The organism is Streptomyces sp. NPDC101151 (assembly GCF_044768335.1).
Classification (GTDB): domain Bacteria; phylum Actinomycetota; class Actinomycetes; order Streptomycetales; family Streptomycetaceae; genus Streptomyces.
Genome location: NZ_JBIWPP010000009.1, coordinates 98,132 through 153,466, shown reverse-complemented (window position 1 = coordinate 153,466; position 55,335 = coordinate 98,132). Strand labels below are relative to the sequence as shown.

Genomic DNA, 55,335 nt, shown 5'->3' with positions numbered 1-55,335 from the left:
CTCCGGGCGCGCGGAAGGCGACCGAGCGGCACAGGCCCGAGAGGTCCTCCAGCAGGTCGCGGACCGTCTCCTCGCGGCCGGGCGCGATCGTGACCACGAGGAATACCGCGGTTCTGGCTGGTTCGACGACCACGGCCTGCGACTCGAGCACGACCCGGCCTCCTCAGGAGATGCGGCTGAATCCGCGGGTGTACGGGACGGTCCGTCCCGCTGCTTCCCATCCTGCTGTCTCCGGAGCCGATCCGCGCGAGGACGTCAGCCCGTGACGAGTCCCGCGACGAGGTTGATGGCGGTGGCCAGGATGCTCGTGCCGAAGACGTACGACAGGAGCGTGTGCCTCAGCACGATCGCGCGGATGGTCGAACTCGACACGGAGGTGTCGGACACCTGGTACGTCATGCCGAGGTTGTAGCTGAAGTAGAAGAAGTCGCGGTACGCCGGCGGCTGGCCTGAGTTGAAGTCGATCCCGCCCGCTGCCGCGTAGTAGAGGTACGCGTAGCGGGTGGCGTACATCAGGTGCAGGGCCGCCCAGGCCGTGAACACCCCGAACAGTGCCGTCGCGGCACCGGCGTGGCCGGTGTCGGACTTGCCCAGCAGTAGCAGCAGCACGATGGCGAGCAGTCCGCACGAGGCGACCGCCACGACCACGAGTTCCTCGGTGACGGGCCGGAAGTCCTCGCGCCGGGCGTTGCGGTGGGTGGCCGGGGCGTCCATGGGCCACAGCACCACCCAGCCTGCCAGCACGAAGGCCAGTTGCGTCACGGCGATCCCGGCCAGCGCACCCAGCGGCGCCCGGGTCGGCACTCCGACGGCCACGCCGACCACGGCTCCGAGGGCCACCGCACCGGCGAGGCGGGGTAGGGCGTCCAGCGGCAACGAGGTACTCATGCGCCACCAGAGTAGTTCCGTCGCGGCCGGGCGGCCCGCCGGCGCGCATCGCCCCGGACGGTCACGGGCGGCCCGGCGACGCACTGGACGCACGCCCGGCGGGAGCACGGGGTATACACCAGGCATACCGCATTTGCACCGATTCACCCCTCCTGTGCCCCGGCGCGGTTGACGGAGTTCGGTGGCAGGCGCGACGGCGCTGCAGCTGCGCAGGCAGGCTTCCCTCCTCTTCGACAGACGCCGCCGGACGCCCGCCGTACTGCGTGAGCTGCCGTTCGCGCCCGCGGCGTCACGGTGCGAAAGACCCGGGACGACCGGGCGGATTCGAGACGGACACGGCCGAGGCGAGTCGCGACGCAGCTGCGCTGCGTGCCACGGAGCTGCTGATCGGGCGCCCGGGCGGCCCCCACCACCTCGCCGTCCTGGCCGTGCCCGTACTGCGGATGGCGCTCGGCACCGGCGCGGCGGGCGAGCTGGCCGTTCTGCTGCACCTGGAGCACGGCTACTGGGCGGCGGTCTCGGCCGCCGCCGTGCTGCGTTCGGTCAACCTGCGCACGACCTGCCAGCGTGTCGTGCAGCGCAGCCTCGGCACGGTCGTCGGACTGCTGATCGCGCTCGGCGTGCTGGCCGCGCACCCGGAGCCCATGGCACTCGCGCTGGTGGTCGTGGCCCTGGAGTTCCTGCTGGAGTACGTGGTGGCCCGCAACTACGGCCTGGGCGTCGTCTTCCTGACGCCGATGGCGCTGTTGCTTAGTTAGCGAGCTGGCGGCGCCCGCACCGGCCGGTGAGCTGGTCGTCGACCGGTTGGTGGGCAGCGTCGTGGGGATCGCCACGGGGCTGCTCGGTGCCCTGCTGGTGGTCCACGACCGGGCAGCGGTACGGGTGGAGCGCGCCCTGGCCGCATGTCTGTCGGCCGCCGACCGGGCCGAGCGGTCCCTGGAACACCTCACCGGGCCCCCGCCCTCGCTGGTCCAGGTGCGTCTGGCGGTGGCGGTCGTGGAACTGCGCGACGCCGACGACGCCGCGGCCGGTGAACTGTGGCCGGCGGAGATCGACCCCGCGGAACTCGCCGCCGCCGAACGGCGGGCCTACGCTCTGCTCGCCCGGCTGCATCACCACCGACAGATCACCACGGGACGACCTCCTGGTCGCACCGGTCGGACTGGTCGCACGCGTCGTACCGGTCGAACGGGGCGCCCACCACGCCGGGCCCGGTCAAGCCGATCACCGTTCAACCGACGACAAATGCCGGGCAAGATGGGGTTTTCCTCCACTGTCCCGAGGCATCAGGCACACTCAGACTTCCTCTCATGACGAATGAAGCGCGGGGGCTCCTGTCCCTCCCCCGCCGGGTCGCCGCCGAGGCCGTCGGGACCGGGCTGCTCGTGGCCGTGGCCGTCGGCTCCGGGATCCAGGCCGACCGGCTGTCGCACGACGCCGGTGTGCAGCTGCTGGCCTGCTCGCTCGCCGCCGTCTTCGGTCTGGGCGTACTGATCACGCTGCTCGGGCCGGTGTCGGGTGGGCATCTCAACCCCGCCGTCACCCTGTCCAGTTGGTACGACGGCCGCGGTCGGGGCACGGGACCGGGTGTGCGGGAGGTCGCCGCGTATCTGGCGGCACAGGTGGCCGGGGCGATCGGCGGTGCCGTCCTGGCCGACGCCATGTTCGCCGAGCCGCTGGTGCGGCTCTCCACGCACGAGCGGTCTTCCGGGCATCTGTGGCTGGGCGAGGTCGTGGCCACGGCCGGGCTGATCCTGCTCGTCCTCGGTCTGGAGCGCACCGGCCGTGCCCGGCTGACCCCCGTCGCCGTGGCCGCCTACATCGGTTCGGCCTACTGGTTCACCTCCTCCACCTCCTTCGCCAACCCGGCGATGACCATCGGCCGCGCCTTCACCGGCACTGCCGCCGGCATCGCCCCCGCCTCCCTGGTCCCGTTCATCGCGGCCCAACTGTTCGGGGCCGGACTCGGGCTGGGCGCCGCGGCGGTGCTCTTCGGCCGGCCCGCTCGCCCCGGAGACGACGTCGTCGTCCCGCCCGGCCGACCGGAACTCGCGTCTTCCTGACACCCGGCCTGCCTTGCCGATGCCACTGAGGGCGTGCGAGACCGTCGTCCGCGAGACCCCCGCCGCCTGGGCCACATCGGCGATCGTGGGCCGGCGGGCGCCGTGGGACGTGGTCATGCGCACGTCTTCGCAACCGGCGCGGCCGGGAACCACCCCCACCCGTCACGGGAGCGGCACGGCCGGTGGCCCCGGCGGACGGTCAGTGGACGGGTGCCGAGATCTCCCGCTTCAGGATCTTCCCGCTCGGGCCCATGGGCAGGGCGTCCAGCAGCCACACCTGGCGGGGATACTTGTAGGCCGCCACCCGCTCGCGCACGTACTCCTGCAGTTCCCCGGAGCTCGCCTCGGCTCCCGGGCGCAGGACGACCGCCGCCGCCACCTCCTCGCCGAGCCGTTCGTCGGGTACGCCGATGACCGCCGCGAGGGCGACGGCGGGGTGCTCGTGCAGGACCTCCTCGATCTCACGCGGGTAGACGTTGTAGCCGCCGCGGATGATGAGGTCCTTCTTGCGGTCGACGATGTACAGGTAGCCGTCCTCGTCCTGCCGGGCCAGGTCGCCGGTGCGCAGCCAGCCGTCGGGAATGACGGCGGCGGTCTCCTCGGGGCGGTTCCAGTAACCCTTCATCACATTGGGTCCGCGCACCGCGAGTTCGCCGACCTCTCCCGGGGCCACGTCCAGGCCGGTGTCGTCGATCAGCCGGACCTCGACGTCCTGGATGGGCGTCCCGATGGACCCGGCCTTGCGAGGACGGTCGGGGTGGTTGAAGGAGACGACCGGGCTGGTCTCGGACATGCCGAAGCCTTCCAGCACCATGCAGCCGAAACGGCGCTCGAAGCCGTGCAGGACCTCCACCGGCAGCGACGCGCCGCCCGAGACGCACATGCGCAGGGTGGACACGTCGGCCTCGGTGGCACCCGGGTGCTGGAGCAGCGCCGCGTACATGGTGGGCACGCCCTCGAAGACGGTCGCGCCGTCACGGGCGATGGCGTCGAGCACCGTCTGCGGGTCGAACCGGGGAACGAGGGTGAGCGCGGCGCCGCTGTGCACGGCGACGTTCATCGTGCAGGTCTGCCCGAAGATGTGGAACAGCGGCAGGCAGCCCACGATGACGTCCTCGGGTGTCAGCCGCTGCACATGGACGACGTTGACCTCGGTGTTGTGGCGGAGCCCCGCGTGGGTGAGCGCGGCGCCCTTGGGACGACCGGTGGTGCCGGAGGTGTAGAGCAGCACGGCGACGTCGTCACCCGAGACGGGGGCGATCTCGTCGTGCGGCTCCAGCCTGGCCAGCTCGGCGGTGAAGGCGGTGGGTTCGACCGCGATGTGCCGCACGTCGGCCGCGGCCGCACCCTGGGCGCCCTCCCCGGGAGCCTGGTGCCACTCGAAGAGCAGCACGGCCCCGGAGTCACGCAGGTGATACTCGGTCTCGCGGGCCTTGAGCAGCGGGTTCATCGGCACCACGATCCCGCCGGCGCGCAGGATGCCGTAGTACAGGACGACGAACTCGGGCACGTTCGGCAGCATCAGCGCGACCCGGTCGCCGGTACGCAGTCCCTCGGTGCGCAGCAGAGCGGCGGCCCGGGCGCTCAGCCGGTCCAGCTCGGCGTAGGTGGTGATCGCCGTGCCCAGCCGCAACGCGGCGCTCTCGGGCTGTCGGCCTGCCGTCCCCGCCAGGAACTCCGCCAGATTGGCCATGGTGCCTCCTCGCATGCATGCTCGCCGGGCTCCCCCGCCGACGCTCACGGCATCGTGGCGTCCGTGCCGGGGGGCGTCCATGGCCGGGCGGACAGCTCACGGGTCCGTGGATTGTTCCTGGAGACAAAGAGGCCGCCGTACGCTGCAGAGATGAGTCTCTCGGATGTGAGCGCGGCCTTGCGGGAACGCCTGCCGGAACTGGGTGAGCGGATGGCGCAGCGCATCTGTGCGGAGGTCGAGTCCTACGCCGACGAGTCGCTGATCCCCTTCGCGTCGCTGCGAACGTCCTGCACGGCCAACGCCGACCAGCTGCTGGGGCGTTTCGCGATCGATGCGGAGCCCGATGTGCGGCCCGCCGAGGAGACCGGTCGCCTCCGGGCGGAGCAGGGAGTGCCCCTCGCGGACACGCTGCACGCCTACCGGATCGGCTTCGGGTACCTGTGGGCGCAGATGGTCGAAGAGGCCCAGCGGCATCCGGAGGTCACGGATGCCCACCTGGTGGCGGGGTCGTCGGAGATCTGGGCGCAGTTCGGCTGCTACGCGGAGGCCGTCGCTGCGGCCTACCGCGAGGCCAGCGCCGAGCTGGCCCTCCAACGCGAGGCGCGCCGCTCGGCGCTGGCCGAGGCCCTGTTCACGGGCGCCCTCGCGGACCGGACGACACTGTGGGAGACGGCACGGCAACTCGGCCTTCCGGAGCGGGGACCCTACTCGGTCGTGGCCGCCTCCGTGCCGGATCCGGGCACGGAGCCGTTGCCCGGCATCGAGGCTGCCCTGCGCCAGACCGGTGTGCCGTCGGCCTGGCGACTGCTGCCCGGCGAGCAGATCGGGCTGCTCTCGCTGGCCCATCCCGACGCCGAGAGGGTGAGCGGTCGGGCGCTGGGGGACCGTCAGGCACGGGTCGGGGTCAGTCCGCGGTTCGACTCGCTGCGCGATACGCCGGAGGCGCTGCGCTTCGCCCGGCTGGCGCTGGCCGGGCTGCCGGGCGACGGGCCGGGCGTGGCCCGCTTCGACGACAGTCCCCTCGCCATGCTGGTCGCCGCCGCCCCTGCCGAGGCCACGCGCTTGGTCGAGGTGGTCCTGGGACCGGTCCTGGAACTGCCGGCGCCCGAGCGGGCCCGGCTGCTGCAGACGCTCGGGCACTGGTTCACGGCCGGTGGCGTCGCCGCCGAGACGGCGGACCGGCTCTTCATCCACCCGAACACCGTGCGCTACCGGCTGCGGCGGATCGAGAAGCTGACGGGGCGTTCGCTCTCCGACCCGGCCGCCCTCGCGGACCTCGGTACCGCCCTGCACGCGCTGCGGCTCGTGCCGCGGCCGGACAGCCCTGGCCGCTGATCGCGGGACACGGCTGGAGTGCCCTCGAACGTTTTGGAGCCGCTGATGGGATAACTGGCCGATTCGGGGCACTCGAACAGCAGAAATGCTCCTACGACAGGAGGCACACCATGCTTGCTCTCGGCATCATCCTGCTCATCGTCGGCTTCCTCACCGGCATTTCGATCCTGTGGACCCTCGGCATCATCCTCGTGGTGGTCGGCGCGGTCCTGTGGATCATGGGCTCCATGGGGCACGCGGTCGCCGGCCGACGCAACTATTGGTGACCGTCGAAAAGGCCGGATGATCGGACGTGGGGGTCACGCCTTGGTTTCCAGGATCGTCCTGAGGGTGGACAGCTCGGTGTCGACCAGGGCGATCTGCTCGTCGAAGAACTGGTCGCCGAAGGTCGGCGGCTGATAGAAGGTGATCATGAACTCGGTGCCGTCACCGTTGGGCACGACGCGGGCGGGGACGCTCCAGGACGCGGTGTCGTCCCGAAAGTCGTGGTCAAGGATGCCGAAAGCGGCGTCGGCGCGAAGCCGGAGTTTCGCGGGGCCCACCGGGGTCGACATGGCCCACCAGTCGGGGTCGCCGGTGGGCTCGATGGACTTGACGTTGACCACGGCCCACTTCGGCCAGTTGGCGGGGTCGGCCAGGAAGGCGAAGACCTCGTCGACGGGGCAGTCGATGGTCACGGTCTTGGTGACGGAACGGGCGGTCATGATCGCTCCTCAGGGAGTCCGGTCGGGTGGTGCGGGGTGGGGTTCGCCGACAAGGTCCCGGATCCACATCTCCAGCTGGCTTCGCTGTGTGGTCTCCAGCGAGCCGAAGAAGTGGGCGTCGTTCCGGTCGGCCAGGTCGGCGAGGACGGGGACCAGGGTGCGGCCCTCGTCCGTGAGAACGAGTAGCACGGTGCGGCGGGAGGCCGGATCGGGCTCGCGGCGGACGAGGCCCTTGGCGGCCAGGCGGTCCACGAGCCGGGAGACGGCTCCGGGGTCGATGGCCATGTGCTGGGCCACCGCCTTGGTGGTGGTGTGACCATGGAACACGCTCGCCATCACCCCCCACTGGGAGGCGGTGACGCCGTGCCGGCCGATCTCGGCTTCGAAGCGGGCGTGGACCTCGTCGGAGAGCCGTCGCAGCCAGTAGCCGAGGTGGTCGTGCAGTCCGTGTGTCGTAGTCACATCTCCATGATGATTGCCCCGGCAATCATTGTCAAGGCAATCGTGAACGCGTGAAAAAGAGCAGCCGCCGGCACCCGATATATCAGGCGGGTCCTACAGCCGCACGGTGATCTCCACACCCACGTCGTCGCCCTCCGCGAGGCCCTCCGGCTTGCGCACGGCGTTCTTCAGCGGCAGCAGATAGGACCCGGCCTTCGGGAAGAGCGACGTCGTGAAGACGGTCGCACCGATCCTGGCCTCGACCGGAATCACGCCCCAGCCGTACGTGGCCATCGCCGCCACCTCGCGGATGTCGGCGGTCTCCTCGTCCGGCACGGCGACGAAGTAGTAGGGAGACGGCCCTCGCCATTCGATCACACGGCCGGTGAAGGAGAGTTCCATGCGGTCGGTCCCGTTCCTCGAGGAGCGCAGGTCGGCCCAGCGTACAGGCGACGTCCTCGACCTCAACGTGCCCTGGCCGTGTATCAGTTGGCCGGCTCCAGGCAGCTGCGCCAGGTCAGCCGGGACGCGGCTCGGTCTCGGTGTGCACTGCTCGGCCCGTCGAGGTGGGGCGGTGCCGTCGTCCCCGGTTGCGGCGACGGCGCGTACGCAGCCGACTGGACCTCAGCCGCGGGACGCGCTCTGCGGGGACTTCGCCTCCAGTCGCGCCAGAGCCGGGTGCAGACCGGTGGGGACGACGCCGCAGGCGAGCACGACGGGGTCCATGCGCCGAGCGTAGGGCGCGGCGCGGTGCGGCTACAACCGTTATGGGCGAGGGGAAGGGCGCGGGTCAGTGCGGCAGTCGGCGACTTGAGCCGGCCGGTCCCAGGCCCGCCCCGTTCGAGCGCCGCCCCTCGTAGGGTTCGGGTCAGAGCTTGGCGCCGAAGTCCTGTGTCCACCACGGGCCGCCCGACCCTCGGTGGACGCCCACGCCGATCTCCTTGAACGAGCAGTTGAGGATGTTGGCGCGGTGGCCGGGGCTGTTCATCCAGGAGTCCATCACGGCCTGAGGCGTCTGCTGGCCCTTGGCGATGTTCTCGCCGTACGTGGACCAGCGGTATCCGGCGGCGGTGATGCGCTGCCCGGGGTCTGCACCGTCCGGGTTGGTGTGCTCGAAGAAGTTCCGGGCGGCCATGTCGTCGGAGTGGTCCTGTGCGGCCTTCTCCAGCTGCGCGTTCTCCGAGAGCGGCCCGCATCCCGCGGCCGCCCGCTCCTTGTTCACCAGGGCGACCACCTGCGTCACCGTGTCCGAGGGACTCGACTGCGCCTGTGTACTGGGCGCGGTCAGCGGGGGGCGTACCGACCGGCTGGGAGCCGGTGTGCTCTTCTTCGCGGGTTTGGAGGTCTCCTTCGCTGGGCTCGCCTTCTTGGAAGGCGACGCGGACGGTGTCGCGGTGGCCGACGCCGACGGCGAGGTCTCGACGGCACGGGGTGCGGAGAGGTCGACGACGGGATCGCCGGCGGGCCGCGCCGCGGTCGCCCCTTCGTTCCCCGTGCCGGGGTCCGCACCGAAGTACCAGATGCCGCCGCCCGCGACGCAGGCCGCGACGACGGCGCCACCGACGGCCCGGCGTCGGATCCGCCGACGCCTGCGGGCCTCGCCCCGGGAGGGCGTGCGGCCGCGCGACGCGCGGTGCCCGGCCGCCGGGCCCGCTTCGGCACGGTCGTCGGATGCGTCGAGCCGGGACGCCGAACCGGCCATGGCCATCCCGCCCGGGCCGTTCCCCAGCGTCGCCAGCAGCCCGGTCGACACCGCGACCAGCGCCAGGCCGGCCAGCAGTCCCTCCGCCGGCATGAGTCCGCTCCACAGGCCGGAGCAACGCACGCAGCCGCGGGCGTGCCGGGCTATTCGCTTGCGCCACAGCGTTGAGGGCCGACCGTCCCAGGCGGCCAGTACGCCCCGCAGTTCCTCGCACAGCGGTCGCGAGTCGAGCGCCCGCACCACCACACGGGCAGCCTCCAGCTGCGCCTTCATCCGCTGCACCCGTACCGCCGTGTGCTGTGGCGACATCTCCAGGGCCGCCGCGACCTCGGCGCGGGTCAGCTCGCCGGCGCACTCCAGCCACCACAGCGACAGCAGTCCTCGATCGTCCGGCTCCAGCCAGCGGGTTGCCCGGGCGGTCTCCTGGCGCTGGCCGGACAGTTGGAGCTGCACCATGGTCAGGTCCACGAAGTCCGCTCCCGGATCCGCGAGGTCCTCGGCCTCCTCGACACCGCCGGGCGCGACCTGCCGGTCCTGCCAGTGGGTCCGGACCTGGTTCATCGCGATCGCCACGAGCCAGGAGCGGAAGCTCTCGGGGGTACGCAGACCTCCCAGCGCGTCCAGGGCACGGAGCATGGTCTCCTGCACCACGTCGTCGACATCGACCGAGCCGTTCAAAGCACGCCCCACGATGTTGTAGACCAGCGGGAGATACGCGCTGACCAGGGCGTCCTGGGCCTGCGGATCACCCGCGCGGGCGGCGGTCACCAACGCCGCCGCCTCCACCGTGTGCTGTGTACTCATCAATCGCTTCCCTGTCCTCGATGCCGAACGGTGCTGTCCGATATCTGGGGGACCGCTCGGCAAGCCCCCGATAACAGTTCTTCGGAGATTCGTTCGACGAGAGACTGGCCGCACCGGCCCCGCCCTCGCAATGGGACACGTCACAGGTGGCGCACAACGGGGCGTACGCCCGGGAGTTCGGTTACCTGGCGTACAGGTCCTAACGGCACAGTTCGTCCCCCAGAGCCGTGCGCACGTACCAGACGGTGCGACCGCTGCGGGTGCGGCTGAGCAGGCCCGCGTCGTAGAGGATCGCCAGGTGCTGGCTGACCGCGCCGGGGGTGACGTCCAGACGGTGGGCGAGTTCGGTGGTGGAGGCGGGTTCGGCGAGGAGGCCGAGCAGGCGGGCGCGGGGGCGGCCGAGAAGTCGCACCAGGGCACGGTCGGTCACCGGCGGCGGTGCCTCGGACAGGGTGGCGCGGCCACGGGCCGGATAGATGAGCACCGGTGGGCGCGACGGGTCGATCACCGTCTGGGCGCCGCGGGCGAAGAGCGTCGGCATCAGCACCAGGCCGCGCCCGGCGATGCGGATGTCGGCCGGTGGCCAGGGAGCCGTGTCGCCGGTGCGGGTCAGCCGCAGTTGCTCACCGGTCCACACGAGTCGGGTGTCGAGCCCGACGAAGAGCGCCGCCGCCCCTTGCTCCGCCAGCACCCGTGCCTGATGGGCGAGATCGGCCTCCAGGATGCTCTGCACGCGCGGCCACCAGCTGTCGCTGAGGCAGGTGCGCCAGTAGGCGTCCACGGCGTCCGTGAGTCGGGTGAGGAGGACTTCGGGCTCGGCCAGGCCTCGCCTGAGGACCGGCGGAAGGGCCTCCTTCGTGCGGTAGGTGGCGTGGAAGTCGGCGACGACGACGTCCGGCGGGGTGCGGCGGACCTCGTCGAGTTCCTCGGCGAAGACGGGGCGGGCGCGGGCCGGACGCGGAGTGAGGAAGTCGGGCACCCACAGCCAGGGGGCGATCAGGGCGCTGAGCAGGTCGCGGTCGAGCGTCTCCAGGTGCGGGCGGATGCGGCGCAGCCACGGCCGGTGGTGCGGGTACCGGGCCGGGTCGTGCAGGCAGCGCAGTGAGAACACCGCCTCCTGCAGCGGGGAGTAGGCGAAGGAGGTGGTGGCGAGGTCGCCGACGGCGAAGCGGAACTCGATCATTGAGTGGAACGCTAAATGATTGTCGGACAGCGGTGGATACCGGGTTGGCTGTCGGTCATGACCACGACACCCACTTCATCCGCCCCCGACCAGCACCGCAGTCCCGGGGCCGGCCGCGCCACCCGTGCGGGCGGGCTGCTGCCGGCCGACCCCGTACTGCGCCTCGCCACCCTCCTGACCGCCGTCAACTCCCTGGGCAACGGGCTGTACTTCCCGCTCGGCGTCCTGTATTTCACGCGCATCGTCGGCCTGGACGCGACCGCGGTCGGAGTGGGGCTGACGGTCGCGGGCCTGGTGGGTGTCGTCGCCGGAGTACCCGCCGGGCGGGCCGCGGACCGGTGGGGCGCGCGGCGGGTCGCGGCTCTGCTGTGGGGCGGCACGGGAATTGCCACGGCCGCGTACACCCTGGTCCACTCCTACGCCGGATTCCTCGTCGCGGTGATCTGCGCGACGACGTTGCAGACGTCGAGCCGTGGTGTGCAGGGCGCGCTGTACGCCGACGTGCTGCCGGCGGCGACGCGGGTGGAGGCGCGGGCGTATCTGCGGATGGTGACGAACGTCGCGATGGGCTTCGGAGGCGCGCTGGGCGCGGTCGCCCTGCAACTCGACACGCGGGGCGCGTACATGACGGTGATCGCCCTGAACGCGCTGTCCTTCGCGGGTCCCGCGCTGCTGGTGCCGCGGTTGCCGCTGGCGCCGCATGTGCGTGAGCGCGTGGTCCTGGACGCAGGCGCCCCGGCCGCCGACCGCTGGCGGGCGGTGCGCGACCTGCCCTTCCTGACGGTGACCGTGCTCAACGCCGTGCTGGTCGTGCAGTACACGCTGGCCGAGGTCGGGATGCCCCTGTGGATCGTCGAGCGGACCGAGGCACCGCGCTGGACGGCTGCCCTGCTGATGATCCTCAACTGCGCGCTGGTGGCGCTCCTTCAGGTGCGGGTCGCCCGCCGCGCCTCCCAAGTGCCCAGCGCGGTACGGGCGCTGGGCTGGGCGGGGCTGTTGCTGGCGGCTGCCTGCGCCACCTACGCCCTGTCAGCGGGCCTCTCCCCCGTGTGGGCGGTGGTGCTGCTGAGCGTCGGGGCGGTGGTGCAGGTCTTCGCGGAGGTGCTCTCGGCGGCCGGCGGCTGGACCCTCGGCTACGAACTCGCCGACGCCCGCGCACACGGCGTCTACCAGGGAGTGTTCGGCGCCGGCATGTCGGCGGGGATGATGGCGGGACCAGCGCTGGTCACGGTCACCGCGATCGCCCACGGCACGCTCGGCTGGGCGGTGCTCGGCGTGGTGTTCGCCGTGGCCGGGCTCGCCGTTGCCCCGGCCGTGCGCTGGGCCCAGCGCGACGGAGCCTGGCGGGGCGAAACGGCCTGACGCCACCCCTCGCCGTCGTTCGAACGGTCCGGCCGCGCGCTGCGACCGGCTCACCCTGCAGATACCTGCCGAGGGGAAACGGTCTGATGCGACCTCTCGCCGTCGTTCAAGCCGCTCCAGCCCCGCACTGCGACCGGCCAACCCCACAGACACCTGGCGCGGCGAAACGACCTGACGCAGCTGATCGAAGCGTCAGGGGACCGAACCGGGCGGGCCGGGCCCCGCCCTCACGGGGGCGGCTGGGTCCGGTCCGGGGTGTCGATGTCAAGGGCAGCGGTGCGCAGGGCTGTTGCCACGCGGGCTTCCGCTTCGGCCGGCGGATGCGGCAGGCGGGCCGGCAGCACGCGGCGCTGTTCCTGGGGGCCGCCGCGGACCGGCAGGATGCGGACACCGGGGGGGTGCGGCAGAGGCGAGGGAGGCGGGCGCGGTGGTCAGTCCGCACCCGGCGGCGACGAGGTGGAGCTTGGCCAGCCAGTCACGGGCCGTGTGCGTGATCTCTGGCCGCTCGTCGAGGCCGGGCCAGACCCCCATCAGCCGGTCCTCTCCCGAGGAGGAGCCCCCGCTCCAGCGCTGCCCGCGCAGATCTGCCACGTCGACGAAGTCGCCGCGGGCGAGCGGGTGCGAAGCGGGCACCGCGAGACACAGCGCGCGTTCGGTGAGCGTCCCCACCACCAGCGGGGGCGACTCGAGGTCCGGCGGACGGAAGGGTGGCGCGGACGCCAGCAGGGCGAGGTCCAGGCTGCCGGCGCGCAGAGCGCGTACCAGGGCGGGGGTGCCGCCCTCCCGGCCGATGACGTGCAGACCGGGATCGGTGGCGCGCAGGGCGGTCAGGGCCCTGGGCACCAGAGTCGCACCGGCGGTCGGGAACCGGCCGAGCCGGACCGTCCCGCCCTGCCCCGGAAGGCCGGACAGTTCATCACCACCCCGTTCGGTTTTTCGGCACAGCCGCGGAGGTCGCCGAGGGAGTCGATCTGACCGGCCGCCGTGCGGTGGTCACTGGCGGCTCCTCCCCCTCCTCGACGGCATCGGCGGCCGCTTCTTCGTCGACTGCAACGAGACCGTGGTCGTCGACCGCCGCTCCGGCACGCTCGACGGCGTGGCCCGCTACACCGTCGACCCGGACAACGCCCGGCGTCTGTGGGAACTGCCGCAGGAGCTGCTCACCGCCGCCTGAGGAGCCCGGTCGTTCCCCTTGTCGCGCAGGGCACGCTCCCTGGCCGCCTCAGGGCTCGCGGTGCTCGTGTGCCGCCTTCTCCAGCGCCTCCGCCTCCGCCTCCGCCACGCGCGTCTCGGCCTCCACGTCGATCGTGCGTGTCAGCCACCAGTACAGCAACGCGGAGACCGGCAGACCGACGAACAGAGCGATGTCGGCTCCGCCGAGCGCCTCGGCGGCGGGGCCGACGTACAGGGTGCCGACGGAGAAGAACGGGATCATGACGGCGAAGCCGACCACGTACGCGATGATGCCGTGCCAGCCCCAGCGACCGTAGATGCCGTTCGGGTTGAAGATCTCGGCGATGGCGTAGTGCCCGCGGCGTACGACGTAGTAGTCCATGAGGTTCACGGAGGTCCACGGGATGAACAGGTAGAGCACCAGCAGCAGGAAGTTATTGAAGTTCTCAAGGAAGTTGGAGGTCGCGGCCAGGGCTCCGACCAGGGAGAGCGCCGCGGTCAGCCCGATGGTCAGCAGCCGTACGCCGAGCGTCGGGTGCACCCGCTTGAACGAGTCGATGGCGCTGATGAGGGTCAGTGAACCGCCGTACATGTTCAGCGCGGTGACGGAGATCAGGCCCAGGGCGGCGAAGAGCAGCACGATCACGCCGAATCCGTCGAACACCTTGTCGCCGGCGGCGTTGATCGACGCGATCGTCTCGAAGTCCTTGCCGGCCCAGGCGGCCAGCAGTGTGCCGAGCACCATCAGCCAGATACCGCCGAGCGCGGACCCGAAGTACGTCCAGTAGAAGGTCTTGCGGACCGTCACGCCGGGCGGCAGGTAGCGCGAGTAGTCCGAGACGTAGATGGCCCAGCTGATCTGGTAGCCGGCGACCACGCCGAACTGGGCCAGGAACGGGGTCCACTTGAAGGCGCCGAGGTCGAAGGAGCCCGCCGGGTAGTGCAGGGTGACCAGGATCCCGACGGTGAAGATCCCGAAGATGACGAGGAAGGCGTATGTCAGGACCCGCTCGGCCTTGTGGATGATGTCGTAGCCCACCAGCGCGATGACGAGCGCGACCGCGGTGACCACGACCACCCACAGCTTGATGCTGCCGTGCAGGGTGGTGTGGAGGGCGTCGGCGGCGAGGACGCTGTTGAAGACGTTGAATCCCGCGTACTGCACATAGGCGAACAGCCACACCAGGAGGGCGCCGACATAGCCGAACTGGGGGCGCGACTGGATCATCTGCGGCAGGCCCAGCTGGGGCCCCTGGGCCGAGTGGAAGGCCATGAAGAAGGTGCCGATCAGAGTGCCGGCGACGATGGCCAGCAGCGACCAGATGAGGTTGCCGCCCTCGGTGATGCTGATCAGCCCCACCGCCAGGGTGGCGATCTGGGCGTTGGACATGAACCACAGCGGACCCAGATGCCAGAGCTTGCCGTGCCGCTCGTCCAGGGGGACGTAGTCGATGGACCGGACCTCCAGGCCCGACACCCTCGGCTCCGCTGATGTGCTCATGACGCCTCCCGAGCCCGGTCCGCCTCTCTGGTCACTCCCTTCCCTGCACATCACGCGAGCAAGCCGATCCGTCGATCACACCATGTGATGACCGGTCACGTTCGGTTCCCTGCCCCTGCTGTTGTTCTGCTCACAATTCATGCCGAAAAGGGCCCAGCCGTGGCAGCGGTCACTTCGCGGATCGGGTGTTTTGTTTACGTTCGCAGTCCTGTGTCCCTGCCCCCGAACTGCCGAGGCCTCACCATGGCGCACCGAATCCGCTCCTTGTCGCACCCCCGAGGCACACGTGCGGCCGCCGGTGGCGTGCTCGCGGCCACGGTGGCTGCGCTGCTCGCGGGCGGTGCGACCGGCCCGGTCACGGCCGCCGCGGCCACCACGTCGACGCGGTCCGGCTCCACCCCGGCCGATTTCCCCGCGTCGGTGCAGGCGCGGGGCAAGGCCCGCGTGACGGCCGCGGTGCTCGATCTGGACGGCACGGGCCGGAAGCCCGCCGTGTACGGCGCCGACGCCCCGTACGACACGGCGAGCATCATCAAGGTCGACATCCTCGCCGCGATGCTGCTGCGGGCGCAGGACTCCGGGCACGCCCTGACCGCCGGCGAGCGCGCCCAGGCGAAGGCGATGATCGAGCGCAGCGACAACAAGGCGGCCAACGCCCTCTGGCGGCGCATCGGCCTGGCCTCGGGTCTGCAGGCGGCGAACAAGCGGCTGGGGCTGACCTCCACCAAGGGTGGCCCCGGCGCCAAGTGGGGGCTTACCCGGACCACGGCCAGCGACCAGATACGGCTGCTGCGCACGGTGTTCGACACCGTGCCGAACCAGAAGGCGGGCTCCGCGTCGGCGCTCAACGACACGTCCCGCACCTGTCTCCGCACGCTGATGAGCCACATCGCAGCGGACCAGTCCTGGGGCGTCTCGGCCGCCGCCGACTCCGGATGGGCGCTGAAGAACGGCTGGCTGCAGCGCAACACGACCGGCCTGTGGGACGTCAACAGCGTCGGCCGGATCACAGCCGGCGGACATCACTACCTCGTCGCGGTCCTCTCGGACGGCAGCACCTCGATGAAGGACGGCGTCGCACTGGTGGAACGGGCGGCCCGGGCCGCCGTCTCCTCGGCGACGGCCCACTGACGGGTCCGCGTCAGGGGCGCCGCCCCCGGCTCGCGCCGAGGGCTGTCCCCGCACGCAGCAGGAGTCAGGAAGGCTTCGCCGCCGTGACCGCGGTCACGGTGACCTTGTTGTCGCACTCGGCGAACTCCCCGTCGGAGAGGGCGACCTGGTGGGCCCCCGCCCCGGGCAGGCCGACGACGAGCGTCGGGTACACAGCGGGCTTCGCACCGGACTCGCAGTAGCCGTCGCCCTCGCCCTGCACCTGGACGAAGGTCAGCTTGACCCACGCCTTGCCGCCCGGCGCGACCGTCACGCTCGACGCGGAGCCGCTGGGGGTCACCGACAGCGGGCTGTTGTGCTCGGGGGAGCCGTTGCCCGCACCCGCCACCGACGGGTGGCCGCGCAGAGCGCACGCCTTGCCGGAGACGTTGCTGAACTCGACGATCGCCGCTCCCGTGCCGGTGCCGACCGGACGGTCGGCAGCCTGGTACGCCGTCGCCTTCACGGCCGTGGCCGCACAGGCCGGCACCGTGCCTGCCGACGCGTGGGAAGCCGGTGAGGAGGCGGCACCCGAAGGGGTCGCGGTGGCGGCGCCGGAGGGCCGCGAGGTCCCGGTGGCAGGGCTCGTGGGCGAGGAGGCCGTGGGAGAAGCCGGCGCCGTGGCCGGGGTCCGGGACGGCGACTCGGCCGCGGGATCGCCGCCACTCGACTGGCACGCCGACAGCGACAGGGCTGCCGCGATCGCGGCCGTCGCCGACGCGGTGACGCGGATGGTGTTGCGGTGCTGCATGGGGTCCCCCGATTTCCGAAGTGCTCAGACGGACCGGCTCCGAGCCGGTGCTCACGGACACAGACAGGACCATCTGACCAGGGGTTCCGCCATGGATCACCTGTGACATGCCAGTGACAGGAACCGGGCCGGATCGGCACGGAAGCCCAGGGGGCGGGGGCCGGGCGGGGGACCTCCGGCGGCGTGGCGTGTGAGGTGGGGGCCGGGTCGCTGGTGAGGATGGCTCTCTGTGCGAGCCGGTTGGAGGCGGGTATGACGGTGAACCGGATCGGCCTGGTCGTTCACGGCGGACGGGCGGAGGCCGTGGCGGCCGCGAGCGACGTGCGCGAGTGGTGTGCCGAGCATGCCGTGGGATGCGCGGACATCGATGTGTGGCAGGAGGGCGAGCGGCACAGCGCCCGGGAGGAGATCGACTCCGCGCACGATCCGGATGTCATCGTCACCCTGGGCGGCGACGGGACCTTCCTGCGCGGCGCCCGGCTGGCGGCCGAGAACGACGCCCTGGTCCTCGGCGTCGACCTCGGACGGGTGGGCTTCCTGACGGAGGTCCCCGCCGCCGCGGTGCGCACGGCGCTGGACGCCGTGCGCGAGGAGCGGATCACCGTCGAGAGCCGGATGCTGCTCACCCTGCGGTCGTCGTGCCGGCTGGAGGTGCCGGAGCACATGGAGGCGCTGGTGCGGTACGGCCGTGGACCGCTCCTGCCGCCGCCCCGCGTACGCAGGGAGTGCGAGGCCGGTGACGACTGGGGCATCGCCCTGAACGTCACCGCGCTGAACGACGTCGTCCTGGAGAAGCTGGCCAGGGACCGGCAGGTGTCGGTCGGCGTCTATCTGGCAGGCCGGCTCCTCGCGTCGTACTCCGCCGACGCGCTGCTGGTGGCCACGCCCACGGGTTCGACCGCGTACAGCTTCGCCGCCGGTGGTCCGGTCGTCTCACCCCGTGCCGAAGGCCTCATCTTCACGCCGGTCGCCCCGCACATGACGTTCAACCGCTCGGTGGTGGCCGCCCCCGACGAGCCCATCGCCCTGCGGGTCCTGGAACGTTCCGGCCAGGCCGCCGTCAGCATCGACGGCCAGGTTCGCGGTGTACTCAACCCGGGGGACTGGATCGGCGTGTACGCCGCTCCCCGCCGGCTCAAGGCGGTGCGGCTGGGCCCCATGGACTTCTACGGCCGCCTGCGCGAGCGCATGAACCTCACCGACGCGCCGGCCGCGCTCGCCGACGGGGTCGCCGCTCCGCTGTGGCCGGTGACCACACCCCCGCCGGGCGACCTCGCGCACCTCGCGCTTCCCACCGCTCCCGACGCGCCACGACTTGCCTGAGGTCCGCCGGATGAGCGTCCGGGGTTTCGTAACGCGCCCGATGTCATCGGTCGTCCGTGCGATCCCACGGGCCTGCGCACGCGCCATCGTCGCAGCATGACCGACACCCCCCACCACAACGCCGCGGAGTCGCGGCGCACCCCCGAGCCTGCCGACGGTCCGCCCGGTACCACCCGCAGATCCGTCATAGCCACCCTGGGCGGCGCCACCCTCGGCGTGGCCGCACTGGGTATCGCCGCCACACAGGCGGCGGCCGCCGCAGCCCCCCACAGCGCGGACCGGTCCGCGCCGCGGCTCGCCGCCGCCTGCGTTCTCACGCCCGAGCAGACCGAGGGGCCCTACTACCTGGACCTGGAGACGGTCCGCAAGAACATCACCGAGGGCAGGGCCGGCGTTCCGCTCACCCTCCGTGTCACGGTGACGAACAGCACCACCTGCGCCCCGCTGCCCAACACGGCGGTCGACATCTGGCAGTGCGACGCGCTCGGGGTCTACTCCGGGTACGTCGCCGGCGGTTCCACCCCTGACACGACCTTTCTGCGCGGTGTGCAGCTGACCGACTCCACCGGCGTCGCGGAGTTCACCACCATCTACCCCGGCTGGTACGTCGGCCGGGCACTTCACATCCACGTCAAGACGCACGCGGGCGGAACCGTGTCCAACGGGACGTACCACGGAGGCCATGTGTCCCACACGGGCCAGCTCTACTTCCCCGAGACGTACAACACCAGGGTCGCCGCCCTCTCCCCCTACCGGAACAACACGGCCACCCGCACGCTCAACGCGAGGGACGGCATCTACCGCAACGGCGGGTCCTCGACGCTGCTGACCCTCACCCAGGCGGGCAGCGATCTGGGAAAGGGGGTGACCGGGACCGTCGTACTCGGGATCGACCCCGCAGCCACACCCTGACCCCCGTCCGGGAACGGCAGCCGGTCCCCCGCAGGGCTTCCGGCTGCCGCTCCCGGCAACGAGCGCACCTGGTTGAAGGCGATGGTTTCGTCCTGGGGACGGGCGGCCAGAAAACGGGGATGAGCCGGAGTCGAACGTGTGAGGTATGCGGTGCTGCGCTGATCACGAGACCGCACGGCGGTCGGCCGGCTCGGTACTGTTCCAACGCTTGCAGGCAACGGGCGCTCAGGCAGCGGCTGGCGGCACGAAAGGCCCGCCCGGCGCAGGGGGCCGCGTCCGCCGCGCCACCGGCCGCGTCCGCCCATGGCCTCCTGCTGCCGTCGGCGCTCGACTCCTTCGTCGGCCGGCAGCAGGAGCTGTCGCGTCTGCGCGCCCTGCTGAGGGGTACGCGCCTGCTCACGCTGACCGGCGCAGGCGGTGTGGGCAAGACACGGCTGGCGCTGGAGTTCGCCAGGCGATTACCGCCCCGCCATCGCCGAGTCGATCTCGTGGAACTCGACTCGCTGCGGGACGGCACCCGGCTGGCCCAGTCCGTGGCCGCCTCGCTGGGTGTGGGCGAACGAGCGGGACGGACCGGGGTCGACGCTCTGGTCCGTGCGATCGGTGACGCCTCTCGGCTGCTGATTCTGGACAACTGTGAGCATCTGGCCGAGCCGTGCGCCCTGCTGGTCGCGACCCTGCTGAGCCACTGCCCTCGGCTGCGGATCCTGGCCACCGGTCGGGAGGCTCTGCGGGTACCCGGAGAGACCGTGTTCCGGGTCGGCGAGCTGTCCCTGCCGCCGGCCGATGCCGGAGACGACGTCGCGGCCCTGCTGCGGGCGGATGCCGTGCGGCTGTTCGTCGCACGCGCCTCGGCCTGCTCGCCCGGGTTCTCGCTCCACCGCGGCAACGGCCCTGTGGTCGCCGAGATCTGCCGCCGGCTGGACGGCCTGACCCTCGCCGTCGAACTAGCCGCTCGCCACGCCGGCACCCTGGCGCCGGGTGACATCCTGGCAGGCCTGGACGACCAGCTGTCCCAGCTGGACCTCCTGACCGGTGGAAGCAGAACGGGCCCCCGGCGCCACACCGGGCTGGCCGCCGCCGTCGACTGGAGCCATCGGCTGCTGGATCCGGCGGAGCAGGCGGTGTTCCGGCGTCTTGCGGTCCTCGTCGGCGGCTTCGACGTGGCCGCGGCGCGCGCGGTGTGCGTCGGCGGCGGCATCGGGCCGGGGCGGGTCTTCCGCGTTCTGTGCGCCCTGGAGGCCAAGTCGCTGATCGTGCGGCTGCCGGGAGACACGGCGCCGACCCGTTTCCGGCAGTTGAGCGCCATCCGCGTCTACGCCATGGAACGCCTGCGCGCATCGGGCGAACTGCACGACACCCTGCGACGCGCCCTGGCCTGGCTGACCGAGGGGGCCGACCGGGGCCGCGGGGAGGTGTTCGCCGACCAGGCGAGCAGCCCGCTGGCGCCGGAACGGGACAATCTCGCCTCGGTGCTGGCCTGCGCCTTGGGCCACGACGCGGACACCCGGGCGCGGCTGACCCTGGAGCTGGCGCGTGTGCACTACCAGCAGGAGCAGCCGTCGGCCGCCCGCGCGCTGCTGACCGGGCTGCTGGACGGACCCGAGGGGCCGCCACCGGGCGGAGAGGCACCCGCGCTGGCCGCCAGGGTGGCCTGCCAGCAGGCCGAGCTGTACGAGGCACTGCGCCTGGGCGAGCAGGCTGTGGGAAGGGAGCGGCTGCGGCGCGAGCCGGCCGGGCTTGCCAACGCCCTGGATGCCCGGGCGGCGGCGCGGTTGTGCCGTGGTGAGTTCACCGAGGCCGTCGCGGATCTGCGCGAGTGCCTGGTCGTCCTCGCCTCGCTCGGCACGCCGCAGGACACCGCGTGGTGCACCCACCACCTGGCCTGGGCACTGCTCCAGGCGGGCGGGGCGCCGGAGGCCGACGCGCTCATGTCCCGGTGCCTGCCGGTGCTCAGGGAACGGGCGCCCTGGCCTCGAACCGCGGCCGCGCTGCACACCGCGGGGGCCGTACGGCTGGCCCTGGGGCGGCTGGACAGCGCGGAGGCGCTGTTCGCCGAAGTCCTGCGGATCACCCCCGGGGCGAGTTTCCACTCGCTGTATCCCGTCGAGGGCCTGGCCCTCGTGGCCGCCGAGAGCGGTGATCCGCAGCGGGCCCTGCGGCTGTACGAGGCCAGCGTGCGGGAGCGGCGCCGACTGGACACCGAGCCCGAGGCTCCCTGGCGACGCACGCTGGAGCAGGCCGCGGACCGGGCCAGGGCCCGGCTCTCGGCAGCCGCGCGGGACGCCGCCGTCGCCGGCGCACGTGCGCTGCGCGGGGACCGGCTCGTGGCGTACGCGCTGCGGACGAGGCACGGCGATCACACCCCGGGCACGGCAGATCCCCTCCAGAGCGGCGACGACGAGCGGTCCCGGCTGACCGCGCGGGAGTTCATGGTCGTCGAACTCGTCACAAAAGGGCTGACCAACCGACAGATAGCCGAACAACTCGGGCTTTCGGTACATACGGTCGCCACCCATCTGGACAAGGTCCGCGACAAGCTGGGCCTTCGCTCACGCACCCAGATCGCCCTGTGGGCGGCCGACGGGAAACGGAATCTTCGGTTCCGTGACATCCCTCACGCCACTTCGGAGATCTAGTCATGCCGATTAGTAGACACCGCTCTCTCGACATATGGGATTTGTCCGGCTTGCCGCAGACATCTGCCGCCTCAGGCGTGACGGCATTCCACCTGCTCGGCATTTTCGACCGTTCTCGTGAACTCACGGGGTTTCTGACGGGGCGACAGCAGTCGGCGCAAGTCCCTCATACCGGACCAGCACGCTCCCCCGTCCTTGGCAAGGGCCGTCCAGAACTACGAAGCAAGGTAGTACGAAGACACTTTGCACTCGCTATCAAGCCCTTCTAACAATGACGACCCACAGGAAGTCTCCGCAGTCCAGGAGCGGAGTCCCGCAGAGCCGGCCGCACACAGACGGCGCTCGGCGACTACCGGTGAGGTCACGCATGGCGAAGCATCGCAAGAAGCAGCATTACCGGCGGACGGTCATTGCCGCCGTCGTCTTGAGTGCCGTGGGCGTGCCTTCAGTCGCCATGGCCTGCGCCGACTGGCCGGACAACGGAGAGAACCAGGCCGCCGGCGGACGGACTCCTGCGGCCACGGGCCGGCAGCACCACGCCCATCACGGTCATCACTGGAAGAACCACCAAAAGCACCAGTGGAGGGGCGCCGCGAGCGGCAAGACCACTCCGGCGCCGGTGAAGACTCCGACCGCCGCACCGAGCGCGCCGAGCGCTCCGAAGACCACCGAACCGAAGCCCCAGCCGAAGCCGACCGCGACGCACGCCGCTCCCAGGGCAACCGCCTCCGCCTCCCCGACTCCGGCAGCGCCGAGCACCCCGAAGCCCGCCGCGACGCCGCCCGGGGTCGCCGCTCAGATCGTGGCGCTCGTCAACGCCGAGCGCAGCAAGGTCGGTTGCTCGGCCGTGACCCTGGATGCCACCCTGACGAAGGCGGCCCAGGCCCACAGCAAGGACATGGCAGCCCACCAGAACATGTCGCACACCGGGTCCGACGGATCCTCCCCCGGAGACCGCATCACGAGCGCGGGCTACCGCTGGAGCAGCTACGGCGAGAACGTCGCCTACGGCTACTCCACGGCCGAGAAGGTCATGGCGGGCTGGATGTCAAGCCCCGGCCACCGGGCGAACATCCTCAACTGCGGGTTCAAGGAGATAGGCGTCGGGCTCGCACAGCCGAACAGCTACTGGACCCAGGACTTCGGAACCGCCCGCTAGCCGGCGGCGGCGAGAGAACCTCCGGCCGGGGAGTCTCCGGCCGCCTCCTCACGCACCGCTCGGTCCGGTGCGGTGGTGGAGGCGGCCGGAGAACCTGCCATACGCGGCGCCCAGCACCGCGGCCTGGAACACGGCATCGACGAGGACTCCGACCCACAGGAGCGGCCCAGGCAGCGCCTGAAACGGCCAGGAGGCGGGCGCCGTGACCGCGAACGCCCACGCACGGGCGAGGCCGGCGTCCTGCCGCTCGACGAACAGCCCGTCGACCGCGACCCGAGCCAGAACGCCGGACACCACCGCCGGACACCTCGGCGCCGCCGGAGCGAGCAGGTGGCGGCGCACCGTCGCGGTGAAGGAACGCTGCGCGCGTTCAGGTCGAACCTGTTGAGACCGTCTCCGGGTTCCGGGGATTCCGCGGATCGGCTGCCCCGGCCTGAGCAGTCGTCCTCGCATTCGCGCGCGCAACTGCCCCAGTAGTTCAGCGGGCGGCGGTGTCCTCGGAGGGCGTACGGGCCTCGGCCGCGTCACCCTGCGTGGACCGGATGACCTTCGGGGCCGGCTGCTCGGGCGCACCGTCGGCGGGGGCGGCTGCCTGTGGGGCGCCGTCCTCCTTCATGGCCTTGGCCTCGCTCTTGAGTATGCGCATCGACTTGCCGAGCGCGCGAGCGGCGTCGGGCAGCTTCTTCGAGCCGAACAGCACGATGACGACGATCGCCACGACCAGCAGATGCCAGGGCTCCAGCCCGTTGCGAAGCATCCCGCCCACCCCTTCTCGACGCCGGACAGCGGTGCCCGCCGGGCGGGTCGCACCTGCCGACATGATTGCTACGTTGCGCAACTGTACAACGATCGTTACCGCACCGGGCCCCCGGCTCAGTCGTCGGAGTCGGGCCTGTTCCGCGCCGCCGCGTACGCCTGGGCCGGTGTCATGGGGACACCGTTCAGGGTGACTGTCTTGTAGGGGCTGACCTTGGCGCAGGTCTTGGCCTGGTCGGCGGTGGAGGCGTGGGCATTGGCAACCGCGGCCTTCCTGTCGGCGGGCGACGACGTACCGCCGGGGTAGGTGGTACCGCTCGGCCAGTCACTGCCGACCACCAGGGTCAGGCCCGTGCCGGTGCCCTGCTTCAGCCGCGAGGCGGACAGGCCCAGCGCCCTGGCGGCCGTCCGGGCCTCGGCCTTCCGGCCGGTGCCGTATGTGAGCGTGGTGGTGGTCGCGGGGCTCGGGGCGTTGGCCGTGGTCGTACCGGAGCTGAAGCCCTTGTCGGTGAGAGCGGTGGCGATGGCGAGCGCGCGGCCGGTGATCCCGGTGGCGTTCTCCACCGTCACGGCGATCCGGGATGCGGGCACGACCGAGGCGGTGGCCGTGGCCTTCGCCGTCGCGGAGGCAGCGGCGGACTTCTTGCCCGAGCCGGTGGTCAGCGACTGGTCGTTCGCGATGGTGGCGAAGAGCGTCTTGGCGCCTGCGCCCACCACCACGCGGTTGCTGTCGTCCGGGTCGGCGCCGGTCTGCATGGTGGTGAAGGTCATCCGCTTCGTGGGGACCTTGTTCACGTCGGCGGCGAGCGCGACGAGCTTCTTCACCGTGCCGAGTCCGTCGTCCACGGTCAGCGACTTGGTGGCGGCGTCCGCGAGGTCGTAGACCGCGCTGGGGTCGGTGAGCGTGCCCGCGCTCTTGAAAGTGCGGATCATCGCGCCGAGGAAGATGTGCTGGGAGATGGTGCGGCCGAGGTCGCTGCCGTCGCCGAAGCCGTGCCGGGAGCGCACGAACTGGAGGGCCGCGACGCCTTTGAGGGTGTGGGTGCCCTTGGACAGCTTCAGGTGCGAGTAGGTGTCGTACACGTCGTCGCTGACGCAGACCGGGACGCCGCCGACGGCGTCGGACATCTTGACCACGCCGGAGAAGTCGAGCTTGACGAAGTGGTCGATGGGGATGCCGGTCAGCCGGTGGACGGTGGCCACCTGACAGGCCGGTCCGTACTGCAGTGCGCTGTTGATCTGCCCGTAGTACCCGGACGTGGACTGGCCGGTCGCGCGGTCCTTGCAGGCCGGAACCCGGGTCATGGTGTCGCGCGGGATGCTCATGACGGTGGCGTTCGAGCGGTCGGCCGATATGTGGACCACCATCTGCACGTCGGCATTGCTGCCGGTCTGCACGCCGGTCTGCGAGCAGCCGCCGCCGAGCTTGCAGTCGGTCTTGCTGGTGCGGCCGTCCGAGCCCATCACCAGGATGTTGATCGGGGTGCGGCCGAAGGCGTCGGCCTGCTCCGTGCCGCCCTTGCCGTCGAGCGAGACGCTGTGGATGTTGCCGTTCAGGTGCTGGTAGAACCACCAGCCGACGCCGGCCGTGCCCAGTACCAGGAGCGCCATGCATATCCCGGCGATCTTCAGTACTTGCTTGCCGCGCCCCGCGGGACGGGCCCGGCGCCTGTTCCGCGCGCCGCCGTGGGACCGGGAGGCAACCCGGGACGCGGCCCGGCCGCTGGGAGCACGCGCTCCGTCCGGCTCGGCCGTGCGCTGTGCGGGCACCCGCGACATGGGGCTGCGGGTGGCCTGGCCACCCGGGCCGTCCAAGGGATCGCTCATCTCCCACTCCCATGAACGGTCGGGCTCGGCAGGCCGGGCCGCCGGGGTGTGCGGCCGGGCATGCGCGGCGGTGAACGGGCAGGCCGCGGGGTGCGGGCTCCGCCTGAGTTGCGTGGTTGCGCAATCTAACAAACCGATGGCCCGAACAGCGCAGATCCTGTGGGAATTCACAGGTGAGGGATCTCATGGGGCCGTCACGACGGGCTCCATGAGGGATCTCGCGAGGCCGTCGCGGCGGGCACCGTGCCGGTCATCGACCGGTACGGGGGAGCGAGCACGGCCCGCCCGCGGAGCGGCCAGGCCCCGGTGGGTCTCAGGCGCCGGTCCCGCGCAGCTGCCGTACGGGGATGCGGGCCTGCTGCGAGCGTCGTGCGGTCAGCTGTCCGACCATCACTCGCACGACGGTCACGACATCCGGGTCGTCGATGTAGTAGACCTGCCGCCGGCCCTCACGGCGGGAGCGCACGAGTCCGGCGAGTTTGAGCTTGGCCAGGTGCTGGCTGACCATGGGCAACGCGCCGCCCACCCGGTCGGCCAGGTGCGTGACGTCGCTCTCGCCCTGGGCCAGAGCCCACATGAGATGCAGCCGGGCAGAGGAGGCGAGCAGCCCGAAGGCGGCGGCCGCCGCCGTCAGCACCTCGGCCGACGGGTCTTCGAAGCCACCGCCGTCCAGCGCCACAGCCCTCTCCTGTCCCCGCCCGTTTCACCGCCCCCGCACGTACGCGCACACAGTGTAGGCGTCAGGCCGGCGGCCTCGGCGCCGGTCGACCCAGGTGACCAGGTGACCGACACCCGGGCGATCGAGACCCCATCTCCTCGTTTCGGTAGAATGATCTTGTCCTTATGGCGCCGCAATTGCGCCCAAGTAATTGGCAATTGCCAATTGAGTGTCAATGTGCAGGTTTGTCGTCAAGAGTGAAGGGACGCAGGTGGGACTGCTTCTGGCGGATCGCTACCACTTGGACGAACCGCTGGGGCGCGGTGCGATGGGCGAGGTGTGGCGGGCCACGGACCGCACCCTCGATCGTGCGGTGGCGGTGAAGCTCCTGCGGACGGACGAGGCGGCGGACATCGAGCGCTTCCGGCTGGAGGCCCAGACGGCGGGCCGCCTCAACCACCCCCATGTGGTGGGCGTGTACGACTTCGGCTCCCACCTCGGCCGGCTCTACCTGGTCATGGAGCTGATCGACGGCTGGACCCTGGCCCAGGAACGCTCGCTGCGCGGCACCCTGCCCCCGCACGAGGCGGCGGCCGTCGCCGCGCAGATGGCGGCGGGGCTGTCCGCGGCGCACGGCCAGGGCGTGGTCCACCGGGACATCAAGCCGGCCAACGTGATGCTGACGACCGGCCGCACCGTGAAGATCGCGGACTTCGGCATCGCCCGCTTCGCCGACGAAGCCGCCGGCACCCTCACGGCCACCGGGAAGATCGTCGGCACCGCCGACTACCTGGCTCCCGAGCGGGCTCTCGGGCGCCCGGCCCAGCCGGCCTCAGACGTTTATTCGCTCGGCTGCGTGCTGTACGAACTCCTCACCGGCCGACCGCCGTTCCGCGCCTCGACCAGCCTCGCGGTGGTGCAGCAGCACGTCGACGCCGCGCCCGTCCCGCCGGCCCATCTGCGGAGCGGGATACCGGGCCCGCTGGCCGACTACGTCCTCGGCCTGCTGGCCAAGGACCCCGCGCACCGCCCGACCGCCGAGCAGGCGGCCGCCTGGCTGTCGGGGAACAGCTACGAGGAGCAGTCTGCGGACGCACCTCCCCCGGCGGCCGCGCCGCCACCGCCGCCTCCCCGCCGCGCCAGCAGCACGCGCACCGCACGATCCCGCGCCCAGTCCCGTGCGAAAAGCCGCCGCGGCCGGGCCACCAAGGCGGTCCTGGGCGGTGCGGGAGTGCTGCTGTTCGCGGCCGCGGCGGCCGTCGGTGCCACCCTGAACTCCCCCGACGACACTCCGTCCGCCCCCGCCCCCGCCCCCGCGCCCACGACTCCCGCGCCCGCCGGCCCGGCAGGAGTCAGCAGGACGCCTCAGGCCGATCTGCCGTCGCCGCCCGCCTCGTCCTCCGCGCCTTCCGCACCGAAGGAGGACCACGGCGGCGGCGACGCGGGCAGACATCCTCGTGAACGACACGGGCAGGGCAGGGACAGAGAGCGGGGAGAGCACGGAGAGGACTGACTGTCCCGGCCGGCCGCACGCGCGCCGCGGATGAGTAGGTGAGGGATGTTCATTTTCGTCCCGGCCCCTCATCATGTGGCCACCACGACAGCTGACGATCCGCCAGGAGGTCCTGTGGTACGCCTGCATGCCCGCGCGCGTGTGCTCTTGTCCGTGATCGCTCTGCTGCTCTGCTCGGCTCCACCCGTTTCGGCAGCCGTGCGGGAACAGGACGCGGGAAGCGAGGTCACCCCGGTCATCCTCGTGCACGGCTACAACGCGGATCCCGGCGTCTGGGGCTCTCTCCGGGCCGATCTGCTCGCTTCCGGCTACAGCGAAGGGGACGTGTTCGCCTGGGGCTACGACACCAGTCAGTCCGTCAACGAAACCCTCTCCGGGCGCTTCGCCGCATACGTCGATCAGGTCCGGGCACAGACCGGTGCCCCGAAGGTCGACATCGTCGCCCATTCCTTCGGCAGTCTCGTCACACGCTGGTACGTCAAGTACGGCGACGGCACCGCGCGTGTGGACCACTGGGCTTCGCTGGGCGGCCCCAACCACGGGACCGGCATCGCCTGGGCCTGCGCGCTGTGGTCCCAGGCATGCAGGGACATGACGCCCGGGTCGTATGTGCAGACCCAGCTGGCCCAGGGCGACGAGACGCCCGGCGAGGTGCACTACGGCACGTGGTGGTCGAACTGCGACGAGATCGTCAACCCGGACAGCAGTGTGCTCCTGGACGGGGCCGACAATCACGCCGCGGGCTGTCTGGCCCACAACGACCTGCTCACCGACGACACCGTCTCCGAGCAGGTGCGCGCGTTCCTGCGCGGCTAGGGCCGCTCCGGCGGACCGGGCCGGCTCCGGGCAACGGTGCCTCATCGCCGCGACCAGGCGTCACTACAGGTTCACAGGATACGAGGCAGCCACTGCCCGCAACGCCCACGATTTCACCACCGGTGCGCAGGACGATCACGTCGGCAAGGCGCCTCCTTCGAGCGGTGCTTCCAGACGACCGGCCGATTCAGCGGAATCTTGACGGGAGGATCCCGCGCACCTGGTCCGGATCCTGCTCGGCGCGGGACGCCCCGGCTCCCGCCTCGTCCTGACGGTTCCGTTCGTTCGCACGGTCCACCTCGGCCATGTGCTCCTCGGCCCAGGCGCGGACCACGGCCAGCGCGGCCTCGAGCGACAGGCCGAGTTCGGTCAGCCGGTAGTGCACGCGCGGCGGCACCGACGGCTCCACCCGGCGCGTGACCAAGCCGTCCCGCGTCAGGTTCTGCAGGGTCACGGACAGCATCTTCTGCGAGACCCCCGGCATCCGGCGTTGCAGTTCGCCGAAGCGCACCTCCTGTGGGGAGGCCTCCGCAAGGACCTTGACAGCCATGGACATCCACTTGGTGCCGATCCTGTCGAGCAGTCTGCGCGTCGGGCACCGGGGGTCGAACAGATCGCCGCGTGCGCCGGCCGACGCGGCTGTGGCCTGGAGGGTCACCTGGGGCTCACCACCTGAGGGGAAAGTGCGGTCTTGGGCACTTCAGAATAGTTACCTACGGTTGTGTTGTCACCAATGGTTACCTATGGGAGCGCGCATGACCGCGACGAGCATCCCCCTGTCCACCGGACCCCGTCACCCCGGAGTCGAGTTGCGCCAGGTCACGGCCAACGGGGTGGAGTTCAATGTGGCGTCGGCCGGGCACGGCCCCACCGTCCTGCTGCTGCACGGCTTCCCGCACACCTGGCGGATCTGGAGCCATGTCATCGACGAACTGGCCGCAAACTACCGGGTGATCGCCCCGGATCTGCGTGGCTTCGGTGACAGCGGCCGGCCCGCGGAGGGGTACGACGCGGGAACACTGGCGGCCGACGCCGAAAGCCTGCTGACAGCGCTCGGCGTCACCTCCGCGGCTGTGGTGGGCATCGACGTCGGCACCCCGCCCGCATTCCTGATGGCCATGCGCAGGCCCGATCTCGTGCGGCGGCTGGTGGTCATGGAGTCGCTGCTGGGCCGCCTGTCCGGTGCTGAGGAATTCCTCGCGGACGGCCCGCCCTGGTGGTTCGGATTCCACGCCGAACCAGGCCTGGCGGAGTCCGTGCTCGTGGGCCATGAGGAGACGTACATCGGTTGGTTCCTGGACCGAGGGACTCCGGGGCGAGAAGTGCGAGAGGACCTCCGCGGCTCGATCATCCGGTCGTACGCCGGGAGCGGGGCACTGGCCAGCGCGTTCGGACCGTACCGGGCGCTGCGATCGAGCGCCCGGCAGATCCGGGCGGCCGTCGAGTCGGCCCGTCTGACCGTACCCGCGATGGCGATCGGCGCCCGTCCCGTGGGCCGCGCCCTTGAATACCAACTGCGGCCCTACGCCGACCATCTGGAAGGGCACATCCTGGAGGACTGCGGCCACATCATCCCTCTGGACCGGCCCGAAGCCCTGCTGGCCCTGCTTCACCCCTTCCTCGCCGGCACACCCTGATCGTGTTCGTCATGCGCGGCTCTGGTCGGGCCCGCCGGCGCGGCGGCGCCCACCAGGGAACGAGTGGAGGATGGCCCTGCGCGGCCAGCACGTCGGCCGTACGGCCCGGCTCACCCGGCCGGCCTCCAGCACCGTCACGGTGTCCGTGCCGTCGGCTACGAGCCTCAGGCCGTAGCCGATCAGGACGAGGGTGGTGCCGCGTCGTTCGCGCAGGCCGGTCGGCAGGTCCATGGCCGCCGCTCCGTGTGCGCGTCGAGCCGAGCATTGGGGCTGGTGAGCCAATTCGATGTCTGTGTGGCGACAGTGCCTGGCGATGCCGTTTGCAGCGCGCATAGGATCGCAGGCATGGCACTGCGACCTGTCATGGTGAACATGAAGGTTCTTGACAGCTCGGCGGTCGGCCGGTTCTGGGCGGAGGCGCTCGGCTGGGCTGCTTACAGCCCCGGCGTGACCACCTACGTCGGACCCGCCGGCGGCCTCGTCTGGCCGGACCCGGTCGCCGTCTGCGTCGACGTCGTTCCCGTCCCGGAACCCAAGACGACAACAAAAAATCGTGTGCACCTCGATCTCGCCACCACCTCTGCGGCCCATCAGGTGGAGTTGGTCGCGCGCCTCCGGGCTCTCGGAGCGACGCCCGCCCACGTGGGCCAGGGCGAGGTGCCGTGGACGGTCCTCGCCGACCCGGAGGGCAACGAGTTCTGCGTGCTGGAGCCTCGGGAGATCTACCGGGACACCGGGCCGATCGCCGCGGTGGTGGTCGACTGTGCGGATCCCCGGGCCATGGCCCGGTTCTGGGACGAGGCGTTGGGCTGGACCCTGCACGAGGTGGCCGACGATCATGCGGTGCTGCGCTCCGACAAGAATGTCGGCCCCTACCTCGAGTTCCTCCGTACGCCCGACGTGAAGACCGTGCCGGACCGCGTCCATCTCGACCTGGTGCCGGACCCCGGAGACGATCAGGAGGCGGAGGTGGCCCGGCTGCGGGCCCTCGGCGCCACCGACCTCGACGTCGGCCAGGGCGACGTCCCGTGGAAGTGCCTGGCCGACCCGGAGGGCCACGAGTTCTGCGTCCTCGCCCGGTCCTGACGGCCCAAGAAGGGCCGCATCACCGAGCAGGAGTCCTGCGACGACCGGCTCCACGCGGGGCGGCACCTTCGCCGGGCGTCCGGACCTGTCGCACGAACGCCGAGCGTCCATGGCCCGCGACGCGATCAGGTCAGATTCCGTCGCCGGTGGCCGGCCGGTAGAGCACCGGCAGGTCGGCGGGCCGTACCCGGACCGTCACCGGCAGCGTGGCCTCCACCTCGCCGTCGGCTCCGTAGGGGACGGGACGGGAGGCCTCGATGCGGATCTCCTTGCCGCGCAGGACGCGGACCTCGGGCCGGTGGATGTGGCCGCCTGTCTTCAGCTCGTTCATCAGGGCGAAGAACAGCCGGCGCGGCGCCTCGCGGATCATGACGATGTCGAGCAGCCCGTCGTCGACCCGGGCGCCGGGTGCGATGAGCCGGCCGGAGCCGTAATAGGGGGAGTTGGCGGCCACGACGGTGTAGCCGCGGTGGGTGTGCTCCTCGCCGTCGACGGTGACCCGGTAGTCCGCCGGCCGCCAGGTCGTCACGGCGCGCAGGCCGCCCGCGTAGTAGGAGGCGGCGCCGCGCAGCAGCCGGGCCTGGTTCGCATGCCGGTTGGCCAGCGCGTCGACTCCGGCATAGACGCTGCCCAGCACCACGGTGCGCCGGTGGACGGCCGACTCCACCTCGATGGTGTCGACCCTCCTGGGCTCGGCGTGGAGCAGGATGTCGGCGAGCGCGGCGGGCTCGCTCGGCAGGTCCAGTGCCCGGGCGAAGTCGTTGCCGCGCCCGGCGGGTACCAGGCCGAGGACGGCACCCGTGCCGCTGAGCGCTCCGCCGACGCCGCCGGCCATGCCGTCGCCGCCGACCGCCAGGACAACCCGGCCGCGTGCCCCGGCCTGCCGGGCGATGTCCTGGGCGTGCGCGAGGCTGTGGCTGTACTCCGTCTCCAGCTCGGCCCCGGCCTCGCGGAGCAGACGGGCCACGTGGAGCAGCGACGCCGCCCCGGTCGAGTCGCCCGCGGTCGGGTTGACGACGGCGGTGAACTGTCGCATCGGGTGTGCCTCCGGGCGATGACGGTAGGAACGGAACGGCCGGGCGGGTGGGTGGATCAGTCGGTGGGCAGCAGGACGCCAGGGTTGAGGAGTCCTTCGGGGTCCAGGCGGCGCTTGACGGCGCGCAGGGCCTCGACGCCCAGTGGTCCGACCTCCCTGACATACCAGTCTCGGTGGTCGGTGCCCACCCCGTGGTGGTGGGTGATGGTTCCCCCGGCGGCGATCACGGCGTCGTTCGCGGCATGCTTGGCGGGCGTCCAGTGCGCGACGGGCTCCTCGCCCTGGGCGCTGACGACGGTGAAGTACAGCGAGGCGCCGTTCTCGTACACGTGGGAGATGTGGCACATCACCAGGGGCGGGGTGCCGGCCTGGGTGAGGGTGTCGGTCAGGGCGGTGCGGACCGCGGCGTACAGATCGGGGATGCGGGACCAGAACGCGGCGGTCTCCAGCGTCTCGGCGAAGGCTCCCGCGTCGAGCAGGGAGTCGCGCAGATAGGGCGCGGAGTAGCGGCCGTGGGCCCAGCGTTCGCCCGGTTCGGCTCCGATCAGGGTTCCGCCCGCGGCCTTCAGGACGGCCGCCGCCTGTGCGCGGCGCTGAGCGGTGTCCTCGGCCGTGCCCTCGTAACCGGTGATCGCCATGCATCCGGCGTCGCTCTGCGCCAGGCCGGCGCCGATGGCGTCGGGCTGGGCGAGGCCGATGAGCGTCTCGGTCTCGTCGGACAGACGCAGCACCGTCGGACGCGGGCCGTCCTGGGCGAGCCGGCGCAGTGCCGCGGCTCCCTCCTCGAAGGAAGCGAACCGCCAGCCCTCGTAGACGCGCACCTCGGGCACCGGGCGGATCCGTACGAGGACGGAGGTGATGACGCCGAAGGCGCCCTCGGAGCCGAGGATGAGCTGGCGCAGGTCGGGTCCGGCGGCGGAGCGGGGGGCGCGGCCCGTCTCGATGGTCCCCTCGGGGGTGGCGAGGGTGAGGCCGAGCACCATCTCGTCGAAGCGGCCGTATCCGGCGGAGGCCTGTCCGCTGGAGCGTGCGGCGGCGAAGCCACCGATGGTGGCCCACTCGAAGGACTGCGGGAAGTGGCCGAGGGTGAAGCCGTGCTCGGCGAGCAGGGCTTCGGCCTCGGGGGCGCGCAGGCCGGGCTGGAGCACGGCGGTGCGGGAGACCGGGTCCAGGTCGAGCAGACCGTTCATGCGGCGCAGGTCCAGGGCGACGAAGGCGCCCCGCTCGGGGGCGAGTCCGCCCACCACGGAGGTGCCGCCGCCGAAGGGCACGACGGCCAGACCGTGCGCGGCACAGGCCCGCAGTACGGCGAGGACTTCGTCGTGGGAGGCAGGCAGGACCACGGCCTGCGGGACGTCGGAGAGGTCACCGGCGCGCAGGCGCAGCAGGTCGGGGGTGGACTTGCCACGGGTGTGCCGGATGCGGCTCTCCGCGTCCGTACGGACGTGGCTCTCGCCGCCGACGGCCTCGGCCAGTGCCTTCAGCGCCGCCTGGTCGGCCGTGGTCGCGGGCGGGTCGATGTCCTCCAGGGCCAGCGCAGGCGTGGTGTGCGGTTTGACGCCGAGCAGTTCGCGCAGCAGTCCGGTCACCGCTTCGGGCAGCGGCGCCGCCTTGGCCGGGTCGCCCCAGCCGTTCCACAGCATGTCCATCGAAGGGTCGTCCTCACAGGTCGGTGTGCTCGGTTCGCGCGGCGGCGTCTCCGCCCGGCCCCCGGGGCGTTACACTGTGACACATGACGCCTATTCGTCACAACGGTTCGGACAATGATCATGTGCTCGACGCGGTGCGCGACTGTGTGCTGGCCGTCGGGGTCCGTCGCACCACGCTCGCCGACGTGGCCCGTCGCGCCGGTGTCTCCCGGATGACGCTGTACCGGCGCTGGCCCGACCTGCGGACGCTGGTGGGCGATCTGATGACCCGTGAGTGGATCGACGTGGCCACCCGTGCGATACCGGAGGCCGCGCCCGGCACGGACACCCGCACCCGGATCGTGACGGGTCTGGTGGCGGGGGTGGAGGCCTTCCGCGCCCACCCCCTCTTCCGCAAGATCGTCGACGTCGACCCCGAACTGCTGCTCCCCTACGTGCTCGACCGGCGCGGTGCGAGCCAGGAGGCGCTGCTGGCCCTGCTGACCGACGCGCTGCAGGAAGGCCACGCGGACGGCTCGGTGCGCATGGCGCACACCGAGCGGCAGGCCCGGGGCCTGCTGCTGATCGTGCAGTCCTTCGCCCTGTCCCTGCGCACGATGACCGACGAGGACGATCCCGACCTCGACTCCGCCGCCCTGCTGGGCGAGCTGCGCACCCTTCTGGAGAGGACCCTGACGCCATGAGCCACACCGAGGCCGTACGAGGCTCGTCCCTCCACGCGGGCCGCCGCACCCGGGAACTGGCCGAGGCGACGGACGGCCGGGTGGCCGACGTCCTGGTCGTCGGGCTCGGCGCCACGGGGGCCGGAGCCGCCCTGGACGCCGCCGCCCGCGGGCTGGACGTCGTCGCGGTCGACGCCCAGGACCTGGCCTTCGGTACCTCCCGCTGGAGTTCCAAGCTCATCCACGGCGGGCTGCGCTATCTGGCCTCCGCGCAGTTCGACGTCGCCCACGAGAGCGCGGTCGAACGCGGGGTCCTCATGACCCGCACCGCCCCGCACCTGGTGGCCGCCCAGCCGTTCGTGCTCCCGCTGACCCCGCTGGTGTCACGGGCGCAGGCCTCGCTGGCCTGGGCCGGGTTCCGGGCCGGCGACATGCTGCGGCTGGCCGCCCGGACCCCGCGGCAGGTCCTGCCCGCCCCGCGCCGGCTGTCCGCGACGGAGGCCCGGCACCTGGCGCCGTCGGTGCGGACGGCCGGGCTGCGCGGCGGGCTGCTGTCCTGGGACGGCCGGGTCACCGACGACGCCCGCCTGGTGACCGCGCTGGCGCGGACCGCCGCGGCGCACGGCGCCCGGGTGCTGACGCGGGTCCGGGTGCTGGAGACGACCGGGACCGGCGTCCGCGTCCGCGACGAACTCACCGGCGAGGAGGGCGAGATCCGCGCCCGCGCCGTGATCAATGCCGCCGGGGTGTGGGCCGGCGACCTCGTCGAAGGCATCCGGATCCGGCCCTCCCGCGGCACCCACCTGGTCCTGCGTTCGGAGCGCCTCGGCGCGCTGCCGGCCGGACTGCACATACCGATCCCCGGCGAGACCAACCGTTTTGTGCTGGTGCTGCCCCAAGGGGACGGCCGGGTCTACGTCGGGCTCACCGACGAGCCGGTCGGCGGCGCGATCCCCGATGTACCGGAAGTACCCGAGACCGACATCGGTTTCCTGCTGGACGTGCTCGGATCCGTACTGGATGCGCCGGTCCGCCGGGACGAGGTCGTGGGCGCCTTCGCCGGGCTTCGCCCCTTGCTGGACACCGGCGGGCACGAGGGCCAGGACAACGCACCGGCCCGTACCTCCGACATCTCGCGGCGGCACGCCGTACTGACCTCGCCCGCCGGCGTGACCACCATCGTCGGCGGCAAGCTCACCACCTACCGGCGGATGGCGCAGGACGCCGTGGACGCCGCCGTCGAGGCCCGTGGCCTGCCCTCGCGCCCCTCCCCCACCGCTGCCCTGCCCCTGGTCGGCGCCGCCGCACCCGACCGGCTGCGTGACCTGCCCGCACCGCTGCGGCTGGTCCGCCGCTACGGCACCGAGGCCCCGGCCGTCCACGCTCTGGCGGAGCGGGATCCGGCCCTGGCCGAACCGGTCCTGCCGGGACACCCGGTCACCCGGGCCGAACTCGTCTGGGCCGCCCGGCACGAGGGGGCCCTCGACGCGGCAGACCTCCTGGACCGGCGCACCCGGATCGGTCTCGTCCCCGAGGACCGCGCCGAGGCACTCGAGACAGCCGGGGAGGCCCTGGCGCGCGCGACGGCCGAGCGGCTCTGACCCGGGGGCGGCGGCCCCGGCCGTGCGTCAGCTCAGGGAACCCGTGTTGACCAGATCACCGGAGGGCGGCCGGGCGACGGTGCCGCTCTCCGGGGGTTCCTCGCGGCGCTCCACCCAGGCCGTCAGCGCCGTGAAGGCGGCGCGGTAGCAGGGCAGGATCGGCCGCAGCCGGTCCGGGAAGGTGTCGTAGAGGCTGTCGACGTGGGTGCCGCCCTCGATCCGGTAGTACCGGTGCAGCCTGGACCGGCCCTGCCCGGCGACCATCCGCGCGTAGACGTCGGACTGGACGGCGATGGGCAGCAGCGCGTCCAGGGTTCCGTGCAGGGTGATCATCGGTCGGCCGATGCGGCCGGTGAGCGAGATCCGGGCGACGGCGTCGTGGACCGGGCGGGGCCGTCGGGCGTAGTCGTACGTGGCGTCGGAGGGGCAGGGGGCGAAGATCTCCTCGGGGGTCGTACCGGCCGAGGGGCCGGGACAGGCGGGGTCGTAGCCGGGATCGAACTCGGCTCGGTAGATCTTCTGGGTCAGGCCCCAGTACGCCATCTCGTGGTACGGCCACAGAAACTCCGACCCGCGGGCGAAGCCGGCGGCGTACATGTCCTCGTCACCGGCCCGCCCCAGTTGGCGGGCGACGGCGGTGGGCAGGAAGGTGAGCAGGTTCGGGCCGTCGGGGCGCCACAGTGGGCCCTCCCAGTCGACGCCGCCGTCGTACAGCTCCGGGTGGTGCTCCAGCTGCCAGCGGGTGAGGTAGCCGCTGTTGGAGATCCCCGTCATGTACGTGCGGCGCGGGGCGTGTCCGTACCGCTGTTCCACCACGGCCTTGGCGGCCCTGGTCAGCTGGGTGGTGCGCCGGTTCCATTCGGCGAGGGCGTCGCCGGGACGTCTGCCGTCGGTGTAGAAGTCCGGGCCGCAGTTTCCCTTGTCGGTGGCGGCGAACGCATAGCCCTGGGCGAGCACCCAGTCGGAGACGAGGGTGTCCATCGAGTACTGCTTGCGGACGCCGGGGGCGCCGGTGACCACCAGCTTGCCGTTCCAGTGCTCGGGCAGCCGGATGACGAACTGTGCGTCGTGGTTCCACCCGTGCGTGGTGTTGAGGTGCGAGGAACCGGGGAAGCAGCCGTCGATCTGCAGGCCGGGCACGCCGGAGGGGTTGTGGGTGCCCTTGGCCGCGAGTCCGGCCCAGTCCGCCGCATCGGTGTAGGGGGTGCCGGTGAGGGCGCTGGTCGTCAGGTCGTCGTGGCGGGAGATCTGCTGCCGTTCGGCACCGGGAACCCTGATCCGGCGCCGGCCGGCCGAGCCGTCGTCGGCTCGGGCCGCCACCGAGGGTGTGACCGCCGACGCCGCGAGCAGGGCGGCGGACAGGAGGGTGGTTCGTCGACTGGGGCGCATGACGCACATGGTTGGCGTCCCACGCCGGCTCGGCCATGGGGCAGATCCATACTCCGGTGGAGTCCGCAATGGAGCCGCCGCACATGCTGCTTCCTGCCCGGGTGCCGGAGAACCATCAGGAGTCCCCGGCGTGCGGGCAATCGGCGCCTGCGGCACCCTGCCGAGAGGTCCACAGGAGGGACGCAGCGTGGCCGAGGACGGCAGGCCGCTCCGATCGTCCGGGCACGGCGGGCGTGGCGGACTCGGCGCGCGAACCCGAGCAGACGGCGCGACCCGGGTACGGGACTCCCCCGGCTCCACCGGCCCGGAACACGGGACCTGCTGACGGGTGGCCGCTCATCCCGGGCTCCGCGCTGGCACCTGGCCTTCGGGCACGGCCCCCACTTCTGCCTGGCGGCCCTGATGGCCCGTATGGAGGCCGAGGTCATGATCGGCACCGTGCTCGACCGCTTCCCCGGGCTCCGGCTCGCCGTTCCCGCCGCCGAGGTCGAGTTCCAGCGCGAAGGGCTCATCCGCGGGCCGAGGACCCTGCCGGTCGCCCGGTAGCGGGGAAACGGTCAGGGCAGGATCGAGTCGACGTACCCACCGTCGACGCGCAGGGCCCCCCTGTCGTGGCCGATGCCCGCTCGGAGCTGAGATAGACAGCCATGTGGGCGATCTCCTCCGGTTCGATCAGACGCTGCAGCAGGGACTGCGGGCGGTGTGCGCGCATGAAGGTCCGCTGGGCCTTGTCCCAGGGCAGGTCCCGGTCGACGAGTTCGTACACGAAGTCCTCGACCCCGCCGGTGTGGGTGGGCCCCGCGATGACTGTGTTCACCGTCACTCCGGTGCCTGCCGCCTTCTTGGCGAAGCCACGGCTCACCGCGAGCAGCGCGGTCTTCGACATCCCGTAGTGGATCATCTCCGCGGGAATGGCGACCGCTGAGTCGCTGGCGACGTACTGGATGCGCCCAAGCCGCGTTCGGTCATGCCCGGCAGATACAGCCGGGTGAGCCGCACGGCGGCCAGCACGTTGACCTCGAAGTGGCGCCGCCACTCCGCGTCGGTGATCTCCAACGGGTCCGCGGCGCCGAAGATGCCGAGGTTGTTGACGAGGATGTCCACCTGCGGCAGCGCCTGCGCCACCTGCTCGGCTCCGTCCGCGCCGGCCAGGTCGGCGGCCACCGGCACCAGTGCGGCTCCGGGTACCTCCCTCGCCGGCGCGGCGATGATCTCGGCCACGCGCTGCTCGTTGCGCCCGTTGACCGCGACACGGGCACCGGCCCGGGCGAGACCGCCCGCGATGGCCGCACCGATGCCCTGCGTCGAGCCGGTGACCAGGGCGGTGCGTCATGTCAGATCGATGTGCATCGGCAAACGGGTTCCCTTCGCGGGCGCCGGAATGCGGTACGCCGTCAAGTCTGTCGGCAGCGGCGCCACCGCCCTGTCCGCCACGCCTGACGGCGGTCGACCGCTCGTGCCGGGAGGTCGCGACGGATACTCGGTGCATCGGCGCAACGCGCGGGCACTCCCGGACGGAAGGTCGCGGCGGATGCAGGCAGCACCCGGCTTCAAGCTGCTGGGAAAGGTCCCGGCATGGCTGCGGGCGCACGACCCGGAGCTGGCAGCCACCCGCAAGGCTGCCCGGACCGCGGTGGTGATGCCGGCGTTGTTCGCCCTGTGCAGCCAGGTGTTCCACTCGGCGGCGATGGCGACCTTCGCGGCGTTCGCCACGTTCTCCATGCTGCTGCTGGTCGAGTTCACCGGACCGATGGTGCAGCGGCTGCGCGCCCATGTGGGCCTCGCCGCGGCCTGGCTGCTGCTCATCTGTCTCGGCACCCTCGTGGCCCGCGAGCGCTGGGTCGCGGTCGCCGCCACGGTCGTGGTCGGTTTCGTGGTGCTGTTCTCCGGGGTCGTCAGCTCGGTGCTCGCCGGGACGTCGACCGCGCTGCTCCTCGCCTTCGTGCTCCCGGTGACCACGCCCGCCCCGCTGTCCCAGCTGCCGGAGCGGCTCGCCGGCGCGGGGCTCGCCTCCGGCGTCGCCCTGCTGGCCGTCTCGCTGCTGTGGCCGCGTCCCACCGCCGACCCGCTGAGCGCGCCCGCCGCCCGGGTCTGCCGCGCGGCGGCGGAACAGCTGCGCACCGACGCCTCCCGGATGGCGAACGATGCCGACGCTCCGAGCACCCGCGTCTGCAGGAAGAACGCCGACGAGACCGCGCTCGCCGCGGCCGACCTGCGCAGCGCCTTCGGGGAGACGCCCTACCGGCCCACCGGGCTGTCCGCCGGTTCGCGCGCCCTCGTCCGGCTGGTCGACGAGCTGACGTGGCTCAGCACGATCGTGGCCGACGGTGCTCCGCCGCCGGACGGCCACCCGGTCTGCGATCCCGAGGCCCGGGCAGTGCGGCAGGCGGCCGCCGACGTGCTGGAGCGGACCGCCGACCTGCTGGACGTTCCGAACAACTCCCCCGAGGCGCTGCGCACGGAGACGGCGCGGCTGCAGACGGCCATGGACCGCATGGAACACAGCGCCACCGCCCTGCTGCCGGTGCACCTGCCCGGTCCGAGTACGGAGCCGGAGGTCCGTGCCTTCCTCGAAACCCTGGACCTGTCCTTCCGTGCCCAGGAACTGGGCTTCGCCACCCTCCAGATCGCGGCCAACGTGGATCTGGCGGCAGCGGCGGAACGGCGCAGCTGGCCGGAGCAACTGCTCGGCCTCGAACCCGGTGGCGCGGCCCGGCCGCTGGCCTCGGCGCGCGAGCGGGCCCTCGCCCACCTGCGGCCGAACTCGGTGTGGCTGCACAACAGTCTCCGGGGCGCGGTCGGCCTGGGCATCGCGGTCACCCTGGCGCAGCTGACCGGCGTTCAGCATTCCTTCTGGGTGCTCCTCGGCACGCTGTCGGTGCTGCGCTCGAACGCCCTGAGCACCGGGCAGAACGCGATCCGCGCGATCCGCGGCACCCTCGTCGGATCCGTCCTCGGCGCCGGGCTGCTGCAGCTCATCGGCCACCATGGCACCGTGCTGTGGTTCCTGTTGCCGGTGGCCGTGCTGATCGCGGGCATCGCACCGGCCGCCGTGTCGTTCGCCGCCGGCCAGGCGGCCTTCACCATCACGCTGGTGATCCTCTTCAACATCGGCCAGAACCCGGACTGGCACATCGTGCTGCTGCGGATCCAGGACATCGGGATCGGCTGTGCCGTCAGTGTGCTCGTGGGTCTGTTCTTCTGGCCACGCGGCGCCGCGGCCGCCGTGGACCGGGCACTGGCCGAGGCGTACTCCGGAAGCGCCCGCTATCTGGCCGGTGCCGTGCGGTACGCCGTGGGCCGCTGCAGTGCCCGGCCCGCCTCGGTTGACCCACCGCTGGAGGAGGGGCGCGAGGCGGCGGCCGCCGCACGGCGACTCGACGACGCCTTCCGCAGCTTCCTGGCCGAGCGCGGTGCGAAGCCCGTCTCCTTGGCGGACCTGACCACCCTGGTCACCGGGATCGTCGGCCTGCGGCTCGCGGCGGACGCGGTGCTCGGGCTGTGGCAGCGCGCGAGCGAGCGGCACGCGGGCACGGACCGCGCCGCGGCAAGCCTGGTGCTGCTCGGCACCGCGGGCCAGGTGAGCGGCTGGTACCGGGATCTGGCCATGAGCCTGGCCGGTCACTCCGCCGTCCGGGACCCGCTGCCGCGCAACCCCACCGCCGAGGCGAGCCTGGTCGACTCGGTCCGCCGCGATCTGCGCGAGGAGGACGGGCGGGCCTCCGACACGGCCGTACGCATCATCTGGACCGCCGACCATCTCCACGCGGCCCGCCGCCTGCAGCCGAGCCTGGCCGCCGCGGCCCGGCCCGGAGGCGCGTCGGGGATACCGGTCACGTGAGCGTGAACCGCACGTCGGGGCGCTCCCACGTCACCTTCGGCGGTGACGTGGCGACCGTTCCCGTCCGTTCGGCGCCCCTACGCCGGTGGAATTTTCGGCCGGTGGATATCCCTACCCAGGGGACACGGTCCGCAGGTACGAGCCGAGCCGGGCGACGGCCGACGGGTTGCGGGGGCTCTCGACCAGGTCGGCGTAGTCCAGGACGAAGATCTGCCGGTGCTTGACCGCTGAGACGTTCCGCAGGGGCGCGTACGACAGCAGGAACCTTCGCTTCCGCTCGGCACTGACGTCACCGTAGTCGCAGACCACGATGACGTCCGGGTTCCGCTCGACGACGCTCTCCCAGCCGACGGTGGTCCAGGAGTCGGCGACGTCGTGCATGACGTTGACGCCACCGGCGCGGTCGATGATCTCGTCCGGGGCGGCGTAGCGGCCGGAGGTGAAGGGCTGGTCCTGGCCGCTGTCGTAGAGGAAGACCGTGGGGCGGTCCGCGCCCTTCGGTGCCTTCGCGTCGACGGCTGCGATCCGCTGTTCGAAGCCCGCGACCAGCTCGGCCGCCCGCTTCTCCACGCCGAACAGCCTGCCCAGGTTGGTGAGGTCCGTGTAGAGGGCGTCGAGCGGCGGCATGATGCCGCGCGCGCCCTTGGTCCGGCCGTTGCGGCAGGACTCCGTGAGGGTGTACGAGGGGATGCCGAGCTTCTTCAGGGCGTCCGGGGTGAAGCCGGCATCCTCGCGGAAGCCGTAGTTCCAGCCGGCGAAGACGAGGTCGGCACGGGCGTCGAGGACGTTCTCCTTGGTGAGCTGGTCCTTGGACAGCCACGTCACCTTCTCGTAGCCGTCCTTCCACGGGACGTCGGTCAGGTCGCCCTTGTCGTCGGGCATGGCGAATCCCGCCATGCGGTCCTCCAGTCCGAGGGCGAACATCAGCTCGGTGATGCCGACGTCGTTGGTGACCACGCGCTCGGGGACCTTGTCGTACGTCACCTCGCGGCCGCAGTTGGTGAGGGTGACCGCGGAGGTCTTCTGCGCGTCGGCGGACCGTTCGACCGTGGCACCGCAGCCGGTCACGGTGACGGTCACGGCGAGACAGAGGGCGGCCGGGATGAACCTGCGCATGGGTGTCCTTGGGGGAGGAGGTCGAACAGGAGCTGGACGGCACCGGTCTCGGGGTGCCGTACCGGATGGGCGCGCACCCCGAAGACCTCTGCCAGAAGGGCGGGGCGGAGCACGTCGCCCGGGGGTCCGGAGGCGACGATCCGGCCGCCGTCGATCACGTACAGCCGGTCGCAGTGAGCCGCGGCCAGGTTGAGGTCGTGCAGGGCCGCGAGCACCGTGAGGCCGCCGGCGCGGACCAGGGACAGCACGTCCAACTGGTGAGCGATGTCGAGGTGGTTGGTGGGTTCGTCCAGCACGAGCACTCTTGGTTGCTGGGCGAGCGCGCGGGCGATCAGGACCCGCTGCTTCTCACCTCCGGACAGGGAGAGGAACCCACGGTCGGCGAGATGGGCGACGCCCGTGCGGGACAGGGCGTCCGCGCAGACGGCACGGTCCCGCGCCGCCGTACGGCCCGTGTGCGGCAGCCGGCCCATCGCCACGACCTCGGCGACGGTGAAGTCGAACTCGGCCGTCGCCTCCTGCGGAAGCGCGGCCACCGACCGCGCGGCGGCCCGCGGATCCATGGCGTGCACGTCGTCCCCGTCGAGCCGGACGACGCCCTGGGCCGGTCGCAGCGCGCGGTACACGCAACGCAGGAGCGTCGACTTGCCGCTGCCGTTGGGGCCGACGAGCCCGACGAACGCCCCGCTGTCCACGGTGAGCCGGATGTCCTCGACCAGCCGGGTCCCGGCGGTCTCGACGGTCACGTCCTCGATGTCGAGCCTCATCGTCAACGGCCTCCGAACGCAGGGCCGCCGCGCCGCATGAGCAGCAGGAAGGCCGGGACTCCGACTACCGCGGTGATCACTCCCACGGGCAGTTCGGCGGGCGCGAGCAGGAGCCGGGACAGCACGTCCGCCCACACCAGCAGCACGGCCCCGGCGAGCGGCGCCACGGCCAGCACCCGGCGGTGGTCGGCGCCGACCAGCATCCGTACGACGTGCGGCACCATCAGCCCGACGAAGCCGATGGCCCCGCTGACCGCGACCACGGTCCCGGTCACGGCGGCGGTCACGAGGAACAACTCCCGGCGCAGCCGGGCCGGTGGGACGCCGAGCGCCGCGGCGGTCTCGTCCCCCATGGCGAGCGCGTTGAGCGGCGCGGCCCGCAGCCGCAGCCACACCCACCCGGCCGCGACGGTCACCGCGGCGAGCGGCAGCTGCGCCCAGGTGGCGCCGCCCAGGCTGCCCAGCAGCCACATCATCGCCGAGCGGGCCGCCTCGCCCCGGGACGCGCCGAACACCATCACGGTGGTGATCGCCTCGAAGCCGTACGCCAGAGCCGTGCCGGTCAGGACCAGCCGCAGCGGGGTCAGGCCGCGGGGCGAGCGGGCGACGGCGTAGACCAGCGCCATCGCCGCGAGCGCGGAGGCGAAAGCCGCCACCGACAGCGCCCACACACCGAGTGCGGCGAAGGCCCCCAGCAGAATCACCGCGTTGGCGCCCACCGCGGCACCGGAGGAGATGCCCAGCACGAACGGATCGGCCAGCGCGTTGCGGACCATGGCCTGCACGGCCACACCGACGGCCGCGAGCCCGGCTCCGACGACGGCGCCGAGCACGACGCGGGGCAGCCGGATCTCCCACACGATGGTGTAGGCCGCGCCGTCGTCCGCGTGCACGGTCCCGCCGGTCAGCCCCGCCCACAGGAACCGGAGGAGGTCAGCCCGGCCGATCCCGGCAGCGCCGAGTGCCACACCGCTCACGAGCGAGACCAGGAGCAGGAGGCTCAGCCCGAGGACCACGGGCACCAGGGGTGTCCGGCTGGGGGCGGCACGTGGAAGCACGGTCGGGGGCGGTCCTTCGCCTTCGGGCCGCCTGGTGGACGTCACGGCAGGAGACAGCCCGTACGGCCGTGCCGGCCGCGGGTCCCCTCTCGCAGTCCACGGCGAGCAGTCAACGGGTCGCGCCACCCCCGGGCGATCGGGCTCGCGCGAGGGGCCACCGGTTCTCGCGCACACCGTTGCGGGTCAGCGCCGGACTCTCACCGGACTTCCCCCGCGGGAGGCAAGGGGAGCCTAACAGAGGCACCTTGACGCTCCGACGTGCGGTGCACGGCTCATCCGGCCGGGAGCGTGTGCACCGCCCGGTCGGACGCCGAGTCGCGGCCCTTGGCGAACTCCTTGTTCGTGAGGACCGGTTCGACCACCTGCGGCGGGATCCCCGTACCGTCGAAGGTGCGGCCGCCCCGGGCCAGGTACTCCTCGTTCGGCGGGCCGAAGAGCATGCCGTCGGGGAGGTTGCGCAGCATGACGTCCGAGAAGACGCCCTGGGTGGGCTGCCCGATGCGCACCGTCCGGCCGGGCCGGTTCATGAGTGCCCGGGTGAAGGTCTCGCCCGCACTCACCGTCGACCCGCCGGTGAGGACGGCGACGGGGCCCGGGTAGCGGGGCGCGTCGGCCGGGACGACGGGAACGGGCTCGGGACGGGTGTGCCGGGTCGGGTCGGCCGGATGGTTGCGGGCTCGCTTGGCGTAGGCGAGGCAGGGGGTGTCGGTCAGGCGCTCGGCGATGCGGATGCCGAGGGGTGTCGGAGCCGCCGCCGTTGATCCGCAGGTCGATGATCAGACCCTTCAGACCGGAGGCTCCAGATCACGTCGTACGGCGTCACCGGACCGGAACCGTAGCGCTGGAGTCGGGGCGTCGACGGGCCTCGTTCCGGGACTCGGACATGGCACGCGTCACGCGGGCGGAAACCGCGCACAGCGAGGTCGCCCGCTCCGCCGGCGGGGCGCCGTGCGCTACAGACCGGCCATGCTGTTCTCGGCGCCCCGGTCGCCCGTCGCCTCGGCCTCCAGCACCCGGGCGAGGTCCGGGGGGCCGGGCACGGCGGCGAGCCGGGGCAGCAGACAGGCCCAGAACTCCACCATGCCCTCCGTCGTCAGCCAGTCCTGGTCCCGGCCGCCGAGGACCTCGAAACCGACCGTGGCGGCCACGACGGCCCCGGCCACGCTCTCGGGCGAGACGTCGTCCGTCAGCTCCCCGGTCTCCTGCGCCCGGCCGACCACGTCGCGCACCCAGCCGTGCCACACGTCCAGCACCGCGGTCCCGCCGTCCCGCGCGGAGTCACCGCTCAGCGCGAACCCGGCCCGCATCACCGGGTCGGCCGCGAACGCGACCACCAGCCGGCGGATCGCGGCCACCAGCGCTCCGAGCGCGCTGCCGCCGGTGGACCGGCAGTGCGCGGTCAACTCCTCCACCATGGACGCCGCCGCACTCTCGATCTCACCGGCGAGTGCGTCCTTGCTCGGGAAGTGGAAGTGCAGAGCGCCGGCGCTCACCCCGGCCCGTCTGCTGATCGCAGGCAGGGACGCGCGAGCGTATCCGTCGTGGGCGAAGGCCTCCGCCGCCGCGCGGACGAGGGCCTGCCGTGTGCGAGCCGCCCGTACCTGCTTGACCATGACGCCCTCCTCCTGGACCTGCGCGGAACGAACCCACCACTCGGCCCTGTCTAACCGCACGTTCAGTATGTTTATGAGGATGCGGCGCGGCAAGACCTGACGGGGTGCCAGGGTGAAAACACCGGGGCCTGCGCAAACTCCCCCGCCCGAAAGGCTGGCGGCACCCCGGCTCGTCGATCAAACCGCGTATCTGGTTTGTCTGTCCGAGATGAGAAGGGGTTGTGAACAGCCGTCACCGCGGTGCGCCCGTCGCCGCACACGGAAGTCCGTCCCCCCACACGGAAGTCCACCGCCCACGGCGGGGCGGCGGACTTCCGGTGGGTGTCCCGCCCGCGCTCAGGACGCCGACGGACGCAGCACCACGGGCAGCGAGCGGAATCCGTTCAGCATGAAGGTGGGCAGCGGGGCCAACTCTTCGGGAGTGCAGGCAAGTTGCACGTCGGGGAACAGGTCGAAGAGCCGGGAGAGTGCCGAGGCGGCCTCGATCTCGCCGAGCGGTGCGCCGAGGCAGCGGTGCGGTCCGTGGCCGAAACCGAGGATGTCGCGGTCGCTGCCGCGCAGCAGATCGAAACGGCCCGCGTCCGGCCCGTGCCGGTCCGTCTCGTGGCCGCCCGCAGCGAAGTTGACGAGGATGCAGTCGCCCTTGCCGATCCGTACCCCGTCGAGGTCGATGTCCTCGACCGCGAACCGCATCGGCGCGTACGCCCCCGGTGTGTGCACCCGCATGGTCTCGGCGACCACGTCCGCCCAGGTCGCCCGGCCCGCGCGCAGATGTGCCAGCTGCTCGGGGTGGGTCAGCAGAGCGCCGGCGGCGTTGGTGATGAGGGTGGCGGTGGTGTCCTGCCCGGCGGCGATGAACATGAAGAGGGAGCCCAGCAGTTCGTCCTCGGTGAGACGGTCCCCGTGGTCCCGGGCCGCGATCAGCGAGCTGGTGAGGTCGTCACCCGGCCGCTCCCGCTTGGCCTTCACGAGTGCGGCGAGCCGCCCGAAGGCCTCCAGCCGCGCGGCCTCCATCTCCCGGCCGGTGACGGTGGAGCTGAAGACCGTGCTCAACGCCGCGGACAGGGCATCCGTTTCGGTGCCCTGCGGCACACCGAACAACTCGCAGATCACCCGCAGGGGCAGCACCTCCGCGTACGAGGTGCGCAGGTCGACCGGAGTACCGGCCGGGAGCGCGGCCAGTGCGCCGAGCAGTTCGGCCGACAGCTCCTGCACCCGGGGGCGCAGGGCCTCGGAGCGGCGCGCGGTGAACGCCCCGGCCACCAGCCGGCGCAGCCTGGTGTGGTGCTCCCCGTAGGCGAACAGCATGTTCTCGTTCGCCACCCACGGGTAGAGCGGCCACTCCTCGGTTATCTTCCCCTCGATGAACGGCGGCCAGTGCAGGCGGGCGCTGCGCGAGACGCGCGGGTCGGTCAGCAGCCGCTCGACGTACGTCTGCTGTACGACGGCCCAGGCGAGCACTCCTCCCGGCAACTCCACTCGGACCGCGGGGCCCTGGGCGCGCAGCATCGCGGCCTCCCCCGTGTGGTCCTGGCCGGTGAGGTCCAAGGCGTACGGGCAGGCGGTGTTTTCCATGGGGGTGCTCCCTGGGTCGGTCCAGCATCACGTTGTTGCGTTGCGACGTGCCCATGGCAGCGATGTCCGCTCACCCGCACCCGGACCGTGCCGGCGTCGGTGGCTCGCGGTGAGAGCCCGTTCAGCCGGCGGCCGGAGCCTCCTGCGGTTCCCGGCGCAGCTCCATGGCCTCTTCGTAGACGCGCTCGCCCCGGTCCAGCGACATGTCCAGACGCACGAGCACCGCGGGGACCGCGATGCTCGTCATCAGGTGCCGGTAGAGGTCGACCACCCGTTCCATGAGGTCGGCATGGTTGTTCATTATCTTGGACAGCACCTGTGCCCCGGTGAACGCGGCGACGAACGCCTTCGCCGCGGCCTCGACGTCGACCTGGGGCAGCAGTTCCCCGTTCGCCTTCGCCCGTTCGAGGAGAGTGGCGTTGTAGTCGACCCAGGAGGCCATCGGCACCCGCCGGTCCAGCCCGTCGTGCGGTGATCCCTGGTCCACGGTGAGCCGGATGCTGCCGCGCACCATGGGATCGCCCGAGCCGAGCAGATGAGCGAGGAGGAATCCGGCGTCCAGCCCCTCCTGGAGCACCAGCTCCCGCCGGGGCGAGTCCGGCACGGACTTCAGCTGGTCGGTCAGCACCGCCTGGGCGAGCTGCTCCTTGGAGGAGAAGTGGAAGTAGAGGGCGCCCTTGGTGACGTTCGCCCGCTGAAGAATCTCCGAGATGGTCGCCGCCTCGTAGCCGACGTCGGCGAACACGTCGGCGGCTGCCACCAGGATGTTGCGCCTCGTCCTGATCGCTCGTTCCTGCAGGGCCACGGCACATCCTCCGCACTGGCTTCACGGACCGGTCGGCCACAAAAAGAAACCGACAGGTACGTATCCTGCCACCCGGGAAGATGGCCTTTCAAGCATGCGAATGCCCCCCTCCTCACCTTGTGCGCGGAACCGCCCGAGCCGTCGCTGACCGCCACAATAAAACCTGTCGCCCGGTATCTCAACGTACGCGCACTACCTGGGCGCGCAGAGAAGTACGCCACGCAGGACCGGAGTTGAGCCCACCGCTTACCTCGGGAGCCGTGAAGCGACACCAACACATCACAGTTCGGCCACCGTTGGCAGAAATTTGGCTTGATAAGCAAACCGGGAGGTCCGTATCTTCTGACTCTGCGCACCGCACCCTTCCGGATCTGCGACTACGGGAGAGGGCCATGACCCTTCTGACACCCCAGGTACATCTCCCCTCTTTGCCGGAGATCGAGCATTACGGCACGAATGAGGCACTTCGTTCCGACAACGCCCGGACCGGCGGTCCGGGTGCCGGGCTCGACGGCCCCCTGTCCGGCTCGCTCGCCGGCGAGCTGACCCGGCTGCTCTTCGACGGCGACGACCAGGAGCACGTCCATGGGATGTGGCGCGACCTGATTGCGAAGGACACGTTCCGCCACCGTCCCGGACTGGACTCGGCCGAACGCGCCGCGCTCTCGTACGAGTGGCTGCGCCTGGTGAACGACACGGCCGGAGGAGCCGAGCGGCTGGCGGACGATCCGGGGCTGCTGGCGGCACTGCACGAGTGGGCGGCGATCGTGGACGGCGGCGGGGGCCTGTGCACGGTGGCGAGCATCCACTACAACCTCTTCCTCGGCAGTCTGCTCGACCACGAGGGTGCGGAACGCCGGGATCTGTCCGACTTCACGTCCCTGCGGCGCACCGGCACGTTCCTGTGCACCGAGCTGGACCACGGCAACGACGCCTCGGCGCTGGAGACCACCGCCGAACTCGACCCGGTCACCGGCGGGTTCGTGCTGAACACACCGCACGCCGGCGCCCAGAAGTTCATGCCCAACACCAGCATGACCGGCGGCCCCAAGAGTGCCGTGGTGGCCGCCCGGCTGATCGTCGAGGGCCGCGACGAGGGCGTGTTCCTGTTCCTCACCCCGCTGAGCGACGAGCGGGGTCTGCGGCCGGGCGTGCGGGTCCGGCGGCTTCCCCTGCGCACCGGTGCACCGGTGGACCACTGCCTGACCGGGTTCGACCGGGTACTGCTGCCGCGCGATGCCCTGCTGGAGTCCGAACACGGCCGCCTGGACACCGAAGGCCGCCTCCACAGCAGCCTCGGCAACCGGCGCAAGCGGTTCCTGCAGTCCATCGGCCGGGTCACGATGGGGAAGCTGTGCATGAGCGGTGCCGCCGTCGGTGCCACCCGGGCCGCGCTCGCCATAGCCGTCCGCTACGGCGACCACCGGATGGTCAGCGGTCCGCGTGCGGGCGAGCGCATCCCGGTCAACGCCCATCGCTCGCATCACGGACGGCTGCTGAAGGGCCTCGCGTCGGCCTACGCCATGACCTTCCTGCACCGCTCTGTGCTCGCCCGCTGGGCCGTCCAGCACGCCGATACGGACGCCGGGCGACAGGCGGAGACGGAGCGGCTGGTCGCCGTCGCCAAGAGCTGGATCACCTGGCAGGCCCGGGAGATCACCATCGAGTGCCGGGAACGCTGTGGCGCGCAGGCCCTGTTCGCCGCCAACGGCCTGTCCGAGTTCCCGCAGTACGTCGAGGGCACGGTCACCGCCGAGGGCGACAACCTGGTGATCTGGGTGAAGGCGGCCGCCGAGATGCTCTTCGAGCACCAGCCGTCCCGGGAGGCCCCCGAACCCCCCGGCGGTGTCGAGCGGTTGACGGACCCCCGGCATCTGCGCGGACTGCTGGCCCGGGCCGAGGCCGGCTGGCAGGACCGGGCGCGCGCGGCCCTGCGCAGGGGTCCGTCCGGCGATCCGGTGGAGCGGTGGAACGGTGCCTCCTCCGCCGCCCTGGAGATGGTCTCGGTGCACGCCCGGCTGCAGGCGGCCGACGCCTTCCTGGACGCGGCCGCCCGGGCGACGCGCGCCGGGACCCGGGAACTGCTGGAGCGGCTCTGCCGGTTGTTCCTGCTGCAGCAGCTCGGCGAGCACACCGGCGATCTGCTGGCCGACGGCCATCTGTCCGCCGAACAGGTACGTGCCCTGCCCCAGCTCCTGGACGACGTGCTGCGCGACCTGGCCCCGCACATGACGGACCTGGTCGAGGCGTTCGACCTGCCCGCCGCGTACCTGGACGGGATCCCGCTGGCCAACACGGGCTGTGTCTCGCTCGCCGACTACTCGACCGCGGCCGAGTAGCCGGCTGTCCACGGCCTGATCCGCCGGACCGGTCCCTACGGGTATTCGCAGTAGACGGGGCTCGAGTCGGTCTCCACAGACACGCCGGGGACGGGGCCGTCGTTGGAGCCTCCGCTGACGTAGACGGCGCTCACCCAGCCGAGCCAGCCCTGCGGGGAGACGATCTCGACCCAGTAGTGGTTGTAGTAGGGCCCGTCGGTCACCCGGTCGCCCCACCGCTGGCAGTAGGCGTACACGTCGACGTTGGTCAGCCGTTCACTGGTCGCCAGATCGCACGAGGTACTGGCGCACTGGCGCACTCGCACCTGGCCGGCCCAGATGTGGACCGTCTTGCCCGAGGCGGCGGCCTGGGCGGGTGAGGGTGCGAGAGTGAGCAGGGCGGTGAGGCCCAGCACGGCCGCGAGCAGGGCCCGCGGGGAGAACAGACGAGTGATGGTCTTCGAGAACACGGATGATGCTCCTCTTCCTGATGTCCCTTGGTACGAACGCGAGTTGCGCCCGGGGCCACCGTGGCGGCGGGGCGGCGGTGTGCGCGGTCAGCGGCAGTCGCCGTCCGTCGGGACGCCGGGGACCGGCTCGTCGTTGTCTCCGCCGCGCACATAGACCGCGCTGATCCAGCCGATGGGTCCGCCCGCGTTGACCTGCACCCACCAGTTGTTGCGGTAGGGGCCGTCCGTCACCTCGCCGCCGGTGCGCTGGCAGAAGGCCGTCACCCACCGTCTGCCGATCTGGGCCCCGCTGATCGGCGGGCACTCGGCGGACACCTGTGGGCAGGCCCGTACGTTCACACCGGTCGCCCACACGTACACGCTCGCGTCGGTCGCGGCCGCCTGCGCCGGCCCCGCACACAGCAGGGGCAGCGCCGCCGCGGTCGCCACGGCACCGGCCGGCACCGCGCGGCGCAGGGCGCGCATCGTCGTAGAAAGGTCGGTCCTCATCGCTCTCCTCTGTGCGCCACTCCACGACGGGCGGTCGGCGAAGTCGGCGGCCGGGGTGGGTTGCCCTGTCGTTGCTGTGACGCTCCGGGCGGCCCCGCCGTATGACTGCGCCGCCCGCCCGTTTCGACAACCACGTGACGCGGCGGGGACGACGGCGTCCGGGCCCCGGATCAGGAGTGCGCGAGACCCTCGATCCAGGACTGGAGGCGTTCGCCCTGGGCGGCCATCAGGCCGGGGTCGCGCAGGGTGTTGGTGAGGACCGACATGCCCTGGTAGGCGGCGACCAGCTCGATGGCGAGAGCGTGGGCGTCGGGTCGGCCCAGCTCGGTGAACTGGCCCTCGACCCAGTCCAGCAGGGCCCGCATCACCTTGGCCGCGGCCAGGTCCAGGCCGTCGTCGCGCTTGTCGAGTTCGGTGGCCAGGGTGCCGACGGGGCAGCCGAAGCGGGCCGCGGTGTCGCGCTGATCGACCCAGCCGGCGATCAGGGTCTTGAGGCGGGTCGCCGGACCGGGGAGTTCCTCCAGACGGGCCGTGAGCGCGTTGAGCTGGTCGCAGTGGGCCTGCACCGCCGCCTCGACGAGCTGGTCCTTGGTCTTGAAGTAGTAGTAGACATTGCCGAGGGGGACGTCCGCCGCGCGGGCGATGTCCCCGAGGGTGGTCTTCTCCACTCCCTGCTGATGGAAGACCTGGACAGCCGCTTCGACCAGGCGCTCACGTTTGCCGCCCCGGCGGGAGGGGGCGGCTCCGGCCGTCGTACCGGGCTCTGAGTCAGTCACCTGACTAAGGATAGACAGCACGGAACGGATCGACTACCGTGGGGACTTAGTTAGTCAACTAACTCATACGGGAGATGCATCGTGATCGTTGTTACGGGTGGCACGGGGAACGTCGGACGGGCTCTGGTCGCACAGCTGGCCGCGCACGGAGAGGCCGTAACGGCCGTGGCACGGCACATCACCTCCGAGGACGTCCCGGCGGGCGTGCGGGCCGTCGCCGCCGACCTCGGGCAGCCGGCCGGTCTCGCATCCGCGCTGGAGGGGGCCACGGCTCTGTTCCTGCTGGTCGCGGGCGACGATCCGGAAGGGATCCTGAAGCAGGCCGCGGTGGCCGGCGTCACGAAGGTGGTCCTGATGTCCTCGCAGGGCGTGGGCACCCGGCCGCACAGCTATGCGCACGCCGCCGGCTTCGAGGCGGCCCTGGCCGGATCGGGACTGGCCTTCACCGTGCTGCGCTCGGGCGGATTGGCCTCCAACGCGTTCGCCTGGGCCGAACCGATCCGACGGCACCGCACCGTGGCAGCGCCCTTCGCCGACGTGGCACTGCCGTTCGTCGACCCGGACGACGTCGCCGCTGTCGCCGCCGCCGTGCTGCGCCAGGACGGGCACGACGGCGTCACCTACACCCTGACCGGCCCCGAGGCCGTCTCTCCCCGGCAGCGGGCCGCCGCCATCGCACAGGCGCTCGCCGAGCCGGTGACCTTCGTGGAGCAGAGCCGCGAGGAGGCCCGGGCACAGATGGCGCAGTTCATGCCGAGCGACGACGTACTGGAGGGAACGCTGTCCATCCTCGGCGAGCCGACCGCCGAGGAGCAGGCCGTCAGCGGGGACGTGGCGCGGATCCTGGGCAGGCCCGCGAACCCGTTCGCGGCGTGGGCGGCACGCAACGCCCCGGCATTCCGCTGACCATGACGTCGACCACCGCCGCAGGCGCCGACCGGGCCTGTGGCGGCGACCGGCTCACGGGATCTCCTGCTCGGCCCAGATGATCTTCCCCTCGTCCGTGTAACGGGCACCCCAGCGGTGGGCGAGCTGGGCCACCAGGAAGAGTCCGCGGCCGCCCTCGTCCGTGCTGCGGGCGTGTCTCAGCCGGGGAGCGGTGCTGCTGGCGTCGGCGACCTCGCAGGTCAACCGGGCGTCACGGAGCAGTCGTAGCCGGATGGGCGAGTCGGCGTAGCGGACCGCGTTGGTGACCAGTTCGCTGACGATGAGTTCCGTCGTCATGGCCAGTTCGTCCCCGAGGCCCCACTCCGCCACCCGGCGCGTCGCCTCGTTCCTGACATGTCCGACGGCGGCCGGGTCGGCGGGCACCTCCCACGACGCCACCCGGTCCGGGCCGAGGGTGCGGGTGCGGGCCAGGAGAAGGGCGATGTCGTCGGGCTGCGGCGCGGGCACCAGCTGTTCCACAACGGCCGTGCACAGCGTTCCGAGGTCCGTCCCGGACTGGGCCAGCGCCTCGCCGAGCCGGGACATCCCCGACTCCACGTCCTGGCCGATTCCCCCGATGAGACCGTTGGTGTAGAGGCCGAAGAGGCTGTTCTCGGGCAGCTCGATCTCGGTGGCCTCGAAGGCCATGCCGCCAAGCCCGAGCGGCGGCCCGGCCGGGATCTCCGGGAAGTGGGCGTATCCGTCCGGGGCGACGACGACGGGGGGCGGGTGTCCCGCCCGGGCCATCGCGCACCTTCTGGTGACCGGGTCGTAGACGGCGTAGAGGCAGGTAGCGCCCACAAAGGTCGCCGTGGTCCTGGTGGCCGGGTCGCGATCGTCCTCCTCGCTCAGCCGGAGCACGAGGTCGTCGAGGTGGGCCAGCAGTTCGTCGGGGGGCAGATCCATGTCGGCGAGCGTCTGCACCGCCGTGCGCAGCCGGCCCATGCTCGCCGCCGCGGTGATCCCGTGTCCCACCACGTCACCGATGACCAGGCCCACACGCGCGCCGGACAGCGGAATCACGTCGAACCAGTCGCCGCCGACCCCGCCCGTCGGGTCCGCCGGAAGGTAGGAGGAGGCGACGTCCACCGCTGTTCCACCCGCCAGGACGTGGGGCAGCAGACTGCGCTGCAGGGTGACGGCCGCGGTGTGCTCCCGGGTGTAGCGGCGGGCGTTGTCGACGCACACCGCCGCTCGCGCCACCAGCTCCTGGGCCAGCAGGACGTCGTCGGGCCCGAACGGAACCGGGTTGAGCGAGCGGGCGAAGGTGGTCAGGCCCAGCGCCGTGTTCCGCGCCCGCATCGGCACGGAGATGAGGGAGTGCAGGCCGAACTCGCGGATGCGGGCCGCTCGCACGGGCTGTTCGGCGACCCATGCGGCGTCGGAGGGATCCAGGACCGGGATGTGGATCGGCTCCCCGCTGATCAGGAGGTTGACATCACCGGGCGGAGGCAGGAAGTCCACCTCGTCGCCGACCTGGGCCACCGCCTCCGGGCAGCCTTCCCGTACCGACTGCAGTCCCGCGCGACGCATCGCCGGCCGAGCGGGCGCCGGTCCGGCATCGGTGAGCCATGTGCCGTGTCCCTCGGTGCTGAGCACCGGCTCCAGGACGTCCACGATGACGAAGTCCGCGAAGCGGGGGACCGAGAAGTCGGCCAGCTCCTGGGCCGTACGCAGCACGTCGAGAGTCCTGCCGATGCTGGTGCCGGCCTCGTTGACCAGGGACAGGAGCTGGCGGGCGTGCCACCGCTCGGTGACGTCCAGGACCATGTAACCGAGCGCGGTGACGGAGCCGCCGGCGTCCACCAGGGGGAAGAACGAGGTGGAGTAGGCGTGCTGGCGGTGCGGATCGGCCCAGCTCCATCCGGCGTACTCGTAGTCGGTCACCGGCTCTCCGGTGGCCAGCACCTTGCGCATCAGTCCTTCGAGGGTGTCCGCCTGCAGTCCGGGCAGCAGCTCGCTCAGCCGACGCCCCAGCCGTTGTTCCCGCGGCACACCGCCGAACCGTTCCAGCGTGTCGTTCAGCCATACGTAGCGCAGATCCAGATCCATGACGGCCATGCCGACCGGCGAGCGGGTGAGGAATCCGTCGAGGTTCGACCGGCCGACGGTCCACTGCGGCCGCTGCTCCCGTGCCGAGACCAGGAAGCACTCCTTCTCGTCGATGC

Annotated in this window: 50 protein-coding genes, 5 pseudogenes and 1 riboswitch (2 of these 56 only partly in view); of the genes and pseudogenes, 21 read left to right on the top strand and 34 right to left on the bottom strand. The window is 71.8% G+C overall.

Going from position 1 to position 55,335, the window contains the following annotated elements; genetic code table 11:
* Both ACIRU3_RS19425 and ACIRU3_RS19420 read right to left on the bottom strand, forming a co-directional pair.
* Window positions 1–151 carry the beginning of a Dyp-type peroxidase gene (locus tag ACIRU3_RS19425; RefSeq protein WP_404057688.1) on the bottom strand. The gene continues 782 nt to the left of window position 1, outside the view, so 151 of the gene's 933 nt are visible here — the first part of the coding sequence; the start codon lies at window positions 149–151; its stop codon lies off the left edge, out of view.
* 104 nt (window positions 152–255) lie between these two features.
* On the bottom strand, window positions 256–888 hold the full coding sequence (locus ACIRU3_RS19420; RefSeq protein ID WP_404057686.1) for a DUF1345 domain-containing protein: 633 nt from the start codon (window positions 886–888) through the stop codon (window positions 256–258).
* Window positions 889–1,151: 263 nt separating this feature from the next.
* Here ACIRU3_RS19420 and ACIRU3_RS19415 point away from each other — a divergent pair, with 263 nt between their 5' ends.
* The gene (locus ACIRU3_RS19415) at window positions 1,152–1,646 is read left to right on the top strand and encodes an FUSC family protein (RefSeq protein WP_404057684.1); all 495 of its coding nucleotides are present in this window, start codon (window positions 1,152–1,154) and stop codon (window positions 1,644–1,646) included.
* Here ACIRU3_RS19415 and ACIRU3_RS19410 read toward each other — a convergent pair.
* On the bottom strand, window positions 1,639–2,007 hold the full coding sequence (locus tag ACIRU3_RS19410; RefSeq protein WP_404057682.1) for a hypothetical protein: 369 nt from the start codon (window positions 2,005–2,007) through the stop codon (window positions 1,639–1,641). The genes ACIRU3_RS19415 and ACIRU3_RS19410 overlap by 8 nt on opposite strands.
* 191 nt (window positions 2,008–2,198) lie before the next feature.
* On the opposite strand from ACIRU3_RS19410, the gene ACIRU3_RS19405 reads away from it, so the two are divergent.
* Window positions 2,199–2,951 (top strand): aquaporin, encoded by a 753-nt coding sequence (locus ACIRU3_RS19405; RefSeq protein ID WP_404057680.1) that lies wholly within the window; start codon window positions 2,199–2,201, stop codon window positions 2,949–2,951.
* 24 nt (window positions 2,952–2,975) lie between these two features.
* Here the strand turns inward: ACIRU3_RS19405 and ACIRU3_RS19400 are convergent.
* Together ACIRU3_RS19400 and ACIRU3_RS19395 are read right to left on the bottom strand one after the other, a co-directional pair.
* Window positions 2,976–3,068, bottom strand: a pseudogene (locus ACIRU3_RS19400) (LacI family DNA-binding transcriptional regulator); the annotation flags it as partial.
* Window positions 3,069–3,150: 82 nt separating this feature from the next.
* Window positions 3,151–4,644 carry a long-chain fatty acid--CoA ligase gene (locus ACIRU3_RS19395; RefSeq protein ID WP_404057678.1) on the bottom strand — a complete coding sequence of 498 codons (1,494 nt, stop codon included), beginning with the start codon at window positions 4,642–4,644 and terminating at the stop codon, window positions 3,151–3,153.
* A 150-nt stretch (window positions 4,645–4,794) separates the two neighbouring features.
* On the opposite strand from ACIRU3_RS19395, the gene ACIRU3_RS19390 reads away from it, so the two are divergent.
* Together ACIRU3_RS19390 and ACIRU3_RS19385 are read left to right on the top strand one after the other, a co-directional pair.
* A complete protein-coding gene (locus ACIRU3_RS19390) occupies window positions 4,795–5,979 on the top strand; it encodes a PucR family transcriptional regulator (RefSeq protein ID WP_404057676.1) in 1,185 nt (394 codons plus the stop codon).
* Between the two features lie 110 nt (window positions 5,980–6,089).
* Window positions 6,090–6,245 (top strand): DUF6131 family protein, encoded by a 156-nt coding sequence (locus ACIRU3_RS19385; RefSeq protein ID WP_404057674.1) that lies wholly within the window; start codon window positions 6,090–6,092, stop codon window positions 6,243–6,245.
* Between the two features lie 33 nt (window positions 6,246–6,278).
* Here ACIRU3_RS19385 and ACIRU3_RS19380 read toward each other — a convergent pair whose 3' ends face one another.
* The 5 genes from ACIRU3_RS19380 to ACIRU3_RS19360 all read right to left on the bottom strand — a co-directional run bounded on the left by ACIRU3_RS19380 (window position 6,279) and on the right by ACIRU3_RS19360 (window position 10,813).
* On the bottom strand, window positions 6,279–6,683 hold the full coding sequence (locus tag ACIRU3_RS19380) for an SRPBCC family protein (protein WP_404057672.1): 405 nt from the start codon (window positions 6,681–6,683) through the stop codon (window positions 6,279–6,281).
* 9 nt (window positions 6,684–6,692) lie between these two features.
* On the bottom strand, window positions 6,693–7,145 hold the full coding sequence (locus tag ACIRU3_RS19375; protein ID WP_404057670.1) for a MarR family winged helix-turn-helix transcriptional regulator: 453 nt from the start codon (window positions 7,143–7,145) through the stop codon (window positions 6,693–6,695).
* Window positions 7,146–7,238: 93 nt separating this feature from the next.
* Entirely contained in the window at window positions 7,239–7,526 is a 288-nt protein-coding gene (locus ACIRU3_RS19370) for a DUF1905 domain-containing protein (protein WP_404057668.1), read from the bottom strand.
* A 466-nt stretch (window positions 7,527–7,992) separates the two neighbouring features.
* Complete coding sequence (locus ACIRU3_RS19365) at window positions 7,993–9,630, bottom strand: sigma-70 family RNA polymerase sigma factor (protein WP_404057667.1); 1,638 nt, start codon at window positions 9,628–9,630, stop codon at window positions 7,993–7,995.
* Window positions 9,631–9,829: 199 nt separating this feature from the next.
* On the bottom strand, window positions 9,830–10,813 hold the full coding sequence (locus ACIRU3_RS19360; protein WP_404057665.1) for a helix-turn-helix domain-containing protein: 984 nt from the start codon (window positions 10,811–10,813) through the stop codon (window positions 9,830–9,832).
* A gap of 57 nt (window positions 10,814–10,870) precedes the next feature.
* Between ACIRU3_RS19360 and ACIRU3_RS19355 the strand changes: the two genes are divergently transcribed.
* Window positions 10,871–12,175 carry an MFS transporter gene (locus ACIRU3_RS19355; protein ID WP_404057663.1) on the top strand — a complete coding sequence of 435 codons (1,305 nt, stop codon included), beginning with the start codon at window positions 10,871–10,873 and terminating at the stop codon, window positions 12,173–12,175.
* A gap of 227 nt (window positions 12,176–12,402) precedes the next feature.
* Here the strand turns inward: ACIRU3_RS19355 and ACIRU3_RS19350 are convergent.
* Window positions 12,403–13,093, bottom strand: a pseudogene (locus ACIRU3_RS19350) (LysR substrate-binding domain-containing protein); the annotation flags it as partial.
* Window positions 13,094–13,184: 91 nt separating this feature from the next.
* Between ACIRU3_RS19350 and ACIRU3_RS19345 the strand changes: the two are divergent.
* Window positions 13,185–13,349, top strand: a pseudogene (locus ACIRU3_RS19345) (oxidoreductase); the annotation flags it as partial.
* A 48-nt stretch (window positions 13,350–13,397) separates the two neighbouring features.
* Here the strand turns inward: ACIRU3_RS19345 and ACIRU3_RS19340 are convergent.
* Window positions 13,398–14,849: a purine-cytosine permease family protein gene (locus ACIRU3_RS19340; RefSeq protein WP_404057661.1), complete on the bottom strand. Its 1,452-nt coding sequence runs from the start codon at window positions 14,847–14,849 to the stop codon at window positions 13,398–13,400.
* Between the two features lie 243 nt (window positions 14,850–15,092).
* Here ACIRU3_RS19340 and ACIRU3_RS19335 point away from each other — a divergent pair, with 243 nt between their 5' ends.
* Window positions 15,093–15,980 carry a serine hydrolase gene (locus ACIRU3_RS19335; RefSeq protein ID WP_404057660.1) on the top strand — a complete coding sequence of 296 codons (888 nt, stop codon included), beginning with the start codon at window positions 15,093–15,095 and terminating at the stop codon, window positions 15,978–15,980.
* Between the two features lie 64 nt (window positions 15,981–16,044).
* Here the strand turns inward: ACIRU3_RS19335 and ACIRU3_RS19330 are convergent, their stop codons facing one another.
* Window positions 16,045–16,749 (bottom strand): DUF4232 domain-containing protein, encoded by a 705-nt coding sequence (locus ACIRU3_RS19330; RefSeq protein ID WP_404057658.1) that lies wholly within the window; start codon window positions 16,747–16,749, stop codon window positions 16,045–16,047.
* Between the two features lie 252 nt (window positions 16,750–17,001).
* On the opposite strand from ACIRU3_RS19330, the gene ACIRU3_RS19325 reads away from it, so the two are divergent.
* From ACIRU3_RS19325 to ACIRU3_RS19310, 4 genes are all read left to right on the top strand, one after another.
* On the top strand, window positions 17,002–18,072 hold the full coding sequence (locus ACIRU3_RS19325) for an NAD(+)/NADH kinase (protein ID WP_404057656.1): 1,071 nt from the start codon (window positions 17,002–17,004) through the stop codon (window positions 18,070–18,072).
* A 96-nt stretch (window positions 18,073–18,168) separates the two neighbouring features.
* Window positions 18,169–18,984 (top strand): intradiol ring-cleavage dioxygenase, encoded by an 816-nt coding sequence (locus ACIRU3_RS19320; protein WP_404057654.1) that lies wholly within the window; start codon window positions 18,169–18,171, stop codon window positions 18,982–18,984.
* A 119-nt stretch (window positions 18,985–19,103) separates the two neighbouring features.
* Window positions 19,104–21,623 (top strand): ATP-binding protein, encoded by a 2,520-nt coding sequence (locus tag ACIRU3_RS19315; RefSeq protein WP_404057652.1) that lies wholly within the window; start codon window positions 19,104–19,106, stop codon window positions 21,621–21,623.
* 367 nt (window positions 21,624–21,990) lie between these two features.
* Window positions 21,991–22,782, top strand: coding sequence for a CAP domain-containing protein (locus tag ACIRU3_RS19310; protein WP_404057650.1), 792 nt, complete (start codon window positions 21,991–21,993; stop codon window positions 22,780–22,782).
* Window positions 22,783–22,830: 48 nt separating this feature from the next.
* On the opposite strand, the gene ACIRU3_RS19305 is transcribed toward ACIRU3_RS19310, so the two are convergent.
* From ACIRU3_RS19305 to ACIRU3_RS19290, 4 genes are all read right to left on the bottom strand, one after another.
* Complete coding sequence (locus ACIRU3_RS19305) at window positions 22,831–23,235, bottom strand: SCO4225 family membrane protein (RefSeq protein WP_404057648.1); 405 nt, start codon at window positions 23,233–23,235, stop codon at window positions 22,831–22,833.
* Between the two features lie 25 nt (window positions 23,236–23,260).
* Complete coding sequence (gene tatA, locus ACIRU3_RS19300) at window positions 23,261–23,539, bottom strand: Sec-independent protein translocase subunit TatA (protein ID WP_404057647.1); 279 nt, start codon at window positions 23,537–23,539, stop codon at window positions 23,261–23,263.
* A gap of 116 nt (window positions 23,540–23,655) precedes the next feature.
* On the bottom strand, window positions 23,656–25,365 hold the full coding sequence (locus ACIRU3_RS19295; RefSeq protein ID WP_404057645.1) for an LCP family protein: 1,710 nt from the start codon (window positions 25,363–25,365) through the stop codon (window positions 23,656–23,658).
* 313 nt (window positions 25,366–25,678) lie between these two features.
* Window positions 25,679–26,044: an ArsR/SmtB family transcription factor gene (locus tag ACIRU3_RS19290; RefSeq protein ID WP_404057643.1), complete on the bottom strand. Its 366-nt coding sequence runs from the start codon at window positions 26,042–26,044 to the stop codon at window positions 25,679–25,681.
* Window positions 26,045–26,294: 250 nt separating this feature from the next.
* On the opposite strand from ACIRU3_RS19290, the gene ACIRU3_RS19285 reads away from it, so the two are divergent.
* Together ACIRU3_RS19285 and ACIRU3_RS19280 are read left to right on the top strand one after the other, a co-directional pair.
* A complete protein-coding gene (locus ACIRU3_RS19285; protein WP_404057641.1) occupies window positions 26,295–27,536 on the top strand; it encodes a serine/threonine-protein kinase in 1,242 nt (413 codons plus the stop codon).
* A gap of 153 nt (window positions 27,537–27,689) precedes the next feature.
* Complete coding sequence (locus ACIRU3_RS19280) at window positions 27,690–28,352, top strand: esterase/lipase family protein (RefSeq protein ID WP_404057639.1); 663 nt, start codon at window positions 27,690–27,692, stop codon at window positions 28,350–28,352.
* A gap of 187 nt (window positions 28,353–28,539) precedes the next feature.
* Here ACIRU3_RS19280 and ACIRU3_RS19275 read toward each other — a convergent pair whose 3' ends face one another.
* Entirely contained in the window at window positions 28,540–29,010 is a 471-nt protein-coding gene (locus tag ACIRU3_RS19275) for a winged helix-turn-helix transcriptional regulator (RefSeq protein WP_404057637.1), read from the bottom strand.
* A 97-nt stretch (window positions 29,011–29,107) separates the two neighbouring features.
* Here ACIRU3_RS19275 and ACIRU3_RS19270 point away from each other — a divergent pair, with 97 nt between their 5' ends.
* Complete coding sequence (locus ACIRU3_RS19270; RefSeq protein WP_404057635.1) at window positions 29,108–29,989, top strand: alpha/beta fold hydrolase; 882 nt, start codon at window positions 29,108–29,110, stop codon at window positions 29,987–29,989.
* A 9-nt stretch (window positions 29,990–29,998) separates the two neighbouring features.
* Here the strand turns inward: ACIRU3_RS19270 and ACIRU3_RS19265 are convergent, their stop codons facing one another.
* Window positions 29,999–30,220: a hypothetical protein gene (locus tag ACIRU3_RS19265; RefSeq protein WP_404057633.1), complete on the bottom strand. Its 222-nt coding sequence runs from the start codon at window positions 30,218–30,220 to the stop codon at window positions 29,999–30,001.
* 114 nt (window positions 30,221–30,334) lie between these two features.
* On the opposite strand from ACIRU3_RS19265, the gene ACIRU3_RS19260 reads away from it, so the two are divergent.
* On the top strand, window positions 30,335–31,075 hold the full coding sequence (locus ACIRU3_RS19260) for a VOC family protein (protein ID WP_404057631.1): 741 nt from the start codon (window positions 30,335–30,337) through the stop codon (window positions 31,073–31,075).
* Window positions 31,076–31,205: 130 nt separating this feature from the next.
* Here the strand turns inward: ACIRU3_RS19260 and ACIRU3_RS19255 are convergent, their stop codons facing one another.
* Window positions 31,206–32,111 (bottom strand): YegS/Rv2252/BmrU family lipid kinase, encoded by a 906-nt coding sequence (locus tag ACIRU3_RS19255; protein ID WP_404057629.1) that lies wholly within the window; start codon window positions 32,109–32,111, stop codon window positions 31,206–31,208.
* Between the two features lie 56 nt (window positions 32,112–32,167).
* A complete protein-coding gene (locus ACIRU3_RS19250) occupies window positions 32,168–33,760 on the bottom strand; it encodes an FAD-binding oxidoreductase (protein WP_404057627.1) in 1,593 nt (530 codons plus the stop codon).
* Between the two features lie 83 nt (window positions 33,761–33,843).
* Here ACIRU3_RS19250 and ACIRU3_RS19245 point away from each other — a divergent pair, with 83 nt between their 5' ends.
* Both ACIRU3_RS19245 and ACIRU3_RS19240 read left to right on the top strand, forming a co-directional pair.
* Entirely contained in the window at window positions 33,844–34,443 is a 600-nt protein-coding gene (locus tag ACIRU3_RS19245; RefSeq protein ID WP_404057625.1) for a TetR/AcrR family transcriptional regulator, read from the top strand.
* The gene (locus tag ACIRU3_RS19240; protein WP_404057623.1) at window positions 34,440–36,023 is read left to right on the top strand and encodes a glycerol-3-phosphate dehydrogenase/oxidase; all 1,584 of its coding nucleotides are present in this window, start codon (window positions 34,440–34,442) and stop codon (window positions 36,021–36,023) included. The genes ACIRU3_RS19245 and ACIRU3_RS19240 overlap by 4 nt, the downstream gene beginning before the upstream one ends.
* A 27-nt stretch (window positions 36,024–36,050) precedes the next feature.
* Here the strand turns inward: ACIRU3_RS19240 and ACIRU3_RS19235 are convergent, their stop codons facing one another.
* Entirely contained in the window at window positions 36,051–37,412 is a 1,362-nt protein-coding gene (locus tag ACIRU3_RS19235; RefSeq protein WP_404057621.1) for a tannase/feruloyl esterase family alpha/beta hydrolase, read from the bottom strand.
* A 402-nt stretch (window positions 37,413–37,814) separates the two neighbouring features.
* On the opposite strand from ACIRU3_RS19235, the gene ACIRU3_RS19230 reads away from it, so the two are divergent.
* Window positions 37,815–37,958: a hypothetical protein gene (locus tag ACIRU3_RS19230; protein WP_404057619.1), complete on the top strand. Its 144-nt coding sequence runs from the start codon at window positions 37,815–37,817 to the stop codon at window positions 37,956–37,958.
* Here ACIRU3_RS19230 and ACIRU3_RS19225 read toward each other — a convergent pair.
* A pseudogene (locus ACIRU3_RS19225) lies at window positions 37,921–38,696 on the bottom strand (SDR family NAD(P)-dependent oxidoreductase). The gene ACIRU3_RS19230 and the pseudogene ACIRU3_RS19225 overlap by 38 nt on opposite strands.
* Before the next feature lie 247 nt (window positions 38,697–38,943).
* Here ACIRU3_RS19225 and ACIRU3_RS19220 point away from each other — a divergent pair.
* A complete protein-coding gene (locus ACIRU3_RS19220) occupies window positions 38,944–41,253 on the top strand; it encodes an FUSC family protein (RefSeq protein ID WP_404057617.1) in 2,310 nt (769 codons plus the stop codon).
* Between the two features lie 111 nt (window positions 41,254–41,364).
* Here ACIRU3_RS19220 and ACIRU3_RS19215 read toward each other — a convergent pair whose 3' ends face one another.
* From ACIRU3_RS19215 to ACIRU3_RS19185, 7 genes and pseudogenes are all read right to left on the bottom strand, one after another.
* The gene (locus ACIRU3_RS19215; RefSeq protein WP_404057615.1) at window positions 41,365–42,369 is read right to left on the bottom strand and encodes an ABC transporter substrate-binding protein; all 1,005 of its coding nucleotides are present in this window, start codon (window positions 42,367–42,369) and stop codon (window positions 41,365–41,367) included.
* A complete protein-coding gene (locus ACIRU3_RS19210) occupies window positions 42,330–43,136 on the bottom strand; it encodes an ABC transporter ATP-binding protein (RefSeq protein ID WP_404057613.1) in 807 nt (268 codons plus the stop codon). The genes ACIRU3_RS19215 and ACIRU3_RS19210 overlap by 40 nt, the downstream gene beginning before the upstream one ends.
* A 2-nt stretch (window positions 43,137–43,138) precedes the next feature.
* A complete protein-coding gene (locus tag ACIRU3_RS19205; protein WP_404057611.1) occupies window positions 43,139–44,194 on the bottom strand; it encodes a FecCD family ABC transporter permease in 1,056 nt (351 codons plus the stop codon).
* Between the two features lie 130 nt (window positions 44,195–44,324).
* A riboswitch (cobalamin riboswitch) is annotated at window positions 44,325–44,406 on the bottom strand.
* A gap of 60 nt (window positions 44,407–44,466) precedes the next feature.
* Window positions 44,467–44,983, bottom strand: a pseudogene (locus ACIRU3_RS19200) (S41 family peptidase); the annotation flags it as partial.
* A gap of 164 nt (window positions 44,984–45,147) precedes the next feature.
* Window positions 45,148–45,807 (bottom strand): ScbR family autoregulator-binding transcription factor, encoded by a 660-nt coding sequence (locus ACIRU3_RS19195; protein ID WP_404057609.1) that lies wholly within the window; start codon window positions 45,805–45,807, stop codon window positions 45,148–45,150.
* Between the two features lie 336 nt (window positions 45,808–46,143).
* Window positions 46,144–47,382: a cytochrome P450 gene (locus tag ACIRU3_RS19190; RefSeq protein ID WP_404057607.1), complete on the bottom strand. Its 1,239-nt coding sequence runs from the start codon at window positions 47,380–47,382 to the stop codon at window positions 46,144–46,146.
* Between the two features lie 121 nt (window positions 47,383–47,503).
* The gene (locus tag ACIRU3_RS19185) at window positions 47,504–48,187 is read right to left on the bottom strand and encodes a ScbR family autoregulator-binding transcription factor (RefSeq protein WP_404057605.1); all 684 of its coding nucleotides are present in this window, start codon (window positions 48,185–48,187) and stop codon (window positions 47,504–47,506) included.
* A gap of 392 nt (window positions 48,188–48,579) precedes the next feature.
* Between ACIRU3_RS19185 and ACIRU3_RS19180 the strand changes: the two genes are divergently transcribed.
* On the top strand, window positions 48,580–50,526 hold the full coding sequence (locus ACIRU3_RS19180; protein WP_404057603.1) for an acyl-CoA dehydrogenase: 1,947 nt from the start codon (window positions 48,580–48,582) through the stop codon (window positions 50,524–50,526).
* Window positions 50,527–50,561: 35 nt separating this feature from the next.
* Here the strand turns inward: ACIRU3_RS19180 and ACIRU3_RS19175 are convergent, their stop codons facing one another.
* From ACIRU3_RS19175 to ACIRU3_RS19165, 3 genes are all read right to left on the bottom strand, one after another.
* The gene (locus tag ACIRU3_RS19175) at window positions 50,562–50,975 is read right to left on the bottom strand and encodes a hypothetical protein (protein ID WP_404057601.1); all 414 of its coding nucleotides are present in this window, start codon (window positions 50,973–50,975) and stop codon (window positions 50,562–50,564) included.
* An 87-nt stretch (window positions 50,976–51,062) separates the two neighbouring features.
* A complete protein-coding gene (locus tag ACIRU3_RS19170; protein ID WP_404057599.1) occupies window positions 51,063–51,464 on the bottom strand; it encodes a hypothetical protein in 402 nt (133 codons plus the stop codon).
* 170 nt (window positions 51,465–51,634) lie between these two features.
* Complete coding sequence (locus ACIRU3_RS19165; protein WP_404057597.1) at window positions 51,635–52,240, bottom strand: TetR/AcrR family transcriptional regulator; 606 nt, start codon at window positions 52,238–52,240, stop codon at window positions 51,635–51,637.
* An 81-nt stretch (window positions 52,241–52,321) separates the two neighbouring features.
* Between ACIRU3_RS19165 and ACIRU3_RS19160 the strand changes: the two genes are divergently transcribed.
* Window positions 52,322–53,146, top strand: coding sequence for an SDR family oxidoreductase (locus ACIRU3_RS19160; RefSeq protein WP_404057596.1), 825 nt, complete (start codon window positions 52,322–52,324; stop codon window positions 53,144–53,146).
* 54 nt (window positions 53,147–53,200) lie between these two features.
* On the opposite strand, the gene ACIRU3_RS19155 is transcribed toward ACIRU3_RS19160, so the two are convergent.
* Window positions 53,201–55,335, bottom strand: partial view of a SpoIIE family protein phosphatase gene (locus ACIRU3_RS19155; protein ID WP_404057594.1) — the 3' portion only. The gene runs 328 nt beyond the window's last position; 2,135 of the gene's 2,463 nt are visible here — the last part of the coding sequence; its start codon lies off the right edge, out of view; its stop codon occupies window positions 53,201–53,203.

Excerpts from the sequence above, each read along its gene's own strand:
- ACIRU3_RS19365 (WP_404057667.1), bottom strand. The coding sequence starts at position 9,630 with ATGAGTACACAGCACACGGTGGAGGCGGCGGCGTTGGTGACCGCCGCC.
- tatA (WP_404057647.1), bottom strand. The coding sequence starts at position 23,539 with ATGCTTCGCAACGGGCTGGAGCCCTGGCATCTGCTGGTCGTGGCGATC.
- ACIRU3_RS19335 (WP_404057660.1), top strand. The coding sequence starts at position 15,093 with ATGGCGCACCGAATCCGCTCCTTGTCGCACCCCCGAGGCACACGTGCG.
- ACIRU3_RS19180 (WP_404057603.1), top strand. The coding sequence starts at position 48,580 with ATGACCCTTCTGACACCCCAGGTACATCTCCCCTCTTTGCCGGAGATC.
- ACIRU3_RS19235 (WP_404057621.1), bottom strand. The coding sequence starts at position 37,412 with ATGCGCCCCAGTCGACGAACCACCCTCCTGTCCGCCGCCCTGCTCGCG.
- ACIRU3_RS19240 (WP_404057623.1), top strand. The coding sequence starts at position 34,440 with ATGAGCCACACCGAGGCCGTACGAGGCTCGTCCCTCCACGCGGGCCGC.
- ACIRU3_RS19385 (WP_404057674.1), top strand. The coding sequence starts at position 6,090 with ATGCTTGCTCTCGGCATCATCCTGCTCATCGTCGGCTTCCTCACCGGC.
- ACIRU3_RS19420 (WP_404057686.1), bottom strand. The coding sequence starts at position 888 with ATGAGTACCTCGTTGCCGCTGGACGCCCTACCCCGCCTCGCCGGTGCG.
- ACIRU3_RS19210 (WP_404057613.1), bottom strand. The coding sequence starts at position 43,136 with ATGAGGCTCGACATCGAGGACGTGACCGTCGAGACCGCCGGGACCCGG.
- ACIRU3_RS19325 (WP_404057656.1), top strand. The coding sequence starts at position 17,002 with ATGACGGTGAACCGGATCGGCCTGGTCGTTCACGGCGGACGGGCGGAG.
- ACIRU3_RS19170 (WP_404057599.1), bottom strand. The coding sequence starts at position 51,464 with ATGAGGACCGACCTTTCTACGACGATGCGCGCCCTGCGCCGCGCGGTG.
- ACIRU3_RS19355 (WP_404057663.1), top strand. The coding sequence starts at position 10,871 with ATGACCACGACACCCACTTCATCCGCCCCCGACCAGCACCGCAGTCCC.
- ACIRU3_RS19340 (WP_404057661.1), bottom strand. The coding sequence starts at position 14,849 with ATGAGCACATCAGCGGAGCCGAGGGTGTCGGGCCTGGAGGTCCGGTCC.
- ACIRU3_RS19250 (WP_404057627.1), bottom strand. The coding sequence starts at position 33,760 with ATGGACATGCTGTGGAACGGCTGGGGCGACCCGGCCAAGGCGGCGCCG.
- ACIRU3_RS19370 (WP_404057668.1), bottom strand. The coding sequence starts at position 7,526 with ATGGAACTCTCCTTCACCGGCCGTGTGATCGAATGGCGAGGGCCGTCT.
- ACIRU3_RS19380 (WP_404057672.1), bottom strand. The coding sequence starts at position 6,683 with ATGACCGCCCGTTCCGTCACCAAGACCGTGACCATCGACTGCCCCGTC.
- ACIRU3_RS19395 (WP_404057678.1), bottom strand. The coding sequence starts at position 4,644 with ATGGCCAATCTGGCGGAGTTCCTGGCGGGGACGGCAGGCCGACAGCCC.
- ACIRU3_RS19315 (WP_404057652.1), top strand. The coding sequence starts at position 19,104 with ATGAGCCGGAGTCGAACGTGTGAGGTATGCGGTGCTGCGCTGATCACG.
- ACIRU3_RS19245 (WP_404057625.1), top strand. The coding sequence starts at position 33,844 with ATGACGCCTATTCGTCACAACGGTTCGGACAATGATCATGTGCTCGAC.
- ACIRU3_RS19270 (WP_404057635.1), top strand. The coding sequence starts at position 29,108 with ATGACCGCGACGAGCATCCCCCTGTCCACCGGACCCCGTCACCCCGGA.
- ACIRU3_RS19265 (WP_404057633.1), bottom strand. The coding sequence starts at position 30,220 with ATGGACCTGCCGACCGGCCTGCGCGAACGACGCGGCACCACCCTCGTC.
- ACIRU3_RS19230 (WP_404057619.1), top strand. The coding sequence starts at position 37,815 with ATGGCCCGTATGGAGGCCGAGGTCATGATCGGCACCGTGCTCGACCGC.
- ACIRU3_RS19195 (WP_404057609.1), bottom strand. The coding sequence starts at position 45,807 with ATGGTCAAGCAGGTACGGGCGGCTCGCACACGGCAGGCCCTCGTCCGC.
- ACIRU3_RS19305 (WP_404057648.1), bottom strand. The coding sequence starts at position 23,235 with ATGCGAGGACGACTGCTCAGGCCGGGGCAGCCGATCCGCGGAATCCCC.
- ACIRU3_RS19405 (WP_404057680.1), top strand. The coding sequence starts at position 2,199 with ATGACGAATGAAGCGCGGGGGCTCCTGTCCCTCCCCCGCCGGGTCGCC.
- ACIRU3_RS19255 (WP_404057629.1), bottom strand. The coding sequence starts at position 32,111 with ATGCGACAGTTCACCGCCGTCGTCAACCCGACCGCGGGCGACTCGACC.
- ACIRU3_RS19215 (WP_404057615.1), bottom strand. The coding sequence starts at position 42,369 with ATGCGCAGGTTCATCCCGGCCGCCCTCTGTCTCGCCGTGACCGTCACC.
- ACIRU3_RS19330 (WP_404057658.1), bottom strand. The coding sequence starts at position 16,749 with ATGCAGCACCGCAACACCATCCGCGTCACCGCGTCGGCGACGGCCGCG.
- ACIRU3_RS19360 (WP_404057665.1), bottom strand. The coding sequence starts at position 10,813 with ATGATCGAGTTCCGCTTCGCCGTCGGCGACCTCGCCACCACCTCCTTC.
- ACIRU3_RS19220 (WP_404057617.1), top strand. The coding sequence starts at position 38,944 with ATGCAGGCAGCACCCGGCTTCAAGCTGCTGGGAAAGGTCCCGGCATGG.
- ACIRU3_RS19295 (WP_404057645.1), bottom strand. The coding sequence starts at position 25,365 with ATGAGCGATCCCTTGGACGGCCCGGGTGGCCAGGCCACCCGCAGCCCC.
- ACIRU3_RS19390 (WP_404057676.1), top strand. The coding sequence starts at position 4,795 with ATGAGTCTCTCGGATGTGAGCGCGGCCTTGCGGGAACGCCTGCCGGAA.
- ACIRU3_RS19260 (WP_404057631.1), top strand. The coding sequence starts at position 30,335 with ATGGCACTGCGACCTGTCATGGTGAACATGAAGGTTCTTGACAGCTCG.
- ACIRU3_RS19310 (WP_404057650.1), top strand. The coding sequence starts at position 21,991 with ATGGCGAAGCATCGCAAGAAGCAGCATTACCGGCGGACGGTCATTGCC.
- ACIRU3_RS19190 (WP_404057607.1), bottom strand. The coding sequence starts at position 47,382 with ATGGAAAACACCGCCTGCCCGTACGCCTTGGACCTCACCGGCCAGGAC.
- ACIRU3_RS19320 (WP_404057654.1), top strand. The coding sequence starts at position 18,169 with ATGACCGACACCCCCCACCACAACGCCGCGGAGTCGCGGCGCACCCCC.